The 54,098-nt window shown below is 40.9% G+C and carries 36 protein-coding genes; 12 read left to right on the plus strand and 24 right to left on the minus strand.

The features are described 5' to 3' along the window. Positions 1-14 precede the first annotated feature (14 nt). The 11 genes from DW917_RS08145 to DW917_RS08195 all read right to left on the minus strand — a co-directional run bounded on the left by DW917_RS08145 (position 15) and on the right by DW917_RS08195 (position 16,964). Positions 15-2,318 (minus strand): CHAT domain-containing protein, encoded by a 2,304-nt coding sequence (locus tag DW917_RS08145; protein WP_118117660.1) that lies wholly within the window; start codon positions 2,316-2,318, stop codon positions 15-17. 30 nt (positions 2,319-2,348) lie between these two features. Continuing rightward, positions 2,349-3,617 carry a hypothetical protein gene (locus DW917_RS08150; protein WP_118117662.1) on the minus strand — a complete coding sequence of 423 codons (1,269 nt, stop codon included), beginning with the start codon at positions 3,615-3,617 and terminating at the stop codon, positions 2,349-2,351. Between the two features lie 126 nt (positions 3,618-3,743). Continuing rightward, entirely contained in the window at positions 3,744-6,080 is a 2,337-nt protein-coding gene (locus tag DW917_RS08155) for a CHAT domain-containing protein (protein ID WP_158570084.1), read from the minus strand. A gap of 5 nt (positions 6,081-6,085) precedes the next feature. Beyond that, positions 6,086-7,198 (minus strand): hypothetical protein, encoded by a 1,113-nt coding sequence (locus DW917_RS08160; protein WP_147344146.1) that lies wholly within the window; start codon positions 7,196-7,198, stop codon positions 6,086-6,088. Positions 7,199-7,203: 5 nt separating this feature from the next. After that, on the minus strand, positions 7,204-8,586 hold the full coding sequence (locus DW917_RS08165) for a S1C family serine protease (protein WP_118117668.1): 1,383 nt from the start codon (positions 8,584-8,586) through the stop codon (positions 7,204-7,206). A 51-nt stretch (positions 8,587-8,637) separates the two neighbouring features. Continuing rightward, positions 8,638-10,023, minus strand: a complete 1,386-nt coding sequence (locus tag DW917_RS08170) for a hypothetical protein (RefSeq protein ID WP_118117670.1) — start codon at positions 10,021-10,023, stop codon at positions 8,638-8,640. An 18-nt stretch (positions 10,024-10,041) separates the two neighbouring features. Next, positions 10,042-11,481, minus strand: coding sequence for a hypothetical protein (locus tag DW917_RS08175; protein WP_118117672.1), 1,440 nt, complete (start codon positions 11,479-11,481; stop codon positions 10,042-10,044). Between the two features lie 30 nt (positions 11,482-11,511). Continuing rightward, positions 11,512-12,759: a hypothetical protein gene (locus tag DW917_RS08180; protein ID WP_158570085.1), complete on the minus strand. Its 1,248-nt coding sequence runs from the start codon at positions 12,757-12,759 to the stop codon at positions 11,512-11,514. Then, positions 12,743-13,519, minus strand: a complete 777-nt coding sequence (locus DW917_RS17210; RefSeq protein ID WP_158570086.1) for a mechanosensitive ion channel domain-containing protein — start codon at positions 13,517-13,519, stop codon at positions 12,743-12,745. Before DW917_RS17210 ends, DW917_RS08180 begins: the two co-directional genes overlap by 17 nt. Positions 13,520-14,244: 725 nt before the next feature. Beyond that, positions 14,245-14,952, minus strand: a complete 708-nt coding sequence (locus DW917_RS08190) for a UpxY family transcription antiterminator (protein ID WP_118117678.1) — start codon at positions 14,950-14,952, stop codon at positions 14,245-14,247. A 782-nt stretch (positions 14,953-15,734) separates the two neighbouring features. Continuing rightward, complete coding sequence (locus tag DW917_RS08195; protein ID WP_158570087.1) at positions 15,735-16,964, minus strand: DUF4421 family protein; 1,230 nt, start codon at positions 16,962-16,964, stop codon at positions 15,735-15,737. A 317-nt stretch (positions 16,965-17,281) separates the two neighbouring features. Here DW917_RS08195 and DW917_RS08200 point away from each other — a divergent pair, with 317 nt between their 5' ends. After that, on the plus strand, positions 17,282-18,067 hold the full coding sequence (locus tag DW917_RS08200) for a glycoside hydrolase family 25 protein (protein ID WP_233524677.1): 786 nt from the start codon (positions 17,282-17,284) through the stop codon (positions 18,065-18,067). A 127-nt stretch (positions 18,068-18,194) separates the two neighbouring features. On the opposite strand, the gene DW917_RS08205 is transcribed toward DW917_RS08200, so the two are convergent. The 5 genes from DW917_RS08205 to DW917_RS08225 all read right to left on the minus strand — a co-directional run bounded on the left by DW917_RS08205 (position 18,195) and on the right by DW917_RS08225 (position 23,311). Then, positions 18,195-19,007: an MBL fold metallo-hydrolase gene (locus DW917_RS08205; protein WP_118117682.1), complete on the minus strand. Its 813-nt coding sequence runs from the start codon at positions 19,005-19,007 to the stop codon at positions 18,195-18,197. Positions 19,008-20,146: 1,139 nt separating this feature from the next. Continuing rightward, a complete protein-coding gene (locus DW917_RS08210) occupies positions 20,147-20,419 on the minus strand; it encodes a hypothetical protein (RefSeq protein WP_118117684.1) in 273 nt (90 codons plus the stop codon). Between the two features lie 38 nt (positions 20,420-20,457). Continuing rightward, positions 20,458-21,264, minus strand: a complete 807-nt coding sequence (locus DW917_RS08215; RefSeq protein ID WP_118117686.1) for a ParA family protein — start codon at positions 21,262-21,264, stop codon at positions 20,458-20,460. A gap of 282 nt (positions 21,265-21,546) precedes the next feature. Beyond that, positions 21,547-22,026, minus strand: coding sequence for a hypothetical protein (locus tag DW917_RS08220; RefSeq protein WP_118117688.1), 480 nt, complete (start codon positions 22,024-22,026; stop codon positions 21,547-21,549). 22 nt (positions 22,027-22,048) lie between these two features. Then, on the minus strand, positions 22,049-23,311 hold the full coding sequence (locus tag DW917_RS08225; protein ID WP_158570088.1) for a replication initiation protein: 1,263 nt from the start codon (positions 23,309-23,311) through the stop codon (positions 22,049-22,051). A 1,707-nt stretch (positions 23,312-25,018) separates the two neighbouring features. Between DW917_RS08225 and DW917_RS08230 the strand changes: the two genes are divergently transcribed. Next, the gene (locus DW917_RS08230; RefSeq protein ID WP_134843957.1) at positions 25,019-25,423 is read left to right on the plus strand and encodes a hypothetical protein; all 405 of its coding nucleotides are present in this window, start codon (positions 25,019-25,021) and stop codon (positions 25,421-25,423) included. 32 nt (positions 25,424-25,455) lie between these two features. Here the strand turns inward: DW917_RS08230 and DW917_RS08235 are convergent, their stop codons facing one another. Further along, positions 25,456-25,968: a DUF4186 domain-containing protein gene (locus DW917_RS08235; RefSeq protein WP_118117695.1), complete on the minus strand. Its 513-nt coding sequence runs from the start codon at positions 25,966-25,968 to the stop codon at positions 25,456-25,458. Between the two features lie 1,077 nt (positions 25,969-27,045). Here DW917_RS08235 and DW917_RS08240 point away from each other — a divergent pair. The 10 genes from DW917_RS08240 (at position 27,046) to DW917_RS08285 (ending at position 46,788) form a co-directional block, all read left to right on the plus strand. Continuing rightward, positions 27,046-27,333 carry a hypothetical protein gene (locus DW917_RS08240; RefSeq protein WP_118117696.1) on the plus strand — a complete coding sequence of 96 codons (288 nt, stop codon included), beginning with the start codon at positions 27,046-27,048 and terminating at the stop codon, positions 27,331-27,333. Positions 27,334-27,931: 598 nt separating this feature from the next. Continuing rightward, positions 27,932-28,477 (plus strand): RNA polymerase sigma-70 factor, encoded by a 546-nt coding sequence (locus DW917_RS08245; RefSeq protein WP_118117698.1) that lies wholly within the window; start codon positions 27,932-27,934, stop codon positions 28,475-28,477. Positions 28,478-28,564: 87 nt separating this feature from the next. Beyond that, a complete protein-coding gene (locus DW917_RS08250; protein WP_118117700.1) occupies positions 28,565-29,554 on the plus strand; it encodes a FecR family protein in 990 nt (329 codons plus the stop codon). A gap of 171 nt (positions 29,555-29,725) precedes the next feature. Beyond that, positions 29,726-33,208 carry a SusC/RagA family TonB-linked outer membrane protein gene (locus DW917_RS08255; protein ID WP_118117702.1) on the plus strand — a complete coding sequence of 1,161 codons (3,483 nt, stop codon included), beginning with the start codon at positions 29,726-29,728 and terminating at the stop codon, positions 33,206-33,208. Positions 33,209-33,242: 34 nt separating this feature from the next. Beyond that, complete coding sequence (locus tag DW917_RS08260; RefSeq protein ID WP_118117705.1) at positions 33,243-35,081, plus strand: SusD/RagB family nutrient-binding outer membrane lipoprotein; 1,839 nt, start codon at positions 33,243-33,245, stop codon at positions 35,079-35,081. A gap of 18 nt (positions 35,082-35,099) precedes the next feature. Further along, positions 35,100-37,403 (plus strand): GH92 family glycosyl hydrolase, encoded by a 2,304-nt coding sequence (locus tag DW917_RS08265; protein WP_118117707.1) that lies wholly within the window; start codon positions 35,100-35,102, stop codon positions 37,401-37,403. Between the two features lie 30 nt (positions 37,404-37,433). Beyond that, positions 37,434-39,620: a GH92 family glycosyl hydrolase gene (locus tag DW917_RS08270; protein ID WP_118117709.1), complete on the plus strand. Its 2,187-nt coding sequence runs from the start codon at positions 37,434-37,436 to the stop codon at positions 39,618-39,620. Between the two features lie 42 nt (positions 39,621-39,662). Beyond that, positions 39,663-41,150 carry a glycoside hydrolase family 125 protein gene (locus tag DW917_RS08275; protein WP_118117711.1) on the plus strand — a complete coding sequence of 496 codons (1,488 nt, stop codon included), beginning with the start codon at positions 39,663-39,665 and terminating at the stop codon, positions 41,148-41,150. Between the two features lie 48 nt (positions 41,151-41,198). Continuing rightward, positions 41,199-42,200, plus strand: a complete 1,002-nt coding sequence (locus tag DW917_RS08280) for a glycoside hydrolase family 130 protein (RefSeq protein WP_118117713.1) — start codon at positions 41,199-41,201, stop codon at positions 42,198-42,200. Between the two features lie 355 nt (positions 42,201-42,555). Next, entirely contained in the window at positions 42,556-46,788 is a 4,233-nt protein-coding gene (locus DW917_RS08285) for a discoidin domain-containing protein (RefSeq protein WP_118117715.1), read from the plus strand. 168 nt (positions 46,789-46,956) lie between these two features. Here the strand turns inward: DW917_RS08285 and DW917_RS08290 are convergent, their stop codons facing one another. The 7 genes from DW917_RS08290 to DW917_RS08320 form a co-directional block, all read right to left on the minus strand. Continuing rightward, positions 46,957-48,894, minus strand: coding sequence for a cation-translocating P-type ATPase (locus tag DW917_RS08290; protein WP_118117717.1), 1,938 nt, complete (start codon positions 48,892-48,894; stop codon positions 46,957-46,959). A 92-nt stretch (positions 48,895-48,986) separates the two neighbouring features. Next, entirely contained in the window at positions 48,987-49,805 is an 819-nt protein-coding gene (locus DW917_RS08295) for a Fic family protein (protein ID WP_117693879.1), read from the minus strand. Beyond that, a complete protein-coding gene (locus DW917_RS08300; RefSeq protein WP_118117719.1) occupies positions 49,798-50,478 on the minus strand; it encodes a hypothetical protein in 681 nt (226 codons plus the stop codon). The genes DW917_RS08295 and DW917_RS08300 overlap by 8 nt, the downstream gene beginning before the upstream one ends. A 2-nt stretch (positions 50,479-50,480) precedes the next feature. Then, the gene (locus tag DW917_RS08305; RefSeq protein WP_118117720.1) at positions 50,481-51,365 is read right to left on the minus strand and encodes an NAD-dependent protein deacetylase; all 885 of its coding nucleotides are present in this window, start codon (positions 51,363-51,365) and stop codon (positions 50,481-50,483) included. After that, positions 51,362-52,189: an MBL fold metallo-hydrolase gene (locus tag DW917_RS08310; RefSeq protein WP_342776614.1), complete on the minus strand. Its 828-nt coding sequence runs from the start codon at positions 52,187-52,189 to the stop codon at positions 51,362-51,364. Before DW917_RS08310 ends, DW917_RS08305 begins: the two co-directional genes overlap by 4 nt. A gap of 124 nt (positions 52,190-52,313) precedes the next feature. Continuing rightward, positions 52,314-53,207 carry an AraC family transcriptional regulator gene (locus DW917_RS08315; protein WP_118117723.1) on the minus strand — a complete coding sequence of 298 codons (894 nt, stop codon included), beginning with the start codon at positions 53,205-53,207 and terminating at the stop codon, positions 52,314-52,316. 325 nt (positions 53,208-53,532) lie between these two features. Continuing rightward, on the minus strand, positions 53,533-53,970 hold the full coding sequence (locus DW917_RS08320; protein ID WP_118117725.1) for an Hsp20/alpha crystallin family protein: 438 nt from the start codon (positions 53,968-53,970) through the stop codon (positions 53,533-53,535). Positions 53,971-54,098 lie beyond the last annotated feature (128 nt).

The following is a 54,098-nucleotide window of genomic DNA, read 5'->3' on the forward strand; positions in this document are numbered from 1 at the left end:
ACCTCTGTGTCATCTTATGAGGGCGGTTGCGGATTTGAGGCAGAATAAAAACCATGAGTTCCTATGTGAAGCCACGTCGGACTATTGTAACTGAGAGCTTTCACAGATTCTTCTGTTGCCTCCTCACCCCTACGACAAATAGGAGTCAAGCCTTTTTTCTTAAGGATTGCTGTAATTTGTTCCATTTCATACTTTGTACCTTTCAATGGCAAGAACAAATCCAAAGCTCCTCTTTCCGCATCCACACTATCTACATACTCTATATAGTCAACCTCATCTTGAACAGCTACGCTATCTGCTATATTTTCACTATAATCATAGTCAATATCTCCATAGATAACCACATCTTTTATATTTTGTGGATGAATAGTTTTTTGCTTGACAATTTCTCGCGTAGAAGAGAGACGAAAACATTGTTTCTTATCAAACAGGCTCTTTCCTTCATAATCAGGATAATATTCAATCGGAATCTTATGGAAATCACCATCTACGGCAAAATAAACATTAGAAACTCCTTGCAGTTCATTACTCAGAGTACCCCACACCTTATCATAAAGAGTTCCAAGAGGTTGCTGGCAAATATCCCGAAGTTCTATATTGGAACATATTTTATATATATGAGGGATAGAATCATTATGTTTCAGTGTCAAAGCATAATAGCAGGAATCTTCATCATCTACATTTTCTACAGCAAGAAATTCCACAGCAATGTCTCTGTAACCAAGATGTTCCCGGACACTATCAACATTGATACTCATATCTTTCAGAAAATCACCTTGTGACGGCAATATCTCCAGAATCTTCCTCTCCAATTTTTCTTGTATTGCATAATCTATCTTCCTTTTCTTAGCTTCCATGTATTGATTATAGAGAGATTTATATTCATCATTTGAGCTTTTCCGCAAGATACGATCAATATTCAATGTGCTATTCAGCAAGATTCCACGTGTTTGCAAGATACTATTATACAAAGCCTTCAGCAATACTGGTGTCTTATATTCTTCTGCCAGAGTAGGAAGGAGAAAGGTACCCCAACTTGTAAGTTTTTCAAAAAATGCACTTCTATTTTTCTCGGTCAAGTATGGAAAGACATCATGCAATTGACCTGAAACATAATCAGACAACTGGAGACTATACTTTTCTATATTATAAAGATCGTCTGTCATCCCCAATAATCCAATTCTGGTTATGAGCGCAACAAAATAATTGAGATCTTTGGTCTTTCCTAAAGACTCTAATATAGCAATTCCTTCATTGATAGACTTGAGCCCTTCTGTTCCTTTTCCCAAATTCATTTCACAAAAGGCACAATTGGTCTTACTTGTGCCATACATTTGAGACTTTTTCAATCCTAACTTTTCGTACTCTTGACATATCAACAGGAATATTTGATAAGCTTGTTCGTAAGCCTCTTGACAACCTTCTTTCAAAAGTAAGCATGCCTGATTGTTCATGGTAATCAACTTGCTTCTTTCATCATTCTTTCCTGTCTCAATTTGGGCAGCTCTTTCAAAACACTCCATAGCAAGCTCTCTTTCGCCTAACATGATCAGATTATTACCACGCTTATTCAACAAAAGAAAATGTATGTACTTGTATTTTCCTTGTTGACTAAAATTAGTAAACAGAGAATCAGCTATTGCAAAATATTCTTCAGCATTCTGATAATTACCCAACACATTTTCGCATTCAGCCAATTGTGTAAAAGCATTACAATCAACAAATAATGAATCTTTAAACATATCATAATTGATTGAAATTTTCAAATACTTTTCATAGGTTTCTTTGGCTTGCGCATATAAAGAATTTTTAAAATAAATCCGTCCTGCCAATTCCAAAGCGCCAAGATATTCCTCAGAGTTTATATGATGAAAACGTTGTATCTTAGCAAGCATAACCTTCAGCATATCCAATGCCTTTTCATTATGATTTGTCTTATTATAATTATCCACCAGATTATACAACATTTTACATGTGAAGACATCAGCTATAGGCATGAGTTGGGAATAACGGTGATAAGCCTGTTCCAAAAAAGGTGCCGCCTCACGATCTTTATCTAATTCTGCCAAAAGGGCACCTAAAGAAAATTCTCCTAAAGCATAGTAAATATTATTTCCTTGATTTATATATCGAAAACAATCAAGTCCTTTCTTGAATACTTTTAAAGCCTCTTCTTTATGATTAACTCTAATCAGTTTATTCCCCTCATTAAACAAACTGTCTCCTTTCGTTTGCCAATATGAGACATTTTGAGCCATTAGCCCATTAGTCATTAGCATACTTAAGAAAAATACAAGAACATATTTTACTTTTTTCATAAGAAATCGCTTTAGTCTGAATTTTGTTTTCTATGGTTTCTTTGGCATACCTTGCCCTGCGCCTTGTGGCATTTGACCAGCAGCACTTCCAGTTTTTCCTGCGCCTTGCATTCCTCCCATCGCACCCATCTTACTACCTGCTGCGCTACCCGTCGCATTCAATCCTAAAGAGTTTTGCAGGCTATTAATCAATGGTGTATAGGTTGCTTTGATGATATTATCCTTGCTCTCCTTAAAAGAGGAGACAACATTCATCATGTATTCGTTTTTGGCTTTACCATGATTCTGCAACCTAACCAGCTGCTTGTAGTCTTTGTGCCAATTGCTGGAACGGCCTTTAGTGGGGTTATATTGGCATCGCTCGCTCATCACTACTTTCATCTTATATTCACCAGTACCCCAAGAAGGATTGTTGGCAGCTACAGGCATATAAGAACGAGGTATCACAAAACAGTCGCCCGTAATATCTATCAACTGTTTATGCTTCATCAAAGCCTCCTGGCGACTATAAACATAGACGGAATCCTTTCCCAAATCCATCTCATTGATAGGAATATTTACACTGAAAGAACCCAATTTCACATCTTGATAAACCTGTACTGCCTCATTAATCCATGATGAAGAGAAGTCCATGCGAATATTGATGGTAGGAGATTGCTGTTCGGAGAAACTAAATTTGCTGATCATATTCCAATAGTCAATCTGTTCCTTAGAACTTTTTGAGTCAACACCCCTTATGCGATTGGCAGAAAAATTTGGCAGATACGACTGGTATGGATGAAACACGACACTATCCAATACTAAATAAAACTTGCTATGCAAGAATAAATGGGAGAACTTGGTGGTATCAATATGACACACCATCTTGAGAATCTCATTTCCATTACGGCTGGCTCGGAAAGTGATTCCATCAAAATTCATATCGCTTGGATCCAAGGCACCATGAACGGATGGCTTCCTATAGAAATCGCTCTGTCCTTTAGAAGACTGCAAACTATCTATAAACAAGCACTCATTTTGCCTCATTTCCATCCACTTTTTCTTTTGCTGTGAGCGTATCTTTGTCAACGATATGATCTCATTGCTAATGACAGTGAAAACGGAAGAAACGCCTCCGTACAGCATAGACTTACTTATATCTGTGAATGCGCCTCTGCTTTTTGAACGATAGATAGCAGCTACTTGATTCAGTTTCTTTCTGGTATCATCATCCATTTGGTTGACATTCACCTCAAAATTATCCATCTGCATATTTTGCAAATTACCCATCATGCCATCTTTAGGTTGTACACCCGTCATCGGCCCTTGAGCAAAAGAACGAGAACTGCAAATTAATAACAACAGCAATAAAACAACTTGCTTCTTCATCTTTTTATATCATTTATGTTTATACTTACGTTAACTATATCTTTATATTCGTCCTTCTCATTCATTGCCATCTATCAAGATAAAGGCATCAGAATACATAGGATCATCAAAATTCTTCTCAACAATAAGGTCAGGAAGTTGGGAACGGTGATAACGTTCTTCTATCGTTGCCGTTTTCAGATACAATCTCGCCTTAGAAAAAGCTTCATGCAGTGGATTTCCCTGACCAAGATATTCATACATTTTTCTCATCAACAGCATAGTAGCCTGATCATCAACACTCCACAGACTTGCAATGATGGCTTTCACACCTGCAGTTTTCAATCCGCGCTGAAGTCCATACACACCATCTGTACAAATATATCCTAAGCCCGACTGACAGGCAGACAAGACAACAAGACTAACATGAGACAAGTCTTGATCTGCCAACTCTCTTGCAGACAAGATGCCATCATAATTATCAGGACTGAAACTACTATTGCTCATGCAACTTTCCGCTCCTGCCAAAAATAAGCAACTATTAGATAACTGTTCGTCTGCTGATGCTGGTATCAAGTCAGAAGCATAGGATGTAGAATTTGACAAATATCCATGTGTTGCCAGATGAATGACAGAATATTTCCCTAAGAGATTTCGCAAAACTCCCTCGGAAGCTTGCATTCCAACCAAAATACTATCCTTTGGATTGTTCCTGTAAATAGAAATGCTATCAACCTCTGTTAGTGAACCGGACAAATAAGGAAGACCCATAATCTCATGCGACATTCTGTAATATGCTACCTTATCATTATTCTTTCCTTCTTCTTCTTTTTCTTTCGACTCATAGTTCACACCACCACAAAATAGAACGTTGCTAATTTTCTGTTTGTGTGAACGTTCTGCCAACAACCTGGTGGAAGTCATTCTATAAAATGGTTTCCTTTCCAACTTTTCCGGTAAAAGATATTCTATTGCAAGGAGATGCAATAAATCATCTGCTGCGAAATATATAGACTTAGACTGCCCTATTACATTTATTAATTTACGATTCCATATTAAATTCCTCAAATTCAAATTCCGATAAATCAGGTTCTTCATCTCTGACTCATTGGAAGATAAAGCTTCTCCTAAGGTAATACCATTCTCCAAGGGATAATTAAATAAGGAATCATATGAAATAATCTCTACAAATACAGGGCTCTTGCTCTCTTTGTTAATCACTAAAGCACCTATATAAATTTCTCCTCTCTTTTCATAAGTGATAAACTCTATGGCCGATGAACCTCGCGGCATAGCTCTTTTCACATCCAGCCAAGTAGTTCGAATGGAAGAAAGAGTTTGTTTTCTATTCGATAGACTCATGTCTGGTTTAAATTGCCTATTCATTTGCAGTAGAATAGCTTTGCTGAACAAGGCTACATCATAGAGAAAACCTGCATCCCTGCCTTCCAGACGATAACAGTCTGTGGCAAAAGGTTGCTCTGCCAACCAATACTGTTCTCTTTCGGAAGCTGACATGCGGACAAAATTCTGATCAATGAACTTTTTGGACAAAGCGAGATATTCCTTATAATATTGTAAAGCCTGAGGGTTATAAATTCCTGTCCCATCATACTTCAACATGAGAATCTTAGCTGTTTTGCGCAATGCTTCTGCTCTTCTTTTGTCGTCACGATGCTGTTTGAAATAACCCAATATGGATTGCATGATTTCATAGGCTTCGTTATATTTCCCGTTACGAGCTAAGCATAAAGCCCGTTGCGACATTATCTCTTGGCGAAGAGATTCCATACCTCTCACTCGTGCATTCTCCTTATATCGAGGTCCAGCCAAAATAGAATCGAGCTGAGTGATAGCTTCCGAATACCTACCCTGCTGATAGTATATTTGAGCCAAGTCATCTCGTAATGCATCAGCAAAATCAAAATCTGCAGACTTCATTGGCAAAGCCATTTTTAGATATGCCTCTGCCTCCTGATATATTCCTTGCAAAAAACAAGAATTACCTGCAATCCTATATAAATCGGCAAGACAAGTATTATAGTTAGCTTGTTCTTTAAAAACATGTTTGCCGAATATATCCATCAGACCTTTGCTATAAGCATCCATTTCCTTATATAGTCCTAACTTATAAGCCACCTCTCCCAGACTTTTCTTTACAGCCCAATATGGCATCAAAAAATCATCTTCATGAAGATCGGTTACAGTTATACCTTTCTGCGATAAACTATTGTCCATCTCTATTTCCACCTTTTTTAGCAGATCAAAGGCTTTGATATATTCCTTTTTCTCATTCAGGTCGTAAGCCATGAAATAATCATCTACCACCTGATCAGAGAAGAAATGGTCTTGCGCCTTTCCAGTAAAGGGGGAAAAAGACAACAAAGCAAACAGAAGAAGAACTTTACTCATCATACCTTTCATTTTCCAGGATTGTAATTAACGATTACAAAAGCCATATTTTTACCAGTCTTGTTTTGTATCGACAGCTTAAAACTATCACTCTTTGATACCTTTTTGTCGAGTTGTACAAAGCAAGTCCCATCCCTCATAGTAGCTTTACCAAATATTTTTCCTCCTTTAGTTACTGAAACTGTAAATAACGATGTATTATGATAAGGCAGAACTGCAAACTGTTGCAATCCCTGTCGCCCCGTTATCTCATAGCTCACAGACATATTCTTCTTAATCGTAATCTCAATAAAAGAAAACTTATACCGCTCATCTTGCCCATTACGGAATCTGCCGCCCATATTGGTTACGCCATTTTGTCTTTTAGCAATGCGGTAGCCCATGTCATTAATCCCGAACATCGTCACCCTATCTTTGACCGTACATTCGCCATGCCTATCTATATCAATTTCATCCATGAGAGTCCATTGCTTGTCAAAAAGGAATTCACGAGACACTTTATTAGCATTTGCTGAAGTACGCAAAGATTTACACCTATTTATAATAGTGACCATTTCCTTGGGTACATCGGTTTGGGCATAAGCAATATTGGGACATACCATCATCAATATCAAAACTATGACTGTAACCATCTCCTCTGGCCAAAAGTTGACCAAAGAATCAGAATAGTTCTTACCCTTCGCATTGGTTATCTTTTTCTTTGGAAATAGTTTTTTATCCATGTTGTCTGCAATATATTGTTGCAAATCAGACAGTTTGGGTCTTCTTGAGGACTCGAAAAGAAGACATCTATGAATCAGACTGCTCAAAGTTTCGCTACAATGAGAGACACCTATATAAGGAACTTCCGTTTGCGGTGTCTGGGTTCTATCATCATCTGCACCAAAGGCTGGCATTCCCATCAATGCATAAAAGGCAAGATGCCCGATTTGCCAAACATATTCGCTTTCCTCTACATTTGATTTTTCTACATTTTTCTCTAAAAAGCAGAACTCATCATGATCTACTCCTATCATATAAGGATTCAAATGAGCAGGTGTTTTGTCGAACCTTGCTCTCAACAGGAAATCCATCAGATGCCATATGGAATTTTCTGTCATATAGCCGACTATCTCATCCAAACAAATCATCTTCTAAATATTAAAGTATCAATAATATTTCCTCCACGTTGCTTCAATGAAACAATTTCTGTAGAAGGAACTGCCCAAAATGTACCTTGCGTTGCTTGTCCATCCGCCTTAGAAACGATTCCTATCACTAAAATTCTATCTTGAATTTTTGCCAAGACAGGACCTCCAGAATTGCCAGGATTGATAGGTGCCGACATTTGTATACAACCTGCTATTTCGCTATCATTCTTTACCAACTCCACATTCTGACTATTACCAAATGCCTTTGCACAAATACCTTCTTCTTGGTTATCATTCAATGGAAATCCGATGGCTACAATGTCTTTATCTGCCTGTTTCCTAAAAGCCTTCATATCCTTCATATCTGCTAATTGGAGATTTCCCTTCAGACCTTTGGATTCCACATAGGCAAAATCACCCAATTCCATGTCACGTCTGGATGCTAATGGAACAATGGTTCGCCAATATATAGGATGCTGATCAGTTCCAAGACAAACGACTTGATCTCTCGACTTATTAAAATGGAAATCTGTGGAATAATACTCATATAGTTCAAGACCCTTGCTGATTATACAATGAGCCTTGACTTTATATTTTTCTTCTCCCAACATCATATTACGAGTCTCTGCCATCGTTGCCAATCTCACAGCAGGAGACATCTTGTCATCATAAGAAATTCCATTCCAATCCTCATCATTTATCCAAGGTTCTACACAATGACGAGCTGTTACAAACAAGCTATCACATGTCAGGAAACAAGTTCCAGCAACCTGCCTATCTAAAGCAATAGCTTCCAACATCTGTTCCTCCACCTTTCCATTTATAATGCTGTCTTGTAGAAGATAAACGGAATCTACATGAATATGATAAATAGAAGCAGCATAAGCATCTATGTTCTCATGACGAAGGATATGATAATCTTTCCTGAAACACATTGACAAAGCAGATATCAAAAGTGCCAAAAATGCAATACCAGCTATCCCATATTGAATTTTTCGATTTGGCTTATACTTCTTATAAACAACTCCCATCGAAGCACTATATTCGCCATCATTATACATAGAAAACAAAAGTGATATGATCTTTCCATCAACCACAAAAGAAATCAAGTCGCCATCTTTCAAGGATTGGCAAATATTCAATCGTTTCCCATTAATCTGCAACTCATGGAAGTCTGTTCGTCTGATGATAAAATATCCTTTCCCTTCTTGTTTGCACAAAATGGTTGCAAAAACTACAGGTTCAAAATCAGAAGATTCAGGCAATCTAAGTTCGCAACAGTTTGTCTGTCCTATATCCAACTTCTGGGCTCCACATAGGAAGAAATCTCCTACTTGCTTTTTATCTACAGAATTATGGTATGTCAACTTATAATACATGATATTTCGAAATTCATTTAGTAAGAGAACAAAAATGGAACTCCTTAAAAACTAACGGAAACAGCTTTTTACTATGAGCGGAATGCCTTGAGTAAGTGCCAAGTCATAGACATAGACTTGCTTACCTGTCGCATCAGGACGTAGGTCATGAAATGCCCTTATGTCATAGTGTATTTTCTTTTCACGAAATTTCTTTTTTAAAGATATATCCTTCTCTATCATTTTCTGCTCATCGTCAGTCACAGGTCGATAACCAAGAATTAGTTCTTCCATATTCCATCTGTTGTGTTCTACCTCTGTCATTATCTCTATTTCTTGCTTTGACAAAGCATAATACCTTTGCCAATCTTCCTGCCCATGTCCAAGCGAATGCATTTTGGAACCAATGGTCATGGCATTGAATATATTGGAATATTGCTTTGGAAGCGAACCAACTTGTGCCCACAAACAATCCAATTTGCTTTCATCAATAACCGATGGAGACGAAATAGGAACATTATGTGGCAAAGAAAAACAATAGTTATATACATAATTCACTCTCTTGGCAAGTTGCTTCAAGGATTCTAAAATTCCCTTTTGACATATATAACTGCCAAATGGGAGTACTGTTTGATACCTATCGTCATTCTTAATCAAGTTCATCATATCGCTCTCTTCTGTATAGCACAACACTGGAATCTGATTCTTATACAACTCCTCTGGCAGCGTAAACGCTTCTATAAAGTTGCGTTGCTGATCGTCCGTACAAATCGCCACTGTAAGTTGCTGATTTTCCGATTCGCCCCATTCCGACAGTTTTGTCCTCAAAGCATCATTGCGCAAATTTCCGTTCACAAACTCCCATTCTACATCCACAAAATCTTCACGAGTCTTACCATACATAGGTTGATGACAAAGACAATGGGGATTTTCTTCCTCAAGATTGATGATTCTATAATAAGAATTATTAAACAGATGCTGATAGCGTTGCACAAATTGGTCTTTCCATTCATAGATATCATCCGCCACAATAGAGATACGTGTTCTCAAACGATGATCACGGCAATAATTAGGATAATGAGCCACTAAAGCTGCATTGATGCCCAAAGCCTCCACCAAATCATTCTTGCCAAAGATGACCAGATGCACCGTGGTTTCCGAGTTTACATCAATAGGTTTTCTGTCTAAAGCTGGATAAGGAGACTTAATATGAGGTAATTTAACGAAGATAGACTTCGCCATAAAATCCTCTTGGGTCGTGGCAAAAACATCCACCTTCTGATATAAATCATCAGGAATGCCTGTTGTCTGCAACAACCACAAAGACGTCATATTGCTCAACAGCAAGTAGCATTCCAATCGCTCATTTCCATGCTCTGCTAAAGAATACTTCTCTGCTTCAGCGATAAGTTTCCGAACGACTTCATTATCATTTCTATCTTTATCTTCTATCAGCATACCTATATGTGTCTTTATTTAGTTGATTTCTGGCAACTCATCAAACTTGAGGATAATACTATCTGTTGAATAACGACGAATCGTATTGTCTTTTACTTTTTTACCCACATTAAAATTCAATTCTTTCAACAGCTTTATGATAGGCTGAGGGATTGTCAGATCATTTCCTCCCTTTTCATTATAAGCCATGAAATAGAGATAAATAGGTTTCAAGACAGGGGATTTATCCTCGTCATTTACTACAACAAGATTAAAAGCCTTGCCCAACTTCACGTCGCTTTCGTAGAGTTTCTTCATACAGTAAGCCTTACTATCCAGAAGAATATATGGGCTTCCATCCCTATTAACCGTAGGTAAATCAGAATCTTCGGAGAAGAGATATGTCGTATCCTTTGCCAATAGATAATTTTCCTTTGCCAATAATTTTTCAAAAGTATGTCGTGTGCCACTTCCTGTACTCGTAGTAAACACATTTACATGATTTTTCTTACGATTGGCTATAATTGAAGCAAGTTCAGAGCTGGTGATTCTTCTACTATCAAAATCCTTTATCATGTGTTTGAATACATCATCGTTTTTTAAACAAACACTCAGCGTATCATAACCTACCTTCACCTCTATAATAGAACCTTTCTGAATGAAAGAGTTTTTAGAAGTGACTGTTAAGAAACAGCTATCTTTAGCCTGTTCCGCTGATAAACAAACAGGATAATACTGCCGTTGATTAGCAACACCAGGAGTTATCACCTCCTCTGTTAACAAAAGCCAGGCATTACTACTTGGAAGGTGTACATAATAACCGCCATCAAAGTTACGCAGGTTGAAACCAGGATGATTTCTCTCAATGAAATTTGCAGCAGAACCACCACCAGTCAATAATAGTATTGGAGACTTAAACAAGTTTTGAGCCAAGATGGCAACTCCTATCAAGACCACTGCTGCCACCACCAATCCTATCGGTTTGAGATATTTTTTTATGAATCCCTTACATGATTTACTCTCCTTATGTTGCGACACGAACTTCTTGATACGATCCTTTGCTTTCGCAATTAAGTCCTCATTGTTTTTATAAGAAACATAGAACTGGTTGATAGAACCTTTCAAGAGTCCTTCGATATATAAGATATCTGGAGTTTGCTCAGTAAACTCTTTTAAGAATACTAAGATTTGCGGATGCTTTTTCAGTTTGAGCTGCTGATAAGCTACCAAAAATTCTTTTTCCGTATAAGGACCTATTTTACCTTCCAATACGAAAATTATCAAGTCAGCCTTGTCTTGAATATATGTATTATATTCTTCTTGGTTTTCTCCAAAATTCTCATACGTTCTTATGGAGAGACTCGTATCATTTCCAGAATGTTCAAACTCTGCATTGATATCATTTCCTAAGGCTTTAAGAGCCGTACGCTGCAGCTTCAGGTCTTTTGCCCCTGCTACAAAAATATGAATCTTTTTCATCGTTTTAAAATTAAAGATGAATACATAAAACTAATAACTTCTCAATATTTTAGGAATTGCCAGCATTAAGAAGCAATCATACTTCATATTTCCTGGGTCAATCCGTCGAAGATCCTGATAAGAGCAAAGGTCAATGTGATGCCCTTTTTTCTTTAAAGATTTGCGATATACATTGCGGGAAGTTCCGAAAAGTTGAGCATCCTCCCACCGTTCTTCGGGAGTAAGTGGAGAAAAACCAAGGATGAGTTTCTCTACATTCCAACGGGCATGCTCACATTGTGCCAATACCTGAAGATTATCATTCACTATAGCAAGAAGTTCTTTTTCGTCTTTTGTTAGCAAATCATCAGGTTTGTCCAATACAGACTTGATACGTGTAGGAATGCAGTCGGAACAAAATACGTTGGAGAGTTTATTACGCAAATTTATCTGATATGCAAGTGTCATATCATTTTCTTTATCTGAACAAAGACTATCCCATTTTTCTTTTGTTTCTTCTAACGGTTGTTGATAGCAGAAATAGAGCAATGCCTTGCCATAACGTTCGGCAGTATTCGGATCATCGGGAGGAAGGTTGTCTATGTCTGCACCTACATTATACACCATGTTTACACGACGAGCATTTCGAACGTCTATTTTTTGAGTACTATGGCTTATTTTCCCAAGTACGTCATTATCGATTATGACAGGTTGCAAACTGCTACCTTCTTCCCTTTTCGGGGTGTATTCGTTAAATTCATCGTCTTCGTAGGCTACGAGTTCTAATTCGATGTCAATATATGACTGCTTATTGATTACCTCATAAGTTTCCCTCGTATTACCATTCACAAGACTACACTTACAGACATCAGGCAAATTGCAGAGATATTCATCCTTCTTCAACTCTTTTATAATATTGGAATGCACGGTACGATTGTATAGAATCGTAATCTTTGTGCAGTATTCGGGAATGCACTTTTTGCCTGCACCCTCTCTGAAATTAGGAAAATGAGCCACCAATGCTACTTGTCTGGCAACATACAAAGCCATAGGGGATGTATAATGAATAATGACATGAACATGATCTGACGAAAAGGGATGAATCCCATCAGCACCCATATTCTTATCCTTACTTAATTGTTCGAGTACATATTCCCTTGCGCAATACCAACCTTCAATGATTTTCTCGTCAAAGGAGTCTTGGCATTCTGCAAAATCTCTCTGTTCATAAGGAGGCAACGGACGCATCTTTCTGAAAAGATCCTCCTTGTAACCTATATTATTATTTAAGTCTAGCATTTTCATCTGGTTTTTTACGATAATCGGCAGTTTGCTGCGTAAGATAAATATTACTGTTGCTTGCATCATATCCCGAAGGACTCTGATAGAGTTGCAAGTCGAACCATCCCATCGCCTTAATTACGTGTTCCATAATTTGAGATTGCTGCCATTCAAAGGCATCGAGCATAGTGTCTGTAAGATAGACTAAAAGTTGGAGAGGAAGTCCCTCACTGGTCTGTTCAAGCCAGCGCACTATCAAGCGCGGCTGCTGTGATACGTTTGGATTGTTCATCAGCCAATGATAAATGTAAAGACGGAAAACCTCTATATTTAGCTTGTCACATTTCACTTCCTTTTCAACAAAAAAGTTTTCTACATCCAATGCTCTTCGCAATCGTTTAATATCATTGTCTGTCAATGGGTGAACCCAACCAGAGTCAATAATAAATGTCTTTTTCATCAATCTTCCGAGCGTCTTACCTTCTAACATACGCTGGCTGTTCTTGAAATGATCAGCATGCAGGATAAAAGTAGGGAATGCAGATGTTGTTGTATCCCAGTTTTCTATTGTTACGGTGGTGAGAGATATGGTTCGTACAAATCCTTCTATACCCTTTGCTGGTACTGCAATCAAGTCGCCAATCTGCAGCAGTCCATTTGCACGAAGATAAAAAAATGCAGCAACACTCTTGATGGTATCCTGGAATATCCAACCGAGTACCGCACCAAATACAGTAATAATTGCCGTATCGGTGGGATTATTGTTTTGTAAATTCAAACAACATACTATCACAACAATCCATAATCCAAAAGCAGCCAACAAAGAAATTTGACTCCATGTGATATACGTTTCCTGTCTGCGCAGACTGAATATCCTATTTAAAGTTTTAGTCACAAACCATGCACCCCACAGAAAAAGCGTCATTAATGTGACTATCAATATTTTAGAAACAAATATATATCCTAACCGCCAAAAAACATAAGCTATCAAGACAGATGTCAAGGATGCAGGAATCATACAACGTTCACACTTCGTTTTAAGTAATGCTCCCAAAATCAACCTATGGCATTTTGTGGACGATAACTGTCCCCGATAGTCATACACACTACCCATGAACCATAAAAAAAGAGCCATAAGTATGATTGATGGCAGGATTATGTCTCCATAAGTAAGATCCTGTAGAAAATCTAAAAATCTCCTGAGGATATCATATTGCCCAAATAATGAATAAACACGACAAGAAGACGAAATACTATCCATGGATAGAAGAAAATACAATACAAGTTTTATAACAAGACATACAGCCCATAAAACAAGTAAGGGTATCATCAATCTATTATTTGTTTTGCTTTTGAATATTTGCATATTTTTATTTTCTCTTTATTTCAATTCCCAATTTCATTACCAGTTTCAGTGTCTGCATCGCCATTTCCCGATCATACAGTTTCGCATCAAGAGAAACATCATCAAGATTGATAGGAAAAGGCCCATATACAAACTTTCTACTTTGAAAATGTTTCAATTCTTTGTATAAAATCATTCGGGACGTATGCCGTTGCGACATTACAAAGACCTTCAAGTACAACAAATACTCGTTGCTGTCCAGCAGCTCTTCCTACACGACCAACCACTCCAGTAAATGCGCCTGCAATTACTCTCACCAAATCACCACTCTTAAAATGGCAACGTTCTGGTGGCAAAACCATGATGTGCTCACTATTTACACTTGTTAGTTTAATGAAGTTCATCATCTCGTTATCTGGGATGATTACAGGAGGATTTTTACCCGTTACTGGTTCGATAGGTTTAGTCTTGTCGGTGTAGTATTTTAGCCAAGAAGCAGTGAGCGCAGGCTTCCTAACAAACTCATAAGTTTTCTCACGAGTCATATAGGCAAAAATAATATTAGGAAGCAGAGGCTCTTTAATGCGTTTCCGCCTCCCATCAATTTCTTTTATGACATCATGCATTGGCAAATATGTCTCAATATTCTTGGCTTGAAGAAAACTGAGAGCCTTCTCTGTTCTACCATAAGTAGCACGTAGAACAAACCATTGCTTCTTTTCTTTTGGCACACAATCCGAGGACACCCCTGTTTGTGAGTTCATAGCCTTTTGACCTTGAACTTTGGGGGAGGTACTGGAAGTAAATCCAGCACTGGAGGGATTTTTACCGCCTCGTCGGGTGTCTGCATTAGGCAATGCGTCCATATCTATGTTTCTGTTCTATTATAAGAAGAACGTGACTGTACACAGTCCGAGTACAAAGATATGAAAAGAAAATGAAAATGAAATAAAAAATTGAAGAAAATGTCAATAACAATATAAAAATTTAATAGATTTTAAGTTAATATACTTTTATATAATAAGTTATTAAAAGAAATCAAGATGTTTTTAGTAAGTCTTTAGAATACTTTTAACCAAAAATATACTAGTATTTTCGAATAGATTTGTCGCTTTTTGTCATTTAAAAATCAAGCGACAACTATTGAAAAAGCTTTTCCAAAAAGGAAACAAATATATAAACTATAACGAAGCGCTTTATTGCAACTTAATGATGCGCTTTATTACAACCTAACGAAGCGCATCATTAGACCTCAATAAAGCGCTTCGTTAAGTCATGTAGATTTTCTATGAGTTATGTTCTTGAAAATCAGTAACTTATTAATAGCCCGAAATAGATTATTTTATTCCATTAGCAAAAGATTCAGGAGTTGCAAAGCTGTGAAACTCCTGTAGCCTGTGATTTTTCACTTTACTACAATGGAAAGTTTTTTTACTATACAGCAAACAGATGTTCTTGACCCACCAAGGCTGTAAAAAGTACAAGTAAGACGCCTTTTGATAGTTTTTCCACTACCAAAAGGCGTCTTAAATTTAGATTTGAAAGCCGAGGTACAACTTTTTAATCTTTTTCCTGAGATAAGTATTAAATAAATGATATGAGACGTAAACAAGTCATTTGCACTTCGGCAACAAGCGATATAAATTTCTTAGAATCTAAATCCAAAGAACATCCTTACACGCCATTTATTTCTCTTCACTTGAAGGTGGTCCTCATCCCCTGCAACAGAGAAATTATAAACTGCTGTGGCACCTGCAAATTTATTTCTCCAAGAATAGACAGCTGCACCTCGGCCCGTAATTATGGCGGACGGGAAATGATATTTCATACTATTGCGGATGGTTTGGTATTCATTATCACCACTCCCCTCTTCTACTTCCGCCTTCATCTTGGTATAGTCATGGGAATAAACCGTGATGGTAGGCAAGGCTGAAAGATGAAAAAGCCAATGAGAAGATGGAACGAAATTATATCCATATCCTGCTCCAAGTGCGAACTCGTTAAGACGAATGGTCATACCCTTCACTTTCGTCTTGGACCCATCAAAACTGGCACCTATCATCCAACTGCCGGCACTCCGCTTTTGTATATAACTTTGGCTGAAAGCTGCCGGGAAGGAGAATTTACGATAATTGAAGGCATAATAAAAATTGAGATTGAGCGCCTGCTGGGAAATTTCTCCTTTATGAACATCAATCTGATTGGATCCTATTTCCTGGCTACCATGAAAAGTCTTTGATGAAAGATACACGACATCGAAACCATATCGATTGCTATAGGAATTAAGATTGAACTCATAATCCTGATTCTTACCTGCCAACTTGGCGGGATTAACAGCCAAACCTAGCCCTAAACCTCTATAAGCCACTGCCATAGAGAGAGTTCCACGACAGTCTGCCATCACCTTCGTTCTGGATTCTATATCATTCGTCTTCACCATTGTTTCCAAATCAGCTCCAGAGAGATTGCCTCTCATTTTTATCGTCCATCTGGCATTGGGACGGGTGATATAATTGGTATCATACTTGACCTTGTAATAATTGGCAGCCAAGAGAGAATCACCCCAAAAGAGACGGCGGTCATAGAGACTCAAGCGTTTTTGAATCTTGGCATAATGCTTCAGGAATCTTTGCTTTTTCTTTTCACTCATTTTGCTTTTACTCAGTTCTGCCATGAGAAGAGAGTCGCCCCATTGAAGCATACACCCCTTATCAGCAGATTGCCGCAACTGGAGCCGCAGACTATCCGCCATCTGGAGCCATTCATTCAACTTCTTGCGAGGTTTCTTATTCTGGGCGACACCAGGGGTAAGTATTATCATCAAAAATACGACCAACAGAAATGATACTTTCAATATCATTCCTGATTCCGTATTCATTTTTCTTTGTCTATCAAAATTCTTAGTCATGAGAAATCTATCTTTCTATTTTGCGCTCTAATTGGTTACAAAAGTACTGCAAAACTTTGAGAATAGAAAGAAAAATGCTCAAAAATCAAAGATTTAAGGCCCCAAAAAGCGATAGGCATACAGGATTTAGAAGATATGGAGATGAGAAGTTATGGAAAAGAACTCGTGAATGAAATAAATTTCGTATCTTTGCATCGTCAACCAAAATGGTTGATTTCGCTATGGTAAAGAAGACTTACATGTACTCTCCTACCCTACTGGCGAGAACAAAAAGGTACCTTTTAGATATGGCAAGAAGAAAAAAACAAAATAAAAAGAAACATATAGGCAAGAAACTTATCTATCTTGCTATCACCCTCTTAGCAGGATGTATCATCGGGTTTGAAGCATATAGAATGATCACATCTTATATAATAGAGAAATCATCAGATAACAAATGGCCTACCCATGATTTGACATCAGGTCAATATTCAGGAAGTTATGACGGGATTGATATCTCGAGACATCAGGGAAGAATTCATTGGGAAGAACTCAGTAATGTAAAACGATTGAAATTCATCTATGTGAAAGCTACAGAAGGAACAAGTATCAAGGATCCTTGGTATGAAGAAAATATTAAAAATGCGAGAAAACATCAAATATCCGTAGGTTCATACCATTTTCTTACTAAGATGCCGGCGGTTTTACAATTTGAGAATTTTCGGGCTGTATATGATAAGGAAAAACAAAATCTTTTGCCCGTAGTGGATGCAGAGGATGATGGTACCAAGGGACTCAGTAAAAGTGAAATCCAGTCACTCCTGAAAACTTTCTGCAAACTCTGTAAATCCTACTATGGACATACACCTATTATATATTGTAGTGAGAGTTATTTCAAAGATTATCTTAGTCCAGAGTTTGACGGCTACTACCTTTGGATTGCCAGTTATAATCATGAACCAGTTTTACCAGGTAAACCCCATTATGATATCTGGCAGTACAGCAGACAGGGTCGTGTGCCTGGAGTTTGGAACTGGGTGGATCTTAATAGATTTGCCAAGAATAGAAGTATTGACGATATACGAATCAACTAAAAAAATAGGCATTAAAAGCGTAGAAGTCTGCCAGCATCACTGCCAGCAGACTTCAAAAGCCTTTAATTAACGTTACTCTTTATCTCACTTTCAATAGAGCAATTACATTGTAGATTTAAGACTTAATCTATTGACACATTTTACCCACATGAAATTGATGAATCCTCAGTCCTTTTTCTCGGGATAACACCTCAAAGCAATGTTCTCCCGTACAATGTCCTGTGTAAAAAACTACATCGGGATAGCGGTTCGCTAATTCTGATGCAATCTCCTGCAACTGCTCATCCGTTTCATAATACTCACTCAAATGACTGTCTAATAGATGGAAACCTCCTATGCTCAGCCGAATAAGTTCCTGAATGGATTCCAGAATATTCAAAATGCCATGATGAGCACAGCCAGTAAAAAGAACATCTCCAATCACAAAAGCCAGTTCATGAGAAAAATCATCCCCTACATACTCACCATTATCAGTTTTAATCAATAATGTTCTATCCCCCAATGGCTTTGCATGATGATGAGCCAAATGGGTATAAATATGGATACCATCCACGAAAGTATCCTCATGAATAAAAATGAAACGCTGATGATACTTCTGAAAATCAACATTGCCAGTTATTGAATGATGATAACGTCTAACAGAAGCATATTCTGCCCCAGGAATCTCATCAGACAAGATGATCTTTGCTCTGTGATTCATCTCCAAAAAGACAGAAAGCCCACCTATATGATCATTATGTCCATGAGAAATCAAACAATAATCCACTTCGCACAAATTAACTCCAAGCTTCTCTGCATTGCGTATAAATAAATCCGAAGCACCAGTATCCAGCAGGTACTTCCTACCATTATACTCCATATATACGGATAATCCATGCTCAACTTCAAGCAGTGGATTAACGGTTCGATTGTCACTCAATATGATAATTCTAGTATCCATCTTAAAATACAAGTTTTTAATGAAAACAACAATTAAAAAGGAATAAATTCCGAAATAATAAAATTAAATTGCATTTTTGAGATGCAATATTACAAAAAAAACTGTAATAATAGGTCTTTTAAAGGGAATAATTGTAAAAATGAATAAGTCTGCCTGCATTACAGAAAGCAAATCTCAGGAGAGAAAATAAATAGAATCTATTATTGAATTCATGTCTGAACTCAACACTACAACATTGAAAGACTAAAGTTATTGTACATCTTAATATCTTTAGTACGACTCGAAAAACCAAGCTTGTTTGTATGCAAACATGTTTATTTGCTTAACAAACAATCTTAAACATTGTATATCAGGGATTTAAATAAATGTTTGCAAAACGTTATGCTAACTACACGACATGTAGTCTTGCAAACATTTATACATTTCTACATAACAACAAATTATTTAAATATACAGTCATCATGTCGTATTCCAATCATTCAAACAATTACACAAAGATGAGATTTTGGTACCACACAAGTAATTATACAAAAATATAGTTTTGCCATAATGACGACAGAAGAACATGTATGTATGTTATTTCGCAAACAAAAAAGACTTTAAGGAAATTTACTGAGACAAGATAATATGATATAAAAAGTTTAAGACATGAATGAATACATAAATGCAAACATAAAAGGATACTCGAATGCAAACATGAAAGAATACATGAATGCGAACATGAATGAAGACAGCCAGAAAATTTGTAAGCAACAAACCATGTAGACTAAATAACAAAATCACAATCAAACATTCGGTATTGTTTACTTGTAGTTATTTCGACATGTAATCTTGTAGCTTTGTTTGCATTTAATTTTTGAAAGTGATAGAAATATAAATAGAGAAAATATAAATATCTGTGTATGAGGGATTTGAACAACTTGCTATCAAAACATCATTCATTCATACCATCATGTTTGCATGGTATCACACAAACATACGCAAAATATAAGTAAACCATATAAAACAACATATACAAGATTAAGCAAAAGGATTCAAAATTGTTTGCTACCAAAATTCACAACAAACATACATGTTTGCATAATAAAGAGTAAAAATAAAAACCGAGAACTTTATTCCCGGTTGTTAAAAAAAAGTTTTTATTGATAATTCTTTATATATTCAATCAAACTGTCATGCAAGATCTCCTCAAATTTCTTTTTGGTTCTAATCTTTGCAATCATCAGCATTTCGTATTCCTCATCAGTTAGATAAGTTTGTACACCATGCAATTTGGATCTTCTTTCAATAGCGGTCATCTTCTTCTCGACAGGAGCAGCAGGTTGAGAAGCTGCCGGCTGAACGTTACCTGCACCACCTGGACGAACCGCTTGATTCATATTACTGAAAGCTGCACGAAAATCTTTTGCCATAATTTCAAAATTTAAAGAATGAACTACTATAATATAAATTAAATACCAAAAATCTCTTTAATAACCGCAGAATAATCATTTGCTGCTGTACAATATGGAGCATAGTGAAAGAGATCGGTCATTTCGGTCTGAGCCTCATTTACTTTGATGCATCTGCGAATACCATGTTCGATAACTTTTCTTCCATATGTATCCTTCAAGTATTGTATCGCCTGACGTACTATTCTTGGACGCTCATCTACCATAACAGGCAGTAAACCTAGCAGTTCCAGGTCCTGATTCAATGCAAAACGACCATTTTTAACTTCCTCCATAGCTCCCAGAATTGCAGCTAATCCATTTACAGAAAGACCTTCCATCTGTACAGGAACCAACAAATGACTGGCTACTACCATAGCATTATAGGTTGATTGAGATAGGGCAGGAGGGCAGTCAATAAATATATAATCAAAAAAATCAATTGGATTTTTAATACCTTCACCAGTCATATCAACACAATCGCTGTTAATACATGCACCCAAAACCTGTCGAGGAGCACCAGTATTCTGAAGGAATGGATCAATATCCTGCATCTTGGCAGCTCCTGGTACATAATAAATACCTATATCAGATTTATAAATCGGCATGCCCTTGCATTCAACCATAGACTCAAAAATCGTAGCGCAGCCTTCTGGTGCATGATTCAGCAATGTTAGGTTACATTGAGGGTCTAAGTCTATTTCAAGGATTTTTAATTTCTTGTTTTTACGAAGCATACCGGCAGCTAAATTCTGCACAGTAGTTGTCTTGCCAACACCACCCTTATTATTGACGATGGCGAGTATCATTTTCAACTGATTCTCCATATTTAAAATATAAATTGATTTCTGTTTGCAAAGATACAATATTAATTTGAAATATACAAGGAAATAAGCAAAATTGTTTGCATGTAATCAATATTTTAAGTTGTTTTGTGTTTTTAGAAACATGTTTGCATGTTAGCATCAAAACAAATATTACGCAATCTGTTAATTATCAACTAAATAGCGAATAGAGTGGAGTAATAATATTTGTATGCATATAAACATTACAACAATATAATTTGTACTTTTGTAGGTATGCAAACATGTAGATAAGCCTTCATATTACTAAGAGTCTGAAGTAAGAGATTGTATTTCACCTAAATAATTCCCCATTTCCTTATGATCACGCCAGACGAAAACATCATTAATAAAATCAAGCAATTTATCGTGTAACAACAAAATCTGATTTTTCAAATCAAAATGGTATTCATCCTCCTCAGCGAAAGATTCAGCCTGCAAGTTTAAATCATCCAGGTTATCTAAAAGCTTACTAAGTTTCAGATATACCTGCTGATAATATTTTCTTTTTTCCAACTCCTGCTGATGGGTTGATTCTAAAATGGCACGGATACTTTCATCTTCTACAGAAAAATCTCCATCGGGTAAAGGCAAAAAAGCATTAGCTGCTTCATCGCCAGCTAAAATGAAAAAGACAACCAAACGATCCCTTCCATGCCAAACATGAAAAGGATCATTCAGCAACCAATTCTTCACTTTTCTAACAGAAGGAATAGAAGAATTAAACTTTGTAATTATCTGAATCATAGTTAGTTATAAGCATAATGAATTAAAAATTAAGTCTGGATTGGGTACCCTTGCCTGGCTTGCCATTCATATAAGGTACACCAAAATCCTCATAAAGCATCTTGCACACAGAACCACAAATTTTACGTTCATTGGTGTCAAAATCCTCTTTATTATACCGAGTTGCAATCTTTTTCAACTGCTTCGAAATACTATTAAGGATTTCCACTCTTTCTGACTGACTATCGACCTTGGCCACAGTTCTACTTATCGCTTGAACATAATAATTTGATTGTTCCACACGGAAATGACTTCTCATAAAAGTGTTGATAATGGTAAGCAGCTTAGTAAGCTTAGCTCCATAACTCTCAGAAAGCATTGAGATTTGAGGAATTGTAGGCTTTTGAGCACCTAATTTAGCAGTATTACCATTTGTTTCAATAATGAAATAATAAGCAGTTACTGCACCTCGTGAATTCTTGCTCTTTACCTTATAATCGAAACAGACATCACAAAGACCGGCATCAAAAACCTTCCGTATATCATCTTTCGCTTTATCAAGCACTCGTTTTTTGAAGTCAGAACCATTTTTATACTGCTCTTTCTGAACGACATTTCCTTTTTCATCGCGAACTTCCAACAAATTGAACATCTTTTTGATATCCTGTACAGTCATGAAGAAAACCTTGTCCTCTTTGTTTCGATATTGGCAACAGAATTCATAAAAGCGCTGTGAATAGACACTTTTGAACCCCATCTCTATATACATGTCAAACACAGTAAATTCAGATGAAAGATTGGTGAAGTAGGGGAGGAGAACAGGAGTAATACCTACAGTATAAGTTTCCTGATCTGGATGCTCATCAACATATGACAAAAGACCGGCATAAATACGGTGTCCATCCTTGGAATGAAAAACCTTCTTAGCATCCGTGATATTCTTGAGTGCATTGAAGGCATAATCCAAGTTCGAACTATGCCCGGAGACACATTCCAGAAGCTGGGTACGTGAGAGCGTAATCTGGTATTTTTCAGGATGCCCATCAGGAAGATCTTTCTTCTTTTGAATTCCACGGATAATCTGCAGCCAACAGTTTCGTTCCACAGCAGTCAGGTTACTGATTGCCTGCGTCACGTCATTAGGCTGAGTGATGAAGTAGTGCGGAATATTACTGAGAATATCCTTGTCTGTTTTCTTGGGTCTTCCACCTTTACGCTTCGGAATATTCGAGTTAGAAGAAGAATCTGAGGGATTGATTTCCTCAGCCTCTATCGTCTCGATGTTGTCATTTGAATCCTTTGTCATTTTATTATATTTTGTAAATTTGTCGCAAATATACATCTTTTTGTGCGACAAACAATGCAATAATGTCGTATATTATGTATTTTTAACCTAACTAAGACTATCGGTCTCTTTAAAATTTATAAAACTGTCGCAGCATTATGTTAATCGCTGATATTCAATACATTACATATTCTATTGCGACAAAAATATAAAGTTTTGAAGCAAAAGTTTAATTGTATTTGCGACATTATAACAAGTTTATTGTCGCAAATACTTTCATCTATTAAAACTTCTTTCTAATATTGTCTGGTTAGTAAAGTTTTCCATATGAACTTATCTATTTGATTTTCTGATAGTTAGATATAAAACAGTAAATTTCACTTTAAATTATGCTGATTATCTGTTACGACAATTTTATAAAGTTATTGGTGAATCTGCGACAAAATTATAAGATTTTCAATTTTGCTGCGACAAGATTATAAATGGCATTAATGACGATAGAAATCTATAGTAAGCTTTATAATTTTGTCGCAAATGAAATTAATATCATAGGAGAAGGCTTATTTTCATATTTTGATGAAATACATGAACGAAAACTCTTTAACTAATTGATATAAAGTCTATTATATGATTTTCAAAATGTAATGTTGCGACAAAATTATAAGATTTAACTATTTTATATGTACATCTGGAATGTTAATTAGACCTTATATTTGGGTTCCACGAAAGTAAGATACGACAAAATTATAATCCAAAATTATTGTTTGATATTATTTGAGACTGAATTATAAACATGTCGCAAATGAATCTATTATATTTATATTTTTGTCGTATATTATAAATAGGAATATTTTTAGATAGCTATTGTCAGCTGTTAGGTTTGGGGGTAGGGTGATTTTATACTTTATAATTTTGTCGCAGAAACGATTCAAGAAAGTGTTTTTATTAGGATTATTCAGTCAGTACTAAGCAGGTATCTATCAATGCTGCGACAAAATTATAAAGTTATTCCCTTTATTTTTTAAGTTCTCATACATGATGTTCATAGTTTTTGAAGGTAGTGATACGTTATTTTTAGGTAGTAATAGTTCTATTTGCGACAAAATTATAAGGTTTTACACCAAGATATAGCTTATGATGAGAGGGGCAAGTATACTTTATAATTTTGTCGCACCTTCTATATAAGATAGCATTTCTATCTTTATAATTTTGTCGCAGTAAAATTGTTGTTCTTTCATTTTTATGGTATTTTAAACACAAAAAATTAAATCTACAAAACAGAAATATACATATTTTAACGCGCATAAAAGTCTGTTTTCTATTTAAGATGCTTGGCTTTCCAAAAACAAGCAGGAAAAAGGGTAGATTCCAGTAGGATGGGGACAAAAATAGCCTTTTTAGTATAATATATATATAATACCTATTAATATATTACATTGTCCTGCTCATTTTTATTTCTTTTATTTTGGCTTATTATTTTCTGAATTTGTAACATATTGAAAACCAATTATTTACAAACATAATCTGCGACAGATTTATAAGATGTTACGACGAAATTATAAGATGGATATGGACAAAATAATAAAGTTTATTTTTTATCTGCGACAAAATTATAAGGTTTGCGATAAAATCATAACTTCTTAAAGGTGCGACAAAATTATAAAGGTAATATTGTTGCTTCAGTTTTTTAAATGTATAAGCTCTCCACATATTTTTTTTCCTCTAAAGGTGGATTTTTTCTTATTTTATTTGCAGGCTCAGACTATCAAGGAGACTATTCGGGGAAAGAATGGAGAACTGCAGGGTACAGCTGTGACTACCGTTCGAGGGAATAAGTCTGTTACTGTATATAAGGACAAATATGGTAAGATTACCGGAAGATCGGAGAGTACTACAAATTCCCAGGGAAAGCCCCATACGGTATATCGTGACCAATATGGTCAAAGGACAGGAACCTCCACAACCAGCATTAAAAATCCTGGAACGTCTTCTACTACAACTACGGTCTATCGTGATAAATACGGGCAGCGTACGGGTACAAGTACCACTCGGCAAACTGGCAATTCCTCCACTACAACCTATAAGGATAAGTATGGAAGAATCCAAAAGCGAGGAAACAGTCAGAGGAAGTAGTTTTCATGAATAAGTCATCTATACAGAGCTTATCACAGTTGTTTTTCAATCCAAGTCATCAGTACCGTAACAGCGTATTGCTGCTCTTCTTCTGTCAGCAGTTTTCCGGCTGGTATATGATGCCATTTGAAGAAGCAACTACGGCAACAGCAGCCTGTGGCATGTTGGGCAATAAATACAGGATGCCCTCTCATTGGTGTTTGCTTACCGTCATTGGGAATTATGGCAGGTGCAAGGCGTTTGGCAATGAAATCCTCTGCATGTTTACGGATTGTTGCCAAGCCTTTTTCTTTAATATAATCTTTTTCCTTCTTCGAAAGACGGAATCGGCTGCGGAAAGCAGATTTGGACAGTCTTTCAAACAAATCTGCCAGATTGTACTCTTTGTTAGTAGGAGAGTACAATCTTTGACACACAGAAATATCATATTCTTTTTCTTTGTTTTCTGAGGAGATAGAGTTTTTTATATTGTCATTTTTCTCTTCTTCAGGAAATAGTGAAAGTTCAATATATTTCTGTTGTTTTTTTCTTGCGTTCTTTCTCATAATTACTCTACATTTACTTCGAATTTTCATCAGTTTCTTCAATGCTTCTTTTCTGCGTATTTGGTAAGAACCCTGCTATGATGCCGGGCAATGTGTCAGGAAGTCATTCACTTGAAAGATGAACCTGAGGCTTGTTTTATAGAATTACCATCTGTATTACCGAAAAATACAAATAGTTTTCCTGTATATTCAAGCATGCAAAAATACAAAAAATATTTGTGACAAGCAAATAATCTTAAGAAGTAATTTGGCAGATAGTGAATTCCAATGCGCCATTTTGGCTTACTGACGATGACAGAAATTGATAAAAGTCAAGAAATATAGGCTTTTTTGAAAATATCCCTTCAAAATTTGTGTGCGTACACAAAAAGGCATTACCTTTGCACTTGAAAAGATTGAATAACGATAATTAAAGTAAAGAAAGGGTAACAATTATGATGATTTTTGGAATGACATTAGCTGTATTGGCTATCACATTTGCTGAGATTGTAGAGATCAACAAGAAAATGAATCTTAGCAAGTAAAAAGGCTTGAAGATGAGCATCTTAGGATGCTCAGTTTGAGAGCATATATATTAAGGTAAAGATTAGGATAACAGATTTTAAGAGAGAAAGGAACTATATTATGATAGTATTAGGTATGATTTTAACAATGGTGGTTGCAGCCGTAGCAGAGCTTGGTGCAATAGCCAACAAGAAGAACTTCGCTTAATAGCGATATTCTTCATTTTAGGAGAAATAAGGTTTTCCATATATAAGAGGTAAGGCAGTTGTAGGCAGAAGATGCTTGCAGTTGCCTTTTTCTTTTTATACCATTTGCCATCATCTCATTCTAATAAACTTGAAAAGATAATCTATATGAAAAAATGCCATTCCCCAGTTTTTTGTGGAATATTTCCACACGATTTCCCCATTTTCCACAATCTTTGTTTTTGGCACATATAGTCTAACTATCTGATAATCAGCATGTATTGTATTTTAATCTTCTTTTGGCACGCAGATTGTGAATATCATTAGTGGGTTCGCCAATGAATCCACAAAGAAAAAATAAATATTCACAATTAAAAACGATAAGATTATGAAAAAGTTCGTATTTGCAGCTATCGCAGCTATTGTAATGGTTTCAGTAAGTAACGTATTTGCATCCAATAAGATGATGAGTAACGTTCAGGTTGCTCCAGTTGACACCGTAGCTCCTGCTACTCCTACAGATTCTTCAGCAGTAAGTACTCCTGTCACTCCACAGGCTGGTGCAGAAGATTCTACTGAGCAGCAAAATCAGGAGGTAGCTACTCCTACAGGGACAAATCCTACAGAGGCAACAGAAGTTCAGGCTTCTTCAGAGCAGCAGGCTGTGGCTGAATAAATTCCAAGATAATGGTCTTTTTTAAAAGCATACTATAGAGAAAAGGGTAGAATAGTTTTCATTGAAAGATTAGGTTTTTAGGATACGTTTTAATTGATTATTGCTAAGTAAATCAGTAACTACAGAATTAGAGTAAATTAGCGAAAAATGAAGTCTGCTGGCAGTGTGCTAGCAGACTTTTTGGGTATAATATTGTATATAAGAACAACAAGATTTCGCACGACATCCTATCGCATTTTGAAGGCGATGAAGAAAGGTAACCATTGAAGACAAGTTAAGAAATAGTCTGCGAAGTTCTATACTTTTTATAAATAAAAGTTTTTGTGTAATAGTTGTTTAATGACTAAAAGCAGACTTTAGGGAGTGCACTGACTACAGTTTTTAAATTTACGTATAGAAACAGTTATGAAAAGTAGTAAAAAGTAAAAAAATAACAGATGTTATAGTTGATTTGTAAGCAAAAATTTGTTTTTATCATCTTTTTTACTTATCTTTGCGCCCAAAGTAGTTCAAGAAGTGGAGAAAATACGCAGATAACTGGCGTAAACCGACCTAAATCAGAACTAATAGCTAAAGATATATAAAGATATATTATGTAATGCAGACAGTAAAAGAAGAATCGTATCAAGCGATATTTAGGAAGTACTATCCTCGAATGTTTTATTATGCTAAACGTATCGTAGGGGAGGATGCTGCCGATGATGTAGTTCAAGAAGCTTTTCTTGAATTGTGGAATCGTATGGATGCATTGGAGACGGATGTCCCGCAGATAGAATCATACCTCTATAAGACTATTTACTCAAGAGGATTGAATTACTTGAAGCGCTATAAGAAAGTCAATACTGCAGCCATTGAAGATATCAACGAAATGCGTATGTCGTGCTACTTCTCTTCGTTGGGAGATGGAGAACAGGACATGGAAAACATGGAGTTGAGAAGAAAAATCAATCAGGCCATAGGGGAACTTCCTGATAAATGCAGGGAAATATTCGTTTTGAGCTATCTCAAGGATATGAAAAATAGTGAGATTGCTCTGATGATGAACGTATCCGTACGTACCGTTGAAGCTCATATTTATAAGGCTTTAAAGTCTCTTAGGGCTCGTTTGGGAACTTTTTTTGTATTTTTTATACCTTTTTTATAGGTTATTGAGTAAGTGTTTTCTCAACAATTATTGTTATGGTATTTAATTAGATCATTAATTTAAAAGGATATTAAGCAAGATTGTTATATGATAAATGAGGAATTAAAGGCGAGATTCTTGGCAGGTGAGTGTACGGAAGAGGAACTCATCGCATTAAGGGATATGTTGAAGAATTCTCCGGAGGAAAAACAAGAACTTTTCAAAGAAGAAAAGTTGAGCGATGAGCTCAAGGCACAGTTCATGCCAAAGACCCAACTGGTGCTTGCTGAACAGAGAATGCAGGCTAAGATCAGGGAGATGAAGGATGAACAGCAGGCTGAGCATCATGCGCATATAATAGGTATGTGGCGTCGGGCTGCAGCGATTGCTGTGGTCTGCGTATTGGGTGGATTGGCCTGGTTCTATCTCCAGCACAATCCGATTTCTAATATGCAGATGCAGGTGGTGATGGCCAGTGCCGACAAAGATACGACGATTACTTTACCTGATGGAACTAAGGTCTGGCTCAACAAACTTGCTTCCATCAAATATCCGAAAGAGTTTGATGGTTCCGACCGTAAGGTAGAGATAGACGGTGAAGGTTATTTTGAGGTGACCAAAAATCCGCACAAGCCTTTCATCGTAGAGAGCGATGTGATGAGTGTTAAGGTGCTCGGTACCGTTTTCAATTTCCATGTGGATAAGGCTCATCAGCAGGCTTCCGTCAGTTTGCTCGAAGGTAAGGTGAGGGTAGAAGGAAATCATGATGAGGGTATGATCGTCTTGAAACCAGGACAGAAGGCATGTGTGGATGCGCGCTTAGGTAGCATGACGGTTTCTGAAACCGATGTCTATAAGGATGCAATGTGGCATGAGCACAAGACTTCCTTCAATAATGCAAGCGTGAATGAAATTGCCAAGATGCTGGAGAATATCTACGATGTGCAGGTGGTTGTTGATCCTACCATCGATCAGGAGAATACTTACTCCGGTGTCATCAAAGAGAAGGAGACCATCGACTCGGTTCTCGATCTCTTGCAGAACACCCTGCCTATCCACTATCACGTGAAAGGCAGTAAAGTATTTATCACGAAGTAGTGAATTAGTAAGGTTTACACCTTAATTATACTGTTATACGAGAAAAAGAGAGCACTTATTCAAAAAAAATAATTTTTTGGGTAAGTGTTTTTTTGTTTTTTGCTGTTATATATTTGAAATTAATAACAACAAAAGGTAGTTATAACAACCTAAATGCTAAAAACAAGGATTATGACACATTGGTATCATTTACAAAAAACTAAAACCGCAGCTGCAGCTTTGGCTCTGATGTTGGTTTCCAGTTCCTGGACATCTGTAAAAGCCCAGATTTCGTTGAATGTTTCTCAGACCACTTTGGGAGCAGTCATCCAGAAAATCCAGAAACAGTCTAAATACCAGTTTACTTACGACGACAACTTGGCAAAGATGCAGGTGAATGCCGTTCAGGTGAAGAACGGTAAGGTAGAGGATGTTTTAAACAAGCTCTTGAAGGATAAGGGTGTATCTTATGTGATTAAGGATGGAATCATCTATCTGAAGAAAAAGGAAATTACTACAACTCCAAGCACCCAGCAACCAAGACAGAAACGTACATATAAGGGTACGCTTCTCGATGAAAACAAGGAACCTCTCATTGGCGCTGCCATCCTCGTAAAAGGCACCAATCATCGTGCTGTAACTGATATGGATGGTAATTTTACCATCGAGACCGATGAACCTGCCCCTGTCTTGCAGTTTACATATCTCGGATATAAGACGATGGATATGGCTGCAAAGGAAGGACATAACGTGAACGCACAGATGTTTCCTGACTCTCAGGCGCTGAAGGAAGTGGTGGTTACTGCCCTCGGTATCAAGCGCGAGAAGAAGATGTTGGGATATTCCGTACAGGATGTCAAGGCGGATGCTCTCAATACGACTGGCGACCCTTCTGTGACTGGTGCCCTCGACGGTAAGGTGGCTGGTCTGCAGATGAATACTTCCAGCACGGGTCTCGGCGGTTCTACCAAGATCACTATCCGTGGAAACTCTTCTCTTACTGATAATAACCAGCCTCTTTGGGTGGTAGATGGTGTTCCTTTTACCGACAACCAGAGTTCTGATGCTTCTGCTTATGGCGGATACGACCGTGGTGGCACTTCTCTGGACATCAACCCAGAGGATATCGAGTCTATCTCGGTACTCAAAGGTGCCAACGCTGCAGCCCTCTATGGTTCACGTGCAGGTAATGGTGTGATCTACGTTACAACCAAGAAGGGTAGTCATAAGCAGGGCTTCGGCATCACATACAACGGTAACTTTACTTGGAGTAAGGTGGCTGAAACAATCCCTATGCAGAAGCAGTACGGACAGGGCTCTCAGGGTGCTACGGTTTATAAGACTGATGAGGATGGCAACAAGACGCTTTCCAGCGAGTTGGCATTCGGTGCTCCGCTTGATGGCAGAATGGAACCTTCTTTTCTAGGTGAGAACATCGCTTACCGCTATTATGGCGATAAGTTGAAGGATTACTTCAATACAGGTTTCTCCCAGTTCCATACCGTAGCTCTCGGAAATTCTGATGAGAAAGGTCATTTCCGTCTCTCTTTGGGTTTCAACGACAATAAGGGTCTTTTCGATGGAGAGAAATTGGATAAGCTGATAGTTGACCTTAATGCAGGTAGAACTATCAATAAGTATCTTTCTACAGATAGCAAGATTTCTGTTTCTCGCATGAAAGCCGAGAACCGTCCGATGACTGGTCTCAATGGAGAGGTAGCCCAGTTGCTTCTCATTCCTGGCAACGTGCGTTTGCAGGATCTTCAGACTTATACAACTCAGGACCAATTGCATCGCAACTGGTTCGGACCAGATATGCAGTATGCCAACCCATACTATGTTCGTCATCGCTTCCAGAATAGTGATGAGCGTTGGCGTGCCTTCGGTTACTATGGTGCTAATGTCAACGTAACCGACTGGTTGAAGTTTAATGCTAAATATGCTTTCGATTACTATCGCACACGCATCCAGGCCACAGACTTGAGTTTGGGTAACTCTGCTGTGAGCATTCCGGGCAGACACTGGAGCGAGATCGTTACCGATGATAATATGAGCCGTTCGGAGGAAAACAACTTCGAGCACAATATCTCTTTCCTCTTCTTGGGTGACAATCAGGTGACCAAGGATTTGCGCTTGGGTTACAATCTGGGCGCCAACATCATGTACCAGAAGTACGAGTTGCTGAGTGCTGCTACCAAGAATATGTTGGAGAAGGATAATTGGATTTTCAATACAGGTTATCAGTTGACCAATGCCAGTGAGAATGGTCATGAGCGCTCTATGTACTCAGCCTTCGGTTCTTTGCAGTTGGCTTTCCGTGAGTATCTCTCATTGGATCTTACAGCCCGCAATGACTGGTCATCTACCTTGCCAAAGGACAACCGTTCTTTCTTCTATCCAAGTGCAAGTGTGAGCTATATCTTCAGCGATTTCATGCGCTCTATCAACCATCCGTTGCCAGCGTGGATGACTTTCGCCAAGACTCGTCTGTCTTTCGCTCAGGTAGGTAAGGACCCAAATCCATACAATCTCTACAACACCCGTTCTTATACCTATGAGAATGGCATCCGTGTGCCAATTCCACAGACCGTGAAGAAGAACAACAACCTGAAACCAGAGATCAAGTCTTCCTTTGAGTGGGGTCTTGAGATGAAGTTCCTGGAGAACCGTTTGGGATTTGATTTCACCTATTATTATACCAAGACCAAGAACCAGGCTATGCTTGTAGATGCATCTGCTCCTTGGACACAGCAATGGGTGAATGCAGGTAAGATTACCAACAAGGGTATTGAGCTGATGCTTTACGGCACACCTGTCAAGACCAAGGACCTCAAGTTCGACCTCACCATGAATATTTCCAAGAATATCTCCCGTGTAGATGAACTGGCTAATGGCGTGGATCACATCTACTTTAATGGCGATGGCAACATGCCAGTCAAGGTAGGTGCGAAGGCAGGAGGTAAGTTGGGCGATATCTATGCCAATAACCTCATCAAGCGCGATGCGAATGGTCAGATGGTGATTGGCGAGAACGGTCTTCCGATGCCTGTTACCAGTAGTGATGCCGGCGGAAATCTGGAGCAGTATATCCTCGATCATCCTATCGGAAACATCGAGCCAAAACTTCTCATGTCTGTTACTCCAAGTCTGAACTATAAGGGTGTAAGTCTCACTGCGATGTTTGATATGCGATTTGGCGGCGATATCGTGAGCGTATCAGAAGGTATGGCTACTGCTGTAGGAACTTCAGAGCGTTCGGCTTATCGTGGTGAGTACAAGGAGTTGAATGGAGTGAGCGACTACTATATGGTAGTTCCTGGCGTGACAGCCGACGGACAGGTGAATACCAAGGAGGTAAGTGCACAGTCTTACTATTCCAACATCGGTTTGTACAAGTCGCAGAAGGGTTATGCAGAGATGTTTATCCACAGCGCTTCCTATATCAAGTTGAAGGAACTCGCATTGGGTTACAGCCTGCCAAAGAGCGTGCTCAAGAAGACTCCTCTTACCAATGTGAAGTTGTCATTCGTGGCACGTAATCTCTGCTTCCTGCTGAAACATACACCAGGCAATCCTGATGGAGGTTATGATACTTCTATGTTCTCACAGGCCCTTGACTTTGCCGCAGTGCCATATACCCGCACCTTCGGTTTCTCAGTCAATGTAGGCTTCTAAATACTATCAACTACATCATAAACAGTTCAAGACAATGAAAAAGACGATTATATTCAAGACGATGCTTGTGTCCATGGCATTGGTAAGTTTATCTTCCTGCTATGACATGGATGAGATGAGCAAGAATCCATACGAATTGCCTGATAACACTACTGGCGGCGGTGAAGAGCAGCCTGGTGAAGATGACAATACCAAGTATGCCGATATCAATATCGACTATAAGGTGAGCAAGGAAGACTCCTTGGCGTTGAAGAGTGAGTTGAGCTCTGCCAACTCTGTTTTCCGCAACTTCCTCTATGAGGGATTTTTCAACGACTATCAGACCACTACCAACCTGAGTCATGACATCTATGCGGGTTTCGTGGCCAACAACCAGCCCAAGCATGCAGGCGCATCTCCTGATTATTCTTATAAAGATGGATGGAGCAATGCGCGCTGGAGACATTTCTATACCGACCGTAGCAGTGAGTATCGTACCTTGTTGCGTGCCTACAAGTTCAACGAAAATACCAAGAAGTACAAGAACTTGTTCTATGCCACACGTATCTACTATGCGTTCTTAGCACTTGCCAATACCGATACTTATGGCGATATGCCTTTCAAAGAGTATGTGCAGGCCAAGATTCCTGAGACCAACAATGTGTCTTACAACACCCAGGCTGAGGTTTACGATGCCATGTTCCGTATGTTGGAGCAGGCTGTAGACAGTATCAAGCCAACGGATGCAACCCAGATTGGTTATACCACAGACGATATCTGCTATCATGGTGACTGGAACAAGTGGCTCCGCTTTGCCAATTCTTTGCGCCTTCGCATGGCTTTGCGTATTTCCAATGTAGATCCTGCCCGTGCTAAGGAGGAGGCTCAAAATGCTCTCAACAACCAGTATGGACTGATGCAGAGCAATGAAGACAATATGCAGATTGTTCCTAAGTATGCTCCTGTAAGCCAAGGTGGTACTGATGACGGTGGTAACGAGCATCCACTGGTGATGTGTAGTGTTTGCTACAATGGTGAGAGTGTGATGTCTAAAGACTTGGAGAACTTCTATCGCAACGCCAGTGAAGGTGGTGCAGAATACAAGATCAAGACAGGCCGTAATAACTATACCACCAAGAAGATAGACCCACGTTGCTTGGTAAGCTGGTATCGTGGCAAGATGACAGCGAGCACTTTGGAGGCAGGTGAAGATAGCCAGAGAGAAGACTTCGTAGGTTGTGAGCGTGGTGCTCAGGCTCCTGTCATTGATATGGGAACCTTGAATTATTCACTCACCCGTACTGCGCCTAAGAGTCTGGGCAAGAACTTGGATCCTAACTACTTCTTCAGTCGTGAGCGTGCTTACCTCCTCTTGGGCTATGCTGAGTCTGAGTTCCTGAAGGCAGAGGCTGTTTTGCGTGGATGGGCAGGCATGGAACTTACAGGTACCGTAGAGGATTACTATAAGTCTGGTATCAAGGCATCTATGGACTACTACGGCATTGCAAATGACAAGGCACAGGCTTACATCGATGGTGAGAAGGCCCTTACGGGTAAGGTGTTCGAGGGTAAGGGCAAGGAGAAGCAGCTTGAAGCAATCATCACCCAGAAGTGGATGGCTATCTTCCCTAATGGTAATGAGGGATGGGCTGAGTTCCGTCGCACCGACTATCCTGCTTTGGCAAATCAGTTGACCAACAATAGTGGAGGTGACGTGCCTATGGGTAAGAATATCAAGCGCATTCTCTATCCTTTCAGCGAGAATAACAACACTTACTTCACTTCTCATCCAGAACTCCAGAAGGTGAATACTCAGGGCACAAGACTCTGGTGGGATGTGGCTGATACCAATGACGCTGACGGCCATCGCCTGCAGCCAAACAATTTCAGATAATCATTCAGACTGTTGTCTATGAAAAGAAAATCAGTTTTGTTCATATTTGTATTCTTCACCTTGATGGCGCAAGCCGTCAGGGTGAATGTACAGAATGCGGTAGATTTCGTGCAGCCTCTCATGGGTTCCGATTCCGACCATGGACTTTCCACAGGCAATACTTATCCTGCCATCGCCATGCCTTGGGGCATGAATTTCTGGGTTCCACAGACAGGAAAGATGGGCGACGGATGGCAATATACCTATGCAGCTAAGAAGATAAGGGGTTTGAAGCAGACGCATCAACCGAGTCCCTGGATCAATGATTACGGTCAGTTTTCATTGATGCCTATCGTTGGCAAACCGGTATTTGATGAGGAGCAGCGTGCCAGCTGGTTCTCTCATAAGGCAGAGAAGGCTACACCTTATTATTATAGTGTCTATCTCGCCGACTATGATGTGACGGCAGAACTCTGTCCTACGGAACGTGCAGCCCTGATGTCCTTCACCTTTCCTCAGACCGATAGTGCTCATGTGGTAGTTGATGCTTTCGACAAGGGCAGCTTCATCAAGGTTTTCCCGAAGGAGCGAAAGGTGGTGGGCTTTTCTACCCGCAATAGTGGAGGTGTTCCTGAGAATTTCAGAAATTACTTCGTCATCGAGTTCGACCATGATTTTGAGGCTTTAGTCAATGTGAAGGATGGTCAATACCAGGGTATGGTTCAGGGCGGTTATCAGGAGGCTTACCAGCAGGAAGGCAATCATGTGGGCACCATCATCTCCTTCAAGATTCGTCAGAGAGGCGAGAAGGTTGTGGCTCGTGTGGCTTCTTCCTTCATCAGTGAGTCACAGGCCTGGCAAAACCTTCAGGAATTGGGACAGGCAGATATGCAGCAGCTCTGTCAGCAGGGTAGAAACCGCTGGAATGAGGTGCTCGGCAAGATAGAAGTGGAGGATGAGGACATTGACCATCTCCGTACTTTCTTTAGCTGTCTCTACCGCTCCGTTCTCTTCCCTCGTGCCTTCTATGAGAAGACTGCAGCCGGTGAGGTGATTCACTACAGTCCTTACAACGGAACCGTACAGAAAGGCTATATGTTTACTGATACCGGTTTCTGGGATACTTTCCGCTGCCTTTTCCCACTGCTCAATCTGATGTATCCTTCTGTGAATGAGAAGATTCAGGCGGGTCTTGCCAATACCTATCTCGAGAGCGGATTCCTGCCAGAGTGGGCGAGCCCGGGGCATCGCGGTTGCATGGTGGGCAACAACTCAGCCTCTGTGGTGGCCGATGCTTATCTTTCCGGTTTACGTGGTTATGATGCAGAGACCCTTTGGCAGGCTGTGGTTCATGGAGCCAATGCCGTTCATCCTGAAGTGAATTCTACAGGGCGTCATGGTTTTGAGTACTACAATAAGTTGGGCTATGTGCCTTATGATGTGAAAATCAATGAAAGTGTGGCCCGTACCTTGGAATATGCCTATGATGACTGGTGCATCTACCAGTTTGGCAAGGCGCTCGGCAAGTCGAAGAAGGAACTGAAACCTTTTGCCAAGCGAGCGATGAACTATGAGAAGGTGTTCGACAGGGAGAGTGGTCTGATGCGCGGAAGATTGCTGAATGGAAAATTCCAGTCTCCTTTCAATCCGCTCAAGTGGGGCGATGCCTTTACCGAGGGAAATGCCTGGCATTATACCTGGTCGGTATTCCACGATCCTGAAGGACTCATCCGTCTGATGGGCGGAAAGGAGAAGTTCAACCAGATGCTTGACTCGGTATTCCTTCTCCCTCCTGTTTTCGATAATAGCTATTACGGATTTACCATCCATGAAATCAGAGAGATGCAGGTGATGAACATGGGCAATTATGCACACGGCAACCAGCCTATCCAGCACGCCATCTATCTCTATGATTATAGCGGACAACCTTGGAAGTGCCAGTATTGGGTGCGACAGGTGATGGACCGCCTCTACACACCGACACCAGATGGTTATTGCGGCGATGAGGACAACGGTCAGACTTCTGCCTGGTATGTTTTCTCTGCGATGGGCTTCTATCCGGTTTGCCCGGGTTCAGGACAGTATGCATTGGGTACTCCTTACTTCAAGTCTATGAAACTCCATCTGGAGAACGGACAGCAGGTAAGCATACAGTCGGAAGGTGACGGATGCTATGTTGATGACATGCAGATGAACGGAAAGAAGTATGATCTTAATTATCTTGACCTGAATTCCCTGAGACAGGGTGCGCAGATCTCTTTCCGCCTTTCTGAAAAACCGAATTTGCAGAGAGGTATTCAGGAGTCAGATGCGCCATACTCTTTCTCAAAATTCATGAAATAGTATCATTAAAATATATCTTAAATTCAGAAAATGAGAAGAAGATTCTTTCCTATATTATTATTGTTGGCTTGTGTGATAGGTGGAGACTATCCACAAGCCGCTTTTGCTCATGATAAAGCTCAGGCAACCTCCAGTCTGACCCAATTTGTCAATCCAAGAATCGGAACGGGCGGTCATGGTCATGTATTCCTCGGTGCCAACGTACCTTTCGGTTATATTCAGCTGGGACCTACTGAGCATACCCGTGGTTGGGACTGGTGTTCCGGTTATCATCAGTCAGACTCCATTCTCATCGGCTTTGGTCATCAGCATCTCAGCGGAACGGGTATCGGAGAATTAGGCGATGTTGCTTTCCTCCCGGTGACAGATGCTCATCAGAAGGAAGTGCTCTTCCATCATGCCAATGAGAATGTTCGCCCGGGCTATTATGCAGTGAAATTGCAGCAGCCGAATGTATGGGTGGAACTTACCGCCACCAAGCGTGCTGGTTTCCATCGCTATACCTTTGGGGCAGACGTGAAGAAGGCACAGTTGGTACTCGACCTTTTCCAGGGTATCGGATGGGATAAACCTACCGATTATGCGCTGGATGAGGTGAAGGAAACTGCAGTGGCAGGTCATCGCTTCTCTACAGGATGGGCGAAGGACCAGAAGAATTTCTTCGTGGCTGAGTTCTCTCAACCGGTTCAAGTACAACCGCTCGATAGTGGACGCTGGCTGGTTCAGGTGGCAGATGCCACCCGCCCTCTGATGATCAAGGTTGGTCTCTCTGCAGTCAGCATTGCCAATGCCCGACAGAATCTGCAAACAGAGATTCCTGACTGGAATTTCCATCAGGTAGTGGCGCAGGCTGACGAGGCATGGAATCGGGAATTGAGCAATGTGATGGTGGAAACTTCAGATTCCATAGCTCGCCGCATTTTCTATACAGCCATGTATCATTCGATGACCGCTCCATCCGTATTCTCTGATGTCAACGGAGAATATCGCGGTGCCGACGGTAAGGTGCATCAGGGTGATTTCACCAATTATACCACCCTTTCACTCTGGGATACTTATCGTGCAGCCCATCCGCTGATGACGCTCATCCACAAGGAAATGCTCCCAGACGTGGCAAGTACCTTTATCAACATCTATCGCCAGCAGGGTAAGCTCCCGGTATGGCATCTGATGGGCAATGAGACCGACTGCATGGTGGGCAATCCGGGCATCCCGGTGCTTGCCGACCTTGTGCTCAAAGGTTATGTGAAGGACAAGGAGGGAGCCTATGAGGCCATGAAACAGTCGGCATTGCGTGAAGACAGAGGCCTCGGTCTTCTCAAGAAATATGGTTACCTGCCTTATGATAAGGATCCGAAAATGGAGACTGTGGCTAAGGGACTGGAATATGCGCTGGCAGATGACTGCGTGGCGAAAGTGGCCCGACTCTTAGGCAAGAAGGTGGATGCGAAGTATTTCGCAGAACGTGCCCAGAGTTATCGTAAATACTTCGACCCGAAGACCGGTTTTATGCGTGGCATCGGTACCGACGGCAAGTTCCGCGAACCGTTTAATCCATTCTCAGCCGTTCATCGTCAGGATGATTATACCGAGGGAAATGCCTGGCAATACACCTGGCTCGTTCCACATGATGTACACGGACTTGTAAAGCTTTTCGGTAATGAACAGAAATTTGTGACCAAGCTCGACTCCCTTTTCATCGTAATGGGCAATATGGGCGATAATGCCTCTCCTGATATTTCTGGTCTCATCGGACAGTATGCCCACGGTAATGAACCGAGTCATCAGGTACTCTATATGTATAATTATGTAGGTCAGCCTTGGAAGGCAGCCCGTCTCATCCGCCAGACCATGAATGAGATGTATAAGGATGATTTCGACGGTTTGAGTGGAAACGAGGATGTGGGTCAGATGTCAGCCTGGTATATTCTCTCTGCGATGGGACTCTATCAGGTAGAACCTGCAGGCGGCAAGTATATCATCGGCAGTCCGGTCATGGACAAGGCTACCATCAGCTTGGGCGACGGCAAGAACTTCTCCATTATCTGCAAGAACAACAGTCCGGAAAATATCTACGTGCAGTCTGCCAAACTCAACGGCAAGACCTATACCAAGTCGTATATCATGTACCAGGATATGATGAAGGGAGGAACCCTCGAACTCCAGATGGGCAATCAGCCATCCAAGTGGGGAACCCGTGGTGCAGATAGACCTTAAAAGAAATCACAATTTAAATCGAAACATAAATAAACCCAGACAATGAGAAAAACAATATTTGCAATAGCCCTGATGTCGGCAATGTCGGCGATGGCACAAGAGCATGCTGAGGTAGATGTTCATGCCCGCTACACTAAGGTGGTAACACCTGTCAATGGCAAGTATGAGTCCAAGCGTCCGCCTGTAGCTGAGCGTCTCTTTACTTCAGAGGCAGTGGAGAAGAAAATCAAGGAAGTACAGAAACTCCTCAAGAAGAATCCGAAACTCGCCTGGATGTTCGCCAACTGTTATCCGAACACGCTGGAAAGTACGGTGCATTATCGCCAGTTGGCTAATGGCGATGACGATACCTTCGTCTATACAGGTGATATTCCTGCCATGTGGCTTCGCGATTCAGGTGCTCAGGTTTGGCCATACGTAGCCCTTGCCAACAAGGATGAGAAATTGAAGAAGATGCTGCGTGGTGTTATCCTGCGCCAGTTGAAGTGCATCAATATCGACCGTTATGCCAATGCCTATAACGACGGACCTACCGGAGCAGGTTGGCAGAAGGATGATACCGAGATGAAGGCAGAGGTTTTCGAGCGCAAGTATGAGATAGATTCTTTCTGTTATCCTATCCGCCTCGCTTACGAGTACTGGAAGGTAACAGGCGATGACTCCATCTTCGGAGAAGACTGGATGCAGGCTATCGGAAATATCCTCAAGACCTTCCATGAGCAGCAGCGCAAGGAAACAGCCAAGGCTTACCACTTTACCCGCATGACCGATCGTGCCTTCGATACCGTGGGCTGGGATGGTTTCGGAGCTCCTGTCAAGCCAGTTGGTCTCATTGCTTCCCTGTTCCGTCCTTCAGACGATGCCACGATTCTTCCGTTCCTGATTCCTTCCAATTTCATGGCGGTTTCTGCGATGAATAAGGCGGCTGAAATTCTGAAGCATGTGGCAGAGAAATCAGAGACTGAGCAGAAGAATAAGGCACTCGGGATTGCACAGGATTGTTCTGCCTTGGCAGCCGAGGTCAAGGATGCCCTGCAGAAATATGCAGTCTATGATCATCCTAAATATGGCAAGATTTATGCGTATGAGGTAGATGGTTTCGGCAACCGTCTTCTGATGGATGATGCCAATGTTCCATCGCTTTTAGGTATGGGCTATTTGGGTGATGTTGAGATGAATGATCCGATCTATCAGAACACTCGCCGTTTCGTATGGAGCGAGGACAATCCTTGTTTCTTCCGTGGCAAGGCAGGCGAGGGTATCGGCGGTCCGCACATCGGTTATGATATGCCTTGGCCGATGTCTATCATGATGAAGTGCTTCACAGCCCAGAGTGATGATGAGATTCGCTGGTGCATGAAGACCCTCCTGAATACCGATGCAGGGATGGGATTCATCCATGAATCTTTCCATAAGGATGATGCTTCGAAATACACCCGTGCCTGGTTTGCATGGCAGAACACCCTCTTCGGAGAGTTGGTCATCAAGCTCATCAATGATGGTAAGGTAGATTTGCTCAATAGTCTCTAATTGATTTCCCAAAACGTCACTAATTGATTTTTCTAAAAAGTAACGACAATGAACGAAATTAAAATCATAGGTTCTGCTCTTCCCAACATTCCTTGGGAAGACAGACCAGAAGGAAGCTGCGTGCCGCTCTGGCGCTATTCCCAGAATCCGATTATCAAGCGTAATCAGCTACCCGACTCCAATAGTATCTTCAATAGTGCAGTAGTTAAGTTTAAGGACGGTTTTGCAGGTGTATTCAGATGTGATGACAAGAATCGTCGTATGACTCTTCATGCCGGTTTCAGCAAGGATGCCGTACATTGGGACATTGATGAGGACACCATCCATTTCGAATGCGATGATCCTGAGGTAGGAGAGTGGGTCTATGGTTACGACCCTCGTGTTTGCCAGATAGGAGATAAGTATTATGTCACCTGGTGCAATGGTTATCATGGACCAACGATTGGTGTGGCATGGACAGAGGATTTCAAGACCTTCCATCAGGTAGAGAATGCTTTCCTGCCATACAATCGCAATGGCGTGATGTTTCCTCGCAAGATCAATGGCAAGTTTGCCATGCTGAGTCGTCCGAGTGATACTGGTCATACTGCCTTCGGTGACATCTTCTATAGCGAGTCACCTGATTTGGAGTATTGGGGGCATCATCGTCATGTGATGGCTCCTGCAGCTTTCGAGGAGAGTGCTTGGCAATGTATGAAGATAGGTGCTGGCCCGGTGCCTATCGAGACTTCTGAAGGATGGTTGTTGCTCTATCATGGTGTGCTCCATTCCTGCAATGGATATGTTTATGCTTTTGGTGCAGCCTTGCTCGATTTGGATGAACCGTGGAAAGTATTGGGCCGTTCAGGTCAGTATTTGATTACTCCTCAGGAGCTCTACGAGTGTGTAGGAGATGTACCTAATGTCTGCTTCCCATGCGCATCTCTCTGTGATGCAGAGACGGGTCGCATTGCAGTATATTATGGTTGTGCAGATACCGTTACCGGATTAGCCTTCGGTTATGTACCGGAAATCATCGACTTCATCCGCCGTACCAATATTATCAAGTAGAATCTTCAGAAAATATATAGATTTTTCATAATCAATATCTATTTCATAAAACAGATTTATCAATAAGGCTATAAATTGATGTTAAGTTAAGATGTATTATTTATCTAAAAAAAGTTGTTTTTAGGTTTAGTTTAGGTTTATTAAAACCGCTATAGTTTTGCGTGAGCATAGCTATAGCGGTATTTTTTTGAATAAAAAATAAAAAAAATGCATTTTGACTAAGTAGTTTGGTTTTTATTCTTGTTATAAGTGCAGAAAATAGCTAAAAACGAGGAAAAAATCTCAAAAACGGCGAGATACTCAAAAGCAGAAAATAAATTATTAACTATACAATATTAACTTAAACCTTTAAAGTATGAGACTAAATCGACTTTTTAGCGTTGCAATGCTCTCCATTATATTTGGAGGTACAGCAAGTGCTCAACAGCCTTATGGTGGTTGCTGGCATCCGGAACACGTCAAGAACTGGTCCCCAGAAACTGACAAGAATGCCAAGTTCAATCGTTCTAAGGTGCCATTGGCAAAACGTTTCAAGGAGCCAACCTTGATGAAAGCCAATAAAAACCAGTTCTATGAGGGACAGGTATGTAATGCAACCATTCTTTTCCCTACATGTAGTTCTTGCCCATCTCAGGGCGCTAACAACTTCTTGGGATACCAGCCAACTTACTGGCAGTATATGGATAAACTCGTTTATTGGGCAGGTTCTGCCAGCGAGGGTATTATTATTCCTCCACCAGCACCATCTACAGATGCTGCTCACCAGAGTGGTGTGAAATCTCTCGGTCAGATATTCTTCCCTCCTTATGCTTTCGGAGGAAACCAGGCTTGGGTTCGTGAAATGCTTACCAAGGAGAATGGCTCTTACATCTTTGCCAAGAAATTGTATGAAATCGCTAAGTATATGGGCTTCGATGGTTGGTTTATCAACCAGGAGTCTGGTGGCTCTACTCTCTCAGAATGGGCTGGTTTCATCAAAGAGTTTAATGCACTCGCTGATGCAGACGGCAATAGCCACATGGAAATCCAGTGGTACAATGCATCTGGTTCACCAAGTCCAACCATTCTGAAGTCACATAAGAATACTTCTCAGTTCTTGGAGTATGGAGCTAATGGCGATTATCGTAGTCAGGCAAGCCAGCTGGGCTGTACAGAGGAAGAGACTTTCTCTAAGATCTATGCAGGTATCCAGGTGGTAAGTAGTGGTCATACCGGATTCGGTTATTACCTCAACAGATCTATGCCAACGACCGGCCACGTAGGTTCTATTGACTTGTTCTGTCCAGAGGAGCGTATCTGGAAGGATAATGTAAAGAACCTTCTTGGTAGTGATGATACAGGTCCAAGCGCATATGCTGCTATTCAGAAAACCTTTAAAAATGAAGAGCAGATGTGGGTAAATCAGGAAGGTGATCCAACAGTCACATCTACCACATCTTGGCCAGGAATTTCCAACCGCGTATTGGAGCGTTCTACTATCACTAATATGCCTTTCGTCAGCTCATTCTGCGTAGGTGTGGGTAAGCACCGCTTTGTAGAGGGTATCAAGAATGGTACACAAGACTGGTATCATAGTGGTGTACAGAGCATCATGCCAACATGGCGCTGGTGGATAGAGAACAAGGGCAACCTGACAGCTTCTATCAACTGGGATGATGCTTACAACTTCGGTTCAAGCATCGAGGTGAGCGGAAGCTTGACAACAGGTGATCACCTCATGCGTCTCTATAAGACGATGATTCCTGTAACATCAGGTGGAACTCTCCGTATTGTTTACAAGACCACTACTCCTGGTAGTGTAGAGATGAAGTTGGCTACAGAGAGTTCTGTCAACCCAGATGTAACTCTGACCGATGCTACAGTAACAGAGAAGAACGGCTGGACCATCGCTGACTACGACTTGACATCACTCAATGGCAAGACCATCTATATGATTGCCCTCAACATGAAGAGTGAGACAGAGGTTTCTTACTATCAGTTGAAACTCGGTGAACTCGCTGTGTTGCCAGCAGCTTATGCTCCTGCAAGCGTTACCGTTGAGAACCTTGCATCTACAACTACTCTCGGTGCAGAAAAGAGTGATGTTCGTTTGACATGGGATTATACCTATAACGACGACTTCGATCACTTCGACATCTATAAGAAGTATGAAGATGGCGAGCGCATCTTGGTAGGTCAGACTCGTGGCGAGGCTTTCTATGTTCCTACATTCGTTCGTAATGGCGTAGATAATTTCCTTGAGATGGAAGTAGTTCCTGTAATGAAGGATATGAAGCAGCAGCCTGCTAAGAGTATCAAGCTCGACTATCCTAAGGGTACAGCTCCTGTAGTTACCTTCTCTTTGGGTAAGAGTTACCTCGAAGTTGGTGAAACTACATCTATCACAGCTAAGGGTACAGGTAAACCTACTGCTTGGGAGTGGATTTTGCCAGAGGGCTTGGACTTCAAGCCAGGTACTCCTACTAATGAGGAGACTATCCAGGTAGTGGCTAAGAAGCCAGGTAAGATGAATGTTACTGTAAAGGTTACTAACGTTGTTGGTACTTCTACTACTACAAAGCAAGTTATCGACGTTATTGCTAAAGAAGACGCTGCTACTGTTTACAACGTAGTAAAAGACAAGAAGGTGGTTAGCTACTCTAACTCTACCAACTATAAAGAGACACCTTGGAAGATTATCGATGGCGTAACTTATCCAACCGAAACCAGTGATAAGTGGTGTACATTGCAGAGCGAACGTTGGGCTATCTTCGATTGCCAGAGCGCATATCGTATCTATGGTTTCCGTATCTATGATGGTAACTATGGTCCTGAGAGTGGTGTTGAACAGATCAACAACTATAAGATTCAGTTGTCTAACGACGGTGAGACCTGGACAACAGTGGTTGATGCTGAAAATCGTGTAAGCGAGAGCGTCAAGACCGACTACATTCCTCCTTACAAGGCACGTTACGTGAAGTTGATTCCTGAGGCTAACGGTACTCTCCGTATTTGGGAGTTTGAAGTATATGGTTCTGAGGACAACAATATGTCTATTTCGGTTCCTTCTTCTGAGATGAAGATGAACGCTGGTGAGACACAGAACATCGTTGTAACTTACGACTTGAATGGTGATCCAAGAGATCCTAAATTCTCTTGCCGCGTGAAGTCTTCTGCTGGTTTGAAGGTGGGTACTATCACAGAAGATCAGGCTAACTGCACATTCACTATCCCTGTAACAGCAGGTATGAAGATGGGTGTTGAGAAAGTTACTATCACTGTTGACAATGGTGGTACATATAAGGAGCGTGTTGTGAATATTAGCATCGACTCTAATACACAGCCTAATGTCTTGACAGGTGCTACTGCTGAGGTTCGTCACTATCAGGGTGATGGTGGATTCGGTGTTGCATTCGACAAGTTCGATATCCCTGGCTTGACAGATGGTGACAAGGCTGCTGAGGCTCTTGGAGCAATCGAGACACCTTCTACTCATAAAGATGACGCATGGGCTATCTTTACTGCACCAGAGGGCAAGTCTTGGAATCTCTCTAAGGTTGCTATCCACATCCCTAACAACAACAAGGGTACAAATGATAACGATGAAGCAGGTATCGTCAACAAGGAGATTAGCATCGCTGTAGGTAACGATATCAATAACTTGAAGCGCGTGAAGACATTCTCTGACCTGGGTGAGGTTTCTAAGTTGGAGTACATCTTGCCAGACTTCGAGGAGACTAAGTATATCGCAGTGATCTGTAACTTGAATCCATACTTCTATCCTTCTTTGGCTGAGGTTGAGGCTTATGAGCAGTTTGCAGCAGCTATGCCAGCAGTAGCTCCCGTAGCAGTGACAGGTTGGAATGTCGATGTTATCGCAGAGGGTAAGCCTTCTAAGAGTTTCAGTGATGATATTCTTGACAACCAGGGTTGGGTATTCTATACTGATGGTGTTCAGAAGGAAGGTGCACTTTGTGGCAGCGATGGTATCGTGACAACAGCGAAGGGAACTCAGTTCCAGATGGCAGACTTCAGTCAGAAGAATGCTCTCACTCTCAGATCTTACTACTCAACTGGTAATCTGAACTTCGTGACTCCAGAGAAGTGTGAGGAACTTTACTTCCTCGTTGTTTCAACCAATGGTTCTGGTAGTCTTGTGGCTTGTCCATATTACACAGATGGTAGTCATGGTTATAATGATCGTTTCACGCCTCAGGATTGGTTTGCTGAAACTCCATCGGGTAGCGAAGCTGTATATGGCTTGGGTCGTATTATCACAAAACAGAGCCTTCCATATTACAAAGACGATATCGATACAGGCAAGATTCGTCTCTATGAGTACAGTGTGAAGGTTGATAAGTCTAAGGAAGTGCAGTATGTTGAGTTCACGAAGGGCTATGGTGGTGCTGGTATTATCACTGTCTTGGGTATTTCAAGAAAGGGTACTGGCGGTGTAGCTACTGGCATCGAGAATATCGAGAATCGTCCAGCGGTAAATGCAGCAGAAGGCATCTACACAATCAATGGTGTGAAGATCAACAGCTTGCAGAAGGGCATCAACATCATCAAGATGGCTGATGGTACTACAAGAAAGGTTGTTATCAAGTAAATGAGTATTGCTAAGTAATCAATACAGAAGCAATCAATACAAACAATAAAGGGGTAGGATTCACGTCCTACCCCTATTTAATATAAAGCATCATGAAGGCTTTATTTCATGATGATTTTGCTGCATACCGACAGTATTTTATAAACATCGCTGGCAGCCTTATTTTATTTACGACAATTTTAATCTCAGCGAATTGAGCACTACGCTGACGCTGGAGAAGGCCATCAGGGCACTTGCCCACATCGGAGTTATCTGGAAATTGATGCCGAAGATGTGGAGTGCTCCGGCTGCCAACGGGATGCAGATGATGTTGTAGATGAACGCCCAGAAGAGGTTCTGCCAAATCATGTGAACCGTCTTCTGACTCAGTTTTACGGCTTCCGGCAGCGCCAGAAGGTCGTCGCTCATCAGCGTAATCTGCGCCACATCCATCGCCACATCCGTTCCCTTTCCTATCGCCATGCTCACGTTGGCAAGGGCCAGGGCCTGGGTGTCGTTGATTCCGTCGCCCACCATTGCTACCTGCTTGCCTTCGTCCTGAAGTTTCTTTACCAATGCCTGCTTGTCGCCAGGCAGCACCTTGCTCTGGTAATGCTTGATGCCGGCTTTCTCAGCCCAGTAGTGAGCCGCTTCCTCCTTATCGCCACTCATCATATAGACCTCTATTCCCTTTTCCTGCAACTGCTTCATCGCTTCCTGGGCATGGGGCTTGAGGGTCTCTCTTGTCTCCAGATCCAAATCCTCCTGCTTGGTGAAATCGATGTTCTGATTAGGTATGGTGAGGGTGCCGGTCTTGTCGATGACGAGGGCGTTGATCTTGTGGAGATTCTCCAGCGCCGACGCGTCCTTGATGAGAATCTGCTTCTGCGCCGCCTTGCCGATGCCTACCATCAGGGCGGTAGGAGTAGCTAAGCCCATGGCGCAAGGACAGGCGATAACCAATACGGCTACGGCTGAAAGGATGGCCTGCGGAAGAGCAGCGTTGCCGCCTATCAGCCACCATATTAAAAAGGTGATGAGGGCGATGGCTGCCACGGCTGGAACGAAAATCAGAGCCGCCTTATCCACGATGCGCTGCACGGGCGCCTTACAGCCCTGCGCCTCCTGAACCATGCGGATGATGTGTGCCAGGGCGGTGTTCTCGCCAATCTGTTTGGCTCTCATGCGGAGCTTTCCCTGACTCGGAATGGTGCCAGCCAGCACGTTGTCGCCTGCCTTTTTCATCGCTGGAGTCGGTTCGCCGCTGATCATCGCTTCATCTACATAGGCAGCATCGGGAGTCATGAAACTCTCTGCCTGGGTAACCACGCCATCCACCGGAATCTTCTCGCCGGCTCTTACTTCTATCATGTCGCCTATCTGAATGGTGGAAATCGGAACTTCCTCCATCTTGTAGTCGTTGGTGCCTTCTATCTTCTCGTAAGTCACCAGTCGGGCGGTTTTTGGCTGCATTCCCATCAACTGGCGAATGCTGCTCGCCGTACTGTCTTTCGCCTTTTCTTCCAGGCATCTGCCGGTCAGCACGAAGGTGATAATCATCACGGAAGCATCAAAATAAGTGTGCCATTCTATGCCTCTCGCTCCCCATACCATTTCTCCGAAGAAGGTGTTGAAGGTGCTGAAGAGGAAGGCGATGAGGGTGCTGAGTGCTACGAGCGAATCCATGTTTGCCGTATGATGCAGGAGCTGCTTCCAGGCGGAAACATAAAACTGTTTGCCGCAGTAGAGCAGGTTGGCGAGTGCCAGGAGCAGACAGATCTGGTTGGCGAAGGAACTTGTATGGGAAATCCAGCCCATGGAGAAACACATGGTCAGGATGGCGAAGAGCCAGGAAGCCAGGGTTCGACGGCGCAGGAGGGTGAACTCACGGCGGTTGATTTCCTCTACGCTTCTGTCGTTTTCGATAACGAGGTCGTAGCCGGCGTTGCTGATTTCCCGTTTCATATCTTCCAGAGAGATAATGTCGGGGTCATAATCTACCAGGGCAGTTCGGCTCGCCAGGGAAACCGAGGCGGAGTTGATGCCTTCGAGCGACTGCAGCTTCTTTTCTACATTGGCAGAGCATACGCTGCAAGCCATGCCTATTACAGGAATTGTTTTCTTCATTTTTTGTTCTATTTTAAATCCTATTCTTATTTCTTGCATTTTAAAGTGGGCTCAGTGCTCTAATTCAGTGCTCTAATAATGCAATTAAACATTTAATGTAATTGTTGTAGAAAATACTTCACCCATTTTTCGTATGTTCCAGATACTTCAACAGAAGCAATGCCGGTGAAGTATTTGAAAGAACTGCTCATCAGATTTTTTGAAAGCGAGAGCACAGGTTGTTGGATGACATTCCTATCCATCAAAAAGAGCAGGGTTAGCAACCTGCCTATTCTTCCATTTCCATCGATGAATGGATGAATCATTTCAAATTGATAATGAATGAGCGCCGCCATGATGAGGGCGTCAGTCTGTTCTTCGTAATGGATATAGTTTTCTAAGTCGGCAATAGACTTTGCCATATCCTCATAGACAGGTGGAATGAAGGGAGCAGTTGCCAGTGTGTCATCTTTTGTTCCAAGCCAGATAGGTGAGGTGCGCATCTCACCAGGGTATTTCCTTTCATTGTGCTCACCTTGCATCATTACCCAGTGTACATCCTTGAGCAATCGGCTGCTAATAGGCAGTTTCTGCATGCGTTCTACGGCAAATCTTGTGGCTTGAAGAAGGTTTTGTTCATCTAATTTGCGTTTCTTGTCTTCCTTATCTTCCTTATCATCTGTTTCAAAGAAAGCTAAGGCTAAAGACTTCTTTTCGCCATATACCAGATTCATGGAATTCTCAACTTCTTCCTTCTGCAATGCATCCATATCAGAGAGGTTGCGATTCTTCAATCTTTCATGTGCTTGAGCAAGCAGTGTTTGCATTTCTTCATCCATTTCCAGGTGAATATCCTGTAAAGGGGTTGGGACGAAAGAGCGGTATGCTCTCTCGTCCCTTCCTATAGTTCTGTAATGTCCTTGTCTATCCATTTGAATTCAATTCTTTGAGCGACTGGGCTATATCGCCAGCAATGCCCACACTCTTTTCTGCTATCTCCTGTGGAATATTGAGCTCTTGAGGCATGTTGAGCGTGATATATTTAGCATTCGGCTCACGATAAGCCAGCTGCATGATAGGTAGCTTGATGAGTCGGTTGCGCGAACCAATCCCCAACTCTAAGATAACGAGTTTTTTGCCAGAATATTTTGTAAGAAAGTGATGAAAGAGTGTTTTTTTCTTGGGGTCTGGCGCTGCAAAAAGGTCGGTCATGACACCTTCTATCTCGAAGATGCGTTTTTCATCAAACCCTGATTTCTCCAGATGCAAGTCGCCATTGCTGGTAAGGATGAAGTAATCCTTCTGGCCAATCACTTTCATGAGGTCATGCATTACCTGTGAAGGTTGGTAATCGTCTACCCAAAACTTCACCAATCGTCTGTGGAACTCTAAGCGTGCTTCAACAGTAGGATATTGAAAGTAAAGACCTTCCACAACATTTCTGAAACCATATTGCTGCTGCATGTCGCCAAACTGCCTTCGAAACATCTCGTTGTTGGCAAAGATATGATAGCCCTCGGCGATAGAGAGTCCGTTGCTGGCTCCTATGAGAATGGCATCTGCCTGGGCAATCCATTCTTGGGCTATAGTGATATTTGCATTCATATTTAATATATCCTTCCTGGTTTGAAACTTGTATCTGATACGATATGATCTGCCGGTTTGCCCAACAGTTTCTTTAATGTCACAGCGATATCTTCCTTAATGGCAATACTCTTTTTGGCAATCTCCCTTGGAACATAAGCATCCTTTGGATTGATTACAGCATAAGTGGCATTGGGCCAGCGATATACCATGTTCATAAATGGCTCCTTGATAAACATTGGAGTCATCATACCCACACCAAGCTCGAGGAAAAGCACTTTCTTGTTCATGTTCTTCTTGAGGAAATCCATATAACGTTGCATTTCTTTTCGGTAATAGCTACCCTCCAGAAACTCGTGACTGCGCCACCATGGAATCATCTCCGTACCGCAATGTGGACAACGGGGAATCAGGTCGTCGGGCAGTCTGTCACCTTCTATCTTGTCCAGCAACTCATACACCTTCTTCTTGTTGGGATAGATTTCGTCTGTACAAGTATGCTTACACTGCCAGTAGCGGAAATCGCCCTGAATGCGAGTGATCTTCTCGGCAGGGAAGGTGCGGAAAAACTGCGCATCCTGATTGGTGGTGGCAATATAATAGTTCTTGCCATCGAGTAGTTCTGCCAGATCCTCGTATGGCTCACCAGTATGACACTCATACAGGTACTTGTACTCGCGGAGCAATGCCGCCCATAGTTCCCCTTTCTTGATTTGCGGATGATAAAACAGTGGGAAACAACCATCAGCATGATATTTCTCGCCCAACTGTCCGGCTATCTGTTTGAATGTGGCATCATTCATATAATAAAAGCGGAAACCTGCTGCTGCCGACATTCCAGAGGCACCACCCACGATGATGGCTTCTGCCTCCTGAATATTTTTTTTCAGTATTTCTATCTGTGTCATAGTTTCAATACTTGTCCGTCTTCTGGTATCATCAGGCGTTTTTTATCCACCTTTTCGTATTCAGCCTGATTACGGAGAATAGCCCTTGTTGTCTGTCCATGATCTATGGCATCCATATGAACCGCAATAAAACGAATCTGAGGATCGCAGTCCTTCAGCATTTGCATAGCTTCCATTTCATTCATCGTGATATCTCCATCTGTCTTTGATTGTGGAAGGAAAATGTTTCCACCAGTATTGATTACTATATAATCTGGCTTATAGGTAGATACAGCTATCTGGGTCTTCTCATCCCAAATGCAATCGCCCATAATGTAAATGGTTGGCTGTTTCTTGGCTTTGAGAATGTAACCAGAACTTGGTCCCATTTGCTCACCAAGTTGTCCACGTCCATGATTACCTCTGATGCGGATAATGGTGATTCCTTCATACTCAATGCAGTCTGCAATGCCCACTGCACGAGAAAAACCGTCTTTCTCCTTAACCTGCTCTACATCTTCAGTCTGTACGAACCAAGGCATATCCTTGCGAATCAGCTTGGCTGCAGTTTCATCATAATGGTCAGGATGGTTGTGAGTCAAGAGTGTGAAATCCAGTCCATCAAGCACTTCTTCCACGGGCATCGTCAAGTTTACTCGGGGATTTGGATTTACGCCAAGAGCCGACACGGAAGAGCCTTTGGCACCAAGCAATGGATCAACAAGAATTTGCTTACCTGCATATTCCATCTTCAACGTAGCGTTGCGAATGAGGCGGATGTAGTTCTTTGCATTCAACTGAGTAAAAGCAGACATTGAAGTCTGCATTAAAATCATTTTCTTCATACTTATGTGATTTTTATTTTCATTAAATATTTACCTTCATTATTTCGACTGCAAAAGTATGAGAAAATGCTGATTTATCAGATACCAGAAAACCGCTAAAAACTACCAAAATGATAAATCATTCTCATTCATACACACCATTTTTATAGTCCTCTTGGAATTCTCTGCATGTCTTGCCCGTCTGCTGCTTGAAAAAACGCATCAGGTGGGATGGTTCGGAGAAGTTGAATGCATAGGCTATCTCACTTATAGATTTGCCGGTGAACAGAAGTTCGTTTTTGATTTCTGCCAGCAGTCGCTGTTTCAGCAAATAGGTAGCCGACACTCCATACTGCGCCATCACGCTATGGTTCAGGGTGATGCGGCTAATCTTGAGCAGTGAGGCGTAGTCCTGCACACGTTGCAACTTCCAGATGTGGGTTTCCATCAATTCCACAAACAGAAAGGCATAGTAATTCTTAGGAGCAGCCAGAGGCAATTGATGTTCAAGGGTGTAATGGCGATTCATGATTGCCAGCAGATAGTAGAGTACGCTGACGATGATGTTGTAGCTGTCGGCTTGAGGCTGCCGAAGCTCTGCCCGTATTTTCTTGAGCAGCCGCTGATATTCTTCGCATTTATTTTCTGAACACATCAAATAGGGCGGTGTTTCGGTCTGCTGGCAGTATTGCAGACGATAGACAAAGAATTTGTCGGCAATGAAGGTTCGCATAAAATCTTCACGGAATATCAAAAACTCGTAGTCGAGAGCTGGCTCATCAATGTGCCATTCCTGCTGCTGGTGTGGCTTCACAATGAGCACCATGCTGTCTTTCAGGTTTATCTTCCTGTAGTCTATCAGCACGTAGCCATTAGCTTTCTTGATGAAAAATATTTCGAAGAAGTCGGTCTTGAACACTTCATGCTCCGTAAGCACCCAAGGGCACTCTCCGCCATAAGCTGTGTTGATGTAGAAATCTACGCCGCAATCCGTCTTGTTGAACGGCACTTCTACCAGACGCTGTCTTTGCTTTGCCATAATCTTAATCTTTAATCTGAAGTTTCGCAAGTGAATAAATATCAACTTGCTTGGTTATATATATTATGTGTCGTATGGGCAACAGGCAATGATAGCCCATATCTTGTCCGTTACGGATAAGCAGAAGCTTTGATAGCTGCTCTCCAGCCTGCAAAATTACAAATTAATTATGACCACCGCAATATTTATGGAAGAAATAACCCGATGGATAGATGAAAATCATTATAATAGGGTAGATGAAAAATGCGATGATTCTGGTAAGGACACAAAAAAGGCAGGTTTCAAATTGCTTTGGAATCTGCCCTCAATCATTTATGCGAAATTGTTATTTGACTTCAATATTCTTGGTAGCCTTTGTCTCCTCCTTAGGAGTAAGCTTTGGAATCTGAACCTCAAGAACACCATCAGCTACCTTTGCTGAAATCTTCTCACGATCGGCATCCTCAGGGAGTGTGTAGGCCTGCTGGTAGTTGCTGTAAGAGAACTCACGGCGCAGATAGTGCTCGTGCTTATCTTCATTCTTGTGCTCCATCTTGTTCTCGATGGCAATGTTCAGATTACCATCATTGTCGATGTTTACACGAACCCACTCCTTCTTCAAGCCAGGAGCTGCAACCTCCATGATGTAATCTTTATCTGTCTCCTTGATATTAGTGGCAGGAGCTGTAGCATTCATACGTGGTGTTGCGTCAGTATCAAAGAATACATCATCAAAGATGTTACTCAACCAATCTGAATTATTATTTCTACGTGCTAACAACATAATTAAAACCTCCAATTTTTATTTTACTCATCCTCTCGGTTCCTTGCGGCTCCGTCGGGATTTCTGTTTGTTATTATTATTGATAATACCTGTTGGCGGAATTAAAAAACCGCCTGAAAATTAGTATA

Source organism: Prevotella sp. AM42-24, assembly GCF_003461825.1.
Lineage (GTDB): Bacteria > Bacteroidota > Bacteroidia > Bacteroidales > Bacteroidaceae > Prevotella > Prevotella hominis.

Bases quoted from the DNA above. Each gene is read 5' to 3' on its own strand.
- DW917_RS08175 (WP_118117672.1), bottom strand. From the start codon at position 11,481: ATGAAAAAGATTCATATTTTTGTAGCAGGGGCAAAAGACCTGAAGCTG.
- DW917_RS08300 (WP_118117719.1), bottom strand. From the start codon at position 50,478: ATGAATGCAAATATCACTATAGCCCAAGAATGGATTGCCCAGGCAGAT.
- DW917_RS08290 (WP_118117717.1), bottom strand. From the start codon at position 48,894: ATGAAGAAAACAATTCCTGTAATAGGCATGGCTTGCAGCGTATGCTCT.
- DW917_RS08315 (WP_118117723.1), bottom strand. From the start codon at position 53,207: ATGGCAAAGCAAAGACAGCGTCTGGTAGAAGTGCCGTTCAACAAGACG.
- DW917_RS08295 (WP_117693879.1), bottom strand. From the start codon at position 49,805: ATGGATAGACAAGGACATTACAGAACTATAGGAAGGGACGAGAGAGCA.
- DW917_RS08190 (WP_118117678.1), bottom strand. From the start codon at position 14,952: ATGGACGCATTGCCTAATGCAGACACCCGACGAGGCGGTAAAAATCCC.
- DW917_RS08255 (WP_118117702.1), top strand. From the start codon at position 29,726: ATGACACATTGGTATCATTTACAAAAAACTAAAACCGCAGCTGCAGCT.
- DW917_RS08150 (WP_118117662.1), bottom strand. From the start codon at position 3,617: ATGACGGGTGTACAACCTAAAGATGGCATGATGGGTAATTTGCAAAAT.
- DW917_RS08310 (WP_342776614.1), bottom strand. From the start codon at position 52,189: ATGAAGAAAATGATTTTAATGCAGACTTCAATGTCTGCTTTTACTCAG.
- DW917_RS08145 (WP_118117660.1), bottom strand. From the start codon at position 2,318: ATGAAAAAAGTAAAATATGTTCTTGTATTTTTCTTAAGTATGCTAATG.
- DW917_RS08165 (WP_118117668.1), bottom strand. From the start codon at position 8,586: ATGTATTATAAGTTGACATACCATAATTCTGTAGATAAAAAGCAAGTA.
- DW917_RS08240 (WP_118117696.1), top strand. From the start codon at position 27,046: ATGAAAAAGTTCGTATTTGCAGCTATCGCAGCTATTGTAATGGTTTCA.
- DW917_RS08285 (WP_118117715.1), top strand. From the start codon at position 42,556: ATGAGACTAAATCGACTTTTTAGCGTTGCAATGCTCTCCATTATATTT.
- DW917_RS08215 (WP_118117686.1), bottom strand. From the start codon at position 21,264: ATGGAGAATCAGTTGAAAATGATACTCGCCATCGTCAATAATAAGGGT.
- DW917_RS08260 (WP_118117705.1), top strand. From the start codon at position 33,243: ATGAAAAAGACGATTATATTCAAGACGATGCTTGTGTCCATGGCATTG.
- DW917_RS08305 (WP_118117720.1), bottom strand. From the start codon at position 51,365: ATGACACAGATAGAAATACTGAAAAAAAATATTCAGGAGGCAGAAGCC.
- DW917_RS08265 (WP_118117707.1), top strand. From the start codon at position 35,100: ATGAAAAGAAAATCAGTTTTGTTCATATTTGTATTCTTCACCTTGATG.
- DW917_RS08180 (WP_158570085.1), bottom strand. From the start codon at position 12,759: ATGCTAGACTTAAATAATAATATAGGTTACAAGGAGGATCTTTTCAGA.
- DW917_RS08235 (WP_118117695.1), bottom strand. From the start codon at position 25,968: ATGAGAAAGAACGCAAGAAAAAAACAACAGAAATATATTGAACTTTCA.
- DW917_RS08210 (WP_118117684.1), bottom strand. From the start codon at position 20,419: ATGGCAAAAGATTTTCGTGCAGCTTTCAGTAATATGAATCAAGCGGTT.
- DW917_RS08195 (WP_158570087.1), bottom strand. From the start codon at position 16,964: ATGAATACGGAATCAGGAATGATATTGAAAGTATCATTTCTGTTGGTC.
- DW917_RS08280 (WP_118117713.1), top strand. From the start codon at position 41,199: ATGAACGAAATTAAAATCATAGGTTCTGCTCTTCCCAACATTCCTTGG.
- DW917_RS08220 (WP_118117688.1), bottom strand. From the start codon at position 22,026: ATGATTCAGATAATTACAAAGTTTAATTCTTCTATTCCTTCTGTTAGA.
- DW917_RS08205 (WP_118117682.1), bottom strand. From the start codon at position 19,007: ATGGATACTAGAATTATCATATTGAGTGACAATCGAACCGTTAATCCA.
- DW917_RS08270 (WP_118117709.1), top strand. From the start codon at position 37,434: ATGAGAAGAAGATTCTTTCCTATATTATTATTGTTGGCTTGTGTGATA.
- DW917_RS08275 (WP_118117711.1), top strand. From the start codon at position 39,663: ATGAGAAAAACAATATTTGCAATAGCCCTGATGTCGGCAATGTCGGCG.
- DW917_RS08170 (WP_118117670.1), bottom strand. From the start codon at position 10,023: ATGCTGATAGAAGATAAAGATAGAAATGATAATGAAGTCGTTCGGAAA.
- DW917_RS08155 (WP_158570084.1), bottom strand. From the start codon at position 6,080: ATGATGAGTAAAGTTCTTCTTCTGTTTGCTTTGTTGTCTTTTTCCCCC.
- DW917_RS08320 (WP_118117725.1), bottom strand. From the start codon at position 53,970: ATGTTGTTAGCACGTAGAAATAATAATTCAGATTGGTTGAGTAACATC.
- DW917_RS08250 (WP_118117700.1), top strand. From the start codon at position 28,565: ATGATAAATGAGGAATTAAAGGCGAGATTCTTGGCAGGTGAGTGTACG.
- DW917_RS08245 (WP_118117698.1), top strand. From the start codon at position 27,932: ATGCAGACAGTAAAAGAAGAATCGTATCAAGCGATATTTAGGAAGTAC.
- DW917_RS08200 (WP_233524677.1), top strand. From the start codon at position 17,282: ATGGCAAGAAGAAAAAAACAAAATAAAAAGAAACATATAGGCAAGAAA.
- DW917_RS08225 (WP_158570088.1), bottom strand. From the start codon at position 23,311: ATGACAAAGGATTCAAATGACAACATCGAGACGATAGAGGCTGAGGAA.